Below are 57,671 nucleotides of genomic sequence, written 5' to 3'. Positions count from 1 at the left end.
AGCATGACACGATAGATATTGCGAACTTATCGGGTTGTAGCGTAGTAGATATGGAAAGTGCGATCAGTAAATTAGAGCAACAAAGCGTTCTTGAAATGCTTTAGAAACGGAATGATAGCCAAGCTTTAAGCTTGTGCTATCATTTTTTAAAACTAGTTATTATACAACTTCAACATCATACTTTTTAAGTATGTTTTTCCCTTCGCCGTATGAACTAAAGTCTATGATATCTTCCATTTCTAACATGATATCAAATGCATCTTCTAATTCTGCAACTAGTCCCATGTGACCGACTGAGTCCCACTCAGGAATTGCTTGATAGCCGAAGTCATCGGTGAGCTGTGCTTCAGTGATGTCAAAAGCTGTAATAAAGGCCTGATTGTACTTTTCTAAGTTACTCATTTATTGTTCCTATTTGACGACGAGCAATAACTATTATTGTGAAAGAATATTCGTTGACTATCAATAGCATCTATAAAAGAATGTCAGTATCTTGATATATTAAAACACACTTGCCATGACAGAATACTATAATGCACTCGTAGTGGAAAAAAAATCTCCAAGAGAATTTGAATATCGAGTTAAAAGCTTGCCAGTGACACATCTACCTAGTTCTGAAGTACTCGTAAAAGTGCACTATTCTTCTTTAAATTATAAAGATATTTTATCCTGTCAGGGCAATCCTGCAGTGACTCGCCGCTTCCCTCATACTCCGGGGCTTGATGCAAGTGGGGTAGTTGAGCAATCAAATTCAGCTCTTTTTAAAAAAGGCGATAGAGTAGCTGTGTTTTGTACGCCATTGGGGATGAATTATCAGGGCGGTCTTGCAGAGTATATATGTGTACCTGCTGAGTGGCTCATCCGATTGCCAGAAAATATGTGCCTAGAGGAAGTAATGGTATATGGAACCGCAGGGTATACAGCAGCACTTGCCGTTGAAGCAATCGAAAAGCATGGTATCGACAAGTCAGCTAGTAAGGTGCTGGTAACTGGAGCTAGTGGTGGTCTTGGCAGTATCGCAGTATTACTTCTTAAGCATCTTGGTTATGACGTTGAAGTGAGTGTAACTCGGGAAAACGGTAAAGTTTTCCTTGAGAATTTAGGGGTCACCGCTATTGTTGATTTAAATGCGTCAGATGTGAAGACGACACAAAACTTATTGCCTTCAAGGTGGCAGGCAGTCATTGATGTGGCTGGTGGAGATGTGCTCGCTTGTATTTTAAAGCAGGTATCAGAGAATGGCATTGTTGTGAGCACAGGGCTTGTTGCGGGGACGCATTTTGAGACAAATGTATTACCTTTTATTCTTCGTGGGATCAGTCTAATAGGTATCAACGCGGAAGGAACCTCGGTCGAAAGTAGAAAAAGTCTACTGATAAAACTGGCCTCAATTTGGCGAAGTTCTGCGCTTTGCGATGTCTACACAAAAGTGAAATTAGCAGGGGTCAGTTGTGCTATTGAAAACTTTAAGGAACAGAATATATATGGCAGAGTTGTAGTGGATATGGAGGCTAAATGATGATGAAAACTGCGGAACAAATATCTACCGCTTTGGATATAACCGCCCCTTTTTTAATGATCGATAATTACGAGTTGATTGAGAAAGGGAAAACGGCTATTGCGACAAAGTCTATCTCCGTTGATGATTGGTTTTTTGAATGTCATTTACCAAGATCTGGAGTCATGCCGGGCACATTGCAGATAGAAGGTATGTTACAAACGTTGGTGCTACTGATTTACGACTCATTTGAGCACGGAGAACATCGGGCTTATGTAAACAATATTAACGTTAAACTGATGAAAGCAGTCACAGTGGCCACTTGCTCGGAATTGCGCTATGAAGCAACCATACTTTCTATGAGAAGGGGGATATGTAAGGGCGAAGTAATTGCTTTGTGTGACGGTACAAAAATTTGCGTAGGCACATTTAGTTATGCCTCTCCACACTTAATGGCAGTCCCCAAGTCAGCTGAATGATTTACGACCAATAGCCTGAAATAACTGTTGGTCGTAAAAGGGCATTAATTATCAGCAGCTTTGGGTATTAATTAGCGCGTTTAACTCTTTGGTATACAGCTTATCTGCTACCTTGCCGGTTATCACTTCATGCTCTTGTTTCATCGGTCCATAGTAATCAACATATCGGTTATTTCCACTATTTAGATCTTGCAACATCATTTCATGTGCACAGAGTAGGTTGATGCTGTGAATGAGAAGAGGTCTTTTTAGTGTGGATAGGAGTTGGGATTCAATAACTGCTGCTTCTCTAAAGGCTCTATCTCCAGTATTGGTTAAAGAAGAAAAGTCACAGGTATCTAAGTCTCGAACATAAAACTGAGTTTCAATGTGCTGCTCTTTGCTGTTTTGTAAGAGCAGTGAACCTGAAAATGTTTTGACGTAGCGATAATCAACATCGGCACAATGCTCTGCATGGTGAATGCTTGAGAGTGATTTTACATAGTGATGCCCAACGCAGATTAGCTGAGTGTTGTTATTTATCACCCACTCAAAAATGGAATCGGGTCCAGTACTTTTAGCGATATAATTTTGTGTGAGAGAGGGGTAGGCGTGACCAAAAACTAAAAAGGAATAAAATGGTTGTTGAACTCTATGTTGCGGATATTGGGCTAACAACATTGCACCAAAAACACCGGTTTGTACTTCACTCTTGTAGGGAGAAAACGCTTTACTGTGAGGAAAACTAAAGTAAAACGAAGAAATAAGTAAAGATTCATTAGGTTTGAGTTGTTCTACCAATGAATCAACAATATATACTGCCGCTTTGTGCGCTTCTGTGTGTTTTACACCTGTTGCAGCAATCAGCATGCGAAAATCAACTGACAACCAATATACATCACTTTGACATTGATTAAAGCTCAATTGTACCGCTGATACGATATTATCAAGCGCTTGAATGACAGAATGATGATTATGTTCAAATTGCATATTTAATCCAATTACTTAGTGAGAAATGTTACTGCTTTTTGAGCTATTGATTTTGCGTCCAACCCTTGCTCGCCAAGCATATAATCGTAATCACCTGTTTTTATGTATGCATCGGGTAGGGCAACAGAAAGGTGACGAATACCACTACCCAGAGGCGATAAATATTCAGCAATGGCGCTACCAAGGCCTCCAATTTTAGAGTGTTCCTCGACGGTGATAATAGGTCTGCCTTTGGCGATGATTTCTTGCAGTCTAGCTTCATCCAAAGGTTTGATAGTATGCATATTAATGACGGATGCCGATATTCCTTGCTCCGCGAGTAATTCGGCGGCCTGCAAAGACTGGTAAACCATTGAGCCACAAGCGATAAGAGTTACATCAACCCCTTCCCTAAGCAGAATTGATTTTCCTATTTCAAATTCATAATCATCTGTGTAGACGATTGGACAGTTTGCTGTGCCTGTGAGGCGTATATACATGGGGCCTTTGAAACTGGCCGCGGAGTCTACTAACTTCACGACTTCAACACAGTCTGCAGGGGACACAACGGTTAAATTTGGGATAGCACGCATGACCGCCATATCTTCGATTCCGAAGTGAGAGTTCCCCAAAAAGCCCATGCTTATCCCACCACCGATTGCGACAGCTTTAACATTTAGCTCCATGTAACCCAAATTCATTCGAATTTGTTCGCTTGCCCGCATGGCGATAAAGGGTGAAAAGGAAGAGGCAAAAACATTGTACCCCTCCTTTGCAAGTCCTGCAGCTACGCCAATCATGTTTTGCTCTGCAATACCAGCATTAAGAAACTTATCTGGGTAGGTCGTGCGAAAACGTTCTAACCCAGATGAACTCGCCAAATCAGCTGACATTACCATAAGGTCATCGTGCTTATCTGCTATGGCAAGAATAGCTTGACCATACACCCCTCTCGGACCGAGTCTTGCCCACTGACGTGCACTTTTAGACGTTATTTCCATTGTCGCTCCTTTCGTTATTTGAATTATTGAGGGCAGCGACAGCTGCTTCGTAATTAGTTTTAGTTAGACGATTGTGATGCCATGCGTTATCGCCTTCCATAAAAGAAACACCTTTTCCTTTAATCGTATTAGCGACGATGGCTTTAGGCTTATTTAGAGGAGCTTCTTCAAAAGCTTCAACAATGGCATCAATATCATGACCGTCAACTTCAATAACATGCCAGCCAAAAGCACGAAATCGTTCTGCCATATTGTCGATGCGAAGTACATCTTTTCCAAAGCCATCATTTTGTTGTTTGTTGTAGTCTATGATAGCGGTTAGGTTGTCCAGCTTCAGGTGGGATGCCAACATAGCAGCTTCCCATACGGAGCCTTCATTGGTTTCACCATCACCAACTAATGTATAGGTATGAAAAGGCTTTGCTTGTTTTTTAGCCGCGAAAGCGATTCCCACCGCCATTGATATGCCGTGACCCAAACTACCATTAGAGGACTCAATCCCTAAATCAAGATTCATCACGGGGTGGGCGATTAGATCACTGCCATTTTGTTGAAAGGTATCAAAAACTTCTTGAGAAATGATGCCTGCGCCAAGCAGTGCAGGATAAAATCCAAGTACACCGTGGCCCTTACTTAAGATGAAACGGTCTCGTTCTGGCCAGCGAGGATCTTGGGCGTCAAAATTAAGTACTTTTCCATAGAGTACCGCCATGACATCAGTCATAGACAGAGCACCACCAATATGAGTAGATGTGCCACTGTGATAGCTAATATCGAGTATCTTTTGCCTCATGGTACGTGCAAACTCAGTTAATTCTGGATAACTCATTACATTCCTCTTTAAATTAAACCGCCATCAACGTTGAGCACTTGGCCTGTGATGTGCGTCGCTAAATCACTACATAAGAACAAAGCTGTATTTGCAATGTCTTGAGGTATCGCAGCCTTTTTCAGTAAACTTTTAGCGACTAAGTCTATTCTTGCTTGTTCATCCATCTCTTCAGCCATATCGGTGTTAGTGACACCTGGTGCAATAGCATTCACCCTAATACCGCTATCTGCAAGTTCTACTGCCATACTTAGACTCGCGCGCCCAAACGCAGATTTGACACTTCCGTACGCTAGTGTACCGCGATCAATTTGATGCGTTGCACTTGAAAGAATATTGATTACACACCCTTGTTTTTGTCGCTGCATTAGTCTTGAAATCTGCTGAGTTAGCAATAACTGATTGAACAAATTCACTTCAAATAGCTGTTTAACATCATGCATTGAAGTCATTTGAAACAATCCACCCATTGCAACTCCAGCATTATTTATCAATATATCGACCGTTTTAGAAATTGCTCTAATATCTTTTATCGAGGATTTGACACTATCTTCATGGTTTAGATCTAATTTCACAAAGTGCAGATTATCTTGATGTGTCAAACTTGCCTTTGCGGTTTCAATGTCTCTGACAGCAGCGATTACCGTGCAACCATGTGCCAACAAGGTCTCGCTAATCGCTTTGCCGATCCCCCTGTTTGCGCCAGTTACAACGGCCACTTTATTTTTAGCAAGTTGCCCTGCAATGTAAGGTATCATATGACTTTCCTGTAAATAGGCCCACGTTCGTACACATCCTCAAGCAGCAGCCAGTCATCACTTTCCAAAGAGTTCCCGTCAGGAAAAGGAGGCACTGCGCCGGAACCAATTTTGGTTAACACGCTAGGGTGAGTGTAGTAGGCAGTAAGACATTGTTGGACGATATAATTGACTAAATAAACATCCACTCGCTTAGCTTTTTCAATGCAAAGTAAGTAGCTTTTTTCATCAAGGGAGGACAATGAGTTCGAAAACTTTTCTTGCGCAACATTATTTAAAATGAATAAAAACTCTTCAATTTGCTGTGGTTCTAAAAGGTTTGCTACAGCCTTATCTATATGCAGATCCGTCGCAGAGGGCATATTTAGGCTTGTATCTGAGGGTAAAATAACATCTAGAAACTGCGATAAACTCATTATACTACCCAACTCTTTATATTTTTACTGATGTGGTCACAAAATTTTAGAGTTAAAGCTTGGGCGGTAGCGACTGGGTTGACAGCTCCTGATGTGATAAAAACGCTGCTGTCGACGATGAAAAGGTTGCTTACTTCATGTGCTTGCCCATGCTCATTGACCACTGAATTTGTTTTATCTGCTCCCATTTTGGTTGTTCCCATTAGGTGCCAACCCGCATGTTTCACAGGATAATGAGCTGCTGATATTTTCGCTCCGGCTTCGGCGAATAACTTTTTAGTTTGTTCGATACCATGCTCGAGCATTTTTTTTGTATTTTCATGTAGAGAATAGTGCACTTTGATACCGGGCATACCAAAACTATCCGTTTTCGAATAATCAAGCTCTATACGGTTTTCAGGATCTGGTAAATCCTCAGAAATGACGGCAATGCCCATATTATGGTTAAAATATTGCGAAAAGGCCTGATGATGGTTTTTTCCAAGAGGTATTCTTCTCGTTATGTATCCGGAGCACGCGCTATCTACTGCTGAAGAGCCCCTTAATACGTGCAATGTGTAGCCGCGTTTAAAGCCTCTATCTTCTTGCGTTTCATAAAATTGTTGAGAATAAATACTACAGCCCTGTGGACCGATGCTTGTATCTAGTGGTTCATCAAATACACCTTCGACATATGCGAGTGGATGTAGCATCAAATTGCGACCAACAAGGTCATAGTTGTTTAATAGCCCATTAGGGAAAAGTTCGGATTTACTATTTAGTAGTAATCTAGGTGTACCTATCCCGCTACAAGCGAGAATGACAAGGGATGCGGCTAAAAATTGCTCATCTCCATGTTTGTCATAATATTTTACTCCTGTTGCTTTTTGTTCTTTATCAACTGGAATATCAAAAACACGGCATTCAGTCATTACTTGAACGCCTTGTAACTTTGCTTGCGGCCAGTAAGTAATATCAACGCTGCCTTTGGCACCTTGACTACACCCGGTATTACACGGGCCCAAATTTATGCAAGGAGGTCGGTTTTGGTGGTTTTTAGTATTGATAGCACTGTATGACGGCCACCAATGCCAGCCAAGCCGATTAAAAGCTTGAGCCAATTTTTTCGCACCTCGCCCCATCGCTACTGGCGGCAATAAGTTTTCATATTCAGGGTATGCAGTATCTCCAACTAACCCTGCAACGCCCATCATCTCTTCATTTTGATTAAAGTAAGGAGTGAGCGTCTGGTAGTCAAATGGCCAATCCTCTGCAACCTTATCAAGCTTATATGTGGCAAAGTCAGAAGGGTGAAAGCGCGGAAAGTGCCCTGAATATAAGATGGTACTACCACCAAAGCCATTAAAATTGGCAAGAGATATAGCGGAATTACTGTTATCAATTGGGTAATCAGCCTTGTTGGCTCTAACATTCGGGTCAAAACTCGCTGACCGTTGCTTATCTCGCTCCCAATCCGCTTTGGTCGTAGGGTATTGGGCTGGGTTAGATTCGCGACCTTGCTCAATACAAACTATAGATAGGTTGCTATCCTGGCTGAGACGCCAAGCAGCGGCTGCTCCACTTGCACCAGAGCCAACAATAATAATATCTACTTTAGCGGTCATAACTCAGTTTTCTTTTTTGGCAGATATTGCTCGAGGATTTCCGGAATGGTAATCATCATATCGGCCTCACAGGCTATTTCGCCATTAACCTTTGCCACGCCCCTGCCTTTACAAATACCTCTTTTCCAAGACAGTACTTCGGTTTCAATTTCAAACTTTTCACCTGGTTTTACTTCTCTTTTATAGCGCACGGTGTGTTGCAAGGCATGTGTTACTTTACCCTTTAAGCCGGGAAGAGTAGTAATCGCGACCGTTAGCATTTGCGCTAACGCTTCGAGTTGCAGGGCGCCAGGCATATTTGGACCATCAGGAAAGTGTACAGGGAAGTACCACTCATTCATGGTTAGATTTTTATAGCCTTTGGCATATTTCCCGGGAATAACTTCCTCAACATGGTCAATCATGAGAAAAGGGTAGCGGTTAGGTTGATATTCTTGTAGTTCAACACAGTTTAAACTGAATTTTTCCATTTTTTACAAAGCCTTGTTTAAATATCTTAGTCGATAGTTACGATTCGGGATAATGTCGTTATTATATCGTATCCATCCCATAAATTGTGCATATTCAGTGCGTTACCTATGGGGACTATACGATCAATTCCACTACAGCCATTGCTATAGATAAACTCAGCAATAGTACTTTTCTCAACGCCTAAATAGCTCAAAGTTTGCACTTTCTCGTTGATTAGCGGGGCAAGCTGCGCTATCGATTTAATTCTGGTTTCGTAGATTAATCCACTCGTACCACGGAAGCTTTGTTGAGAAATATTGATGGATTTTACTTCAATCCTAGTAAGTTCAGGTGAAGCAATTTCAATATTGGCGATATCCTCATGGTCAATAGCTGCATTACAAGTATCCACAAACTTATTTAGTACCTGAATGTCTTCAATCGCGTATTTATCTGCCGCAATGTCAGCTAAGCATTGCCAAAGTCGACTTTTTGCTTCTATAACCGAAGAGTCATCACCAAGCCAGACACACAACTGAGGTGACGAGCAGCCCGCTTGATCTAGCTGATATATATCATTATAAAAATGGTGGCAGTGAGTATTGATAAGGTCGTCAGAACAACAGCTAATGTAGGTAGCATCAAGCAAACATAGAGAGTAGCGATCTGCAAACGCTATTTCTCTAGAGCGAGGAGGCGTGGCAAATTGGCGCATTTTATTAATGGTATGATCACCGCCCCAAATCACTCTTCCTGCTGCTTGGCTGAGCCAAAATGCAGTGACATCATCATTATGAGCATAGCGAATAAGAAAAACTCGTTGGGCGATTGGTTGGTACTCAGACTCTAATAATAATTTCGAGAGAGTTTGTAACGCAATATCTGTGCTGCGGTTTGATTTAGATGACAAGCGCAAAACACAGCTATTACCTGCAAGTAGCGCAAATGCAAGTGAATAAGCAAAGTTTATCGGTACGTTTGCTGGGCAAATATGAAAGGTTAAACCCAGCCCTACAGATAGCCTGTTTGAGTAGGGGCTTGTTTTCATTGATAAAAGGTTGGCTTTTCTTAGCCAAAACGCGAGCGCCATTAGATCTGGAAGCGTATTTGCCTCTGGATGTCGTCGTAGCCTTGCTGAAAGTGTATTTAAAAACGATATGGTCTGCTCTTCCCAAACCCTTGTTGGCTGAATGTGAAAATCAGATGCTGAGCCAACTAAGGTTGTAAAGTGAGCTTGAATGTTATTTGGAATAAGTATCACTGCACCCTCTCACTTCCGCTTGTTTTACTCTACCCAGTACATCAAAATAGGTACCTTTCCAGCCGCACTGGCAGTCATCTTCTCCAAGCTTTACACCGATATCTTCACTTAAGATACTATGTCCAGGGTAGCTATGAGGGAGTGCAGAAATTAATTGAATAAGCCCCAAATTACCATCTTTAACTGGTTGTAATGTTTTAAAATCTCTAATTATTACTTCAGACCATGATGAGCAGTGGAAGTGGCCCTGTTTACACTCCATAAAGATAGACCCTGTTTGCTCAATCATACCGTAGTAATTGTGTACACTCTGGATTGCAGTAACGTTAGCTAATCTAGACTTAAAATGTGACTTGGTTACCTTATTTGCTTCTATTTTCTTCCAGCCACCACCATGAAGCAAAATGCTTTCGGATAAATCAATTTTTTTGCTCAATTGCTCTAAGGCTTCAACAAAATGAAGCCAAACTATATAAGTAAAGCCAAAGATAAACTTTTTCTGTCCTTGATATTTGTCTATGAATGCGTTGAGAGCATCAAAGTTTATTGTCATATCATCATTCAATGCGTAAGTGATGTCTCGCCCATACATTGAAAACCCTAAGATACCCGCAGTACGAGCCGAAAACTTTGTTCTATTTTTGACGGTAGACGGACAGTCGATAACTAGCATTGGAAGGCGCTGTTTACCAATTAAGTGAGTAACTAGTTTAGAGAGTATTTTTACTTGCAGCGCTGATGTTCTTTTATCGAGATAAATTTTGGAAACGGATTGTCCAGAGGTTCCCGAAGACATCATCGTCTTAATAACACTTTCTTGTGGTACACTTTTTAATTCTTGAGATTTAAATAGTCTGACTGGCAGAGGAAAAAACGGACTAAATGGGTGGCTATTTAAGTCAATATTAGGCATAGACTGCTTAAGCTTTGCAAATGGCGGACATTGAGATAAATGAAGTTGATCTAGTTCAGCCAACTTTGATATTAATACAGATTGCTTTTGCTGCTTAGGCCATGCGTATGGTGGCCAATCAGATAATATTACTTCATCTACTTCATAAGACATTGATAATCTACCTTGCCACTTTCTAATCGAGGAATGTGTGAAACAGTTTGAATTTTGATGGCTGTATAATTAATGGAAAATAGTTCTGCGAACGTTTTTTTAAGTGTTCGTAGATCAAGTTCTTCGCCATTTACAATGGCAATATTTAGCTTATCATCAGTGCCAAAAGCGACACTTTCATACCCTAATTCTTGCAACGTTGCTTCAACATGACTCAGAGATATACGATTTCCAAACACTTTGATAAAGCGCTTTAAACGGCCCTCTATGTAGAAATAGCCCTGTTTGCAGCTTGCTAAATCGCCTGTTTTCAAAATGCCTTGGTTTTCATCACCTTTAGATAAGTCGAAAATAGTTTCAGCGTAACCTAAGCATACATTATCTCCCTCATAGACGAGCTCGCCTATGTCACCTGACTCTGTGATATCGTTACCTTGCTCATCTTGGAGCCATAGTTTTCCTCTCGGAATTGCCTTACCGATACTGCCAAGGTGCGTATTCAAATCACTAGGCTGCATATAAGATATCCTCGGTGAAGCCTCTGTTTGACCGTACATCACCCAAAAATTAATACCCATTTTGTTCGTCAATGTTTGTATCTTTGACAAATATCGCTCTGCTAATTTACCACCTGCTTGTGTCATCGTTCTAAGGTGGGGCAATTTCATGGTATCAAGCTTCATTCTCAGTAGTGATTCATAATGAAATGGTACTCCTGAGAAACTGGTAATTTCGTGAGCCGTCATATTTTCCCAAAATGACTTGTCCATTATCGTTTCATTTGTCAGATAAATTGAGGCACCCGCAAGTAAATGGCTGTTTACAATAGATAATCCATAAGAATAGCTAATAGGCAAATGTACAATAGCGCGCTCTAATGGGGTGATAGATAAATATTCTTTGATAGCTTGCGCGTTACTCAATAGGTTTTGTCTAGAAAATCTAACGAGTTTTGGTGAGCCGGTTGATCCCGAGGTTGAAGCCAAAAATGCCAATTGGGGGTGTAAAGCGTGAGGTTTATTTAAGGGGTCACATAGTAATTGATATTGATCCTGTGAGCTTAAAACTGTGTACTTAGAGAAAATACTTGCTTTCTCTGCTTTGGTTAAAACATAGTCAGGTCGGTATGTGCACACTAGCGTTTCGAGCTGCTCAGTTGCCATATTTGCACTTAAAAACAGTACTACGACTTCAGCCTCAATTGCTGCTAGGTAATGAACAAGGCATGGGTAATCATTATTTCCGATGATAAAAAGTAATGCCTTTTGCTGTAAGGGTTTTGCTGCATTTGCAACATCATCAAGCAGCGCTCGATAAGTATAGAATTCGCCGTTTTCAGTGATCACGGCAATGTGTTCTGGATACTGCTTGTTGATTACACTTTGAATCTTGGTCATGGGCTAAACTTTTGACGTTAAAACTGCTAATGGCATTACGCTTATTCTACAATAAAAATCCTGCAAAAATCGCGCCGATATCAGATGAGTATCACATGCTCAACGTGAACATATAAATAAAATATAGCGGTACGTTTAAAACTGATATGAACTCAATGAATAGCGCTTACAGCACCTGTAATGTTAGCTTAAACAAATAAAAACATTAACTTATAAGAAGAAGATAGAAAAGCATAACGTTAAAATCAGCGAAAATTCATCCAAATTTCATGGCATCACTCTCACTACTTGCTAGCTTGAACACCCTTTGTAATTGATTTCAAAAGTTTAATTAGTAATAGGGAGCTAAAAATGGATAACAAATTATTGACGTCTGAATGGTTGATACTGTTCGTAACTTTAGTACTGGTCAGCAAAAGCCTTGCTCAAGACGCAGAAGTATCTTTAATAGGTCCTTATCTTGGCCAAACACCTCCTGGGGGCACACCTCAAGTATTTGCGCTTGGCACGGTGTCAACAGCGCACAGGGATCACAATGCGTTTTTTTCTCCCGACATGAAAACTTTTTATTTTACGCGAAAGGATCTGAACGTGAACCGTTGGATTTTAATGGCATACGAGCAGCGAGGTGAACAGTGGCATGAAACGACTGTTGGTCCAAGAGTTGGCAGGCCATTACTAGCACCAGATGGCGTGACCATGCATATGGGGAAATATGTTATGACGCGTCGAGAGGGGAGCTGGTCTGAAGCCAAAAGTCTTGGTCCTATGTTTGATAAAGAAAGTTGGGGGATCATGCGGTTAAGTGCATCTGCGAGTGGTACGTATGTGTTTGACGATTATAAAAGTGGCGATGTTATTAGGATCTCTGAGGTGAAAGACGGTCAACGCCAAAGACCGGTTAAATTAGGTCCTGAAATTAACACCGGCCTATATAATGCGCATCCATTTATCGCGCCCGATGATTCTTACATTATATGGGACGGGGTTCGAGATTCCGGGTTTGGTAACTCAGATCTTTATATCAGTTTTCGTTTGAAAGACGGTAGTTGGGGCGAAGCGATTAATTTGGGAGACAAAGTAAACACGAGTGCGCGGGAGGCGTCAGCGAGTGTAACGCCAGATGGCAAATATCTGTTCTTTAACCGTACCACACCTTCAAGAGATGCTGATATTTTTTGGGTTGATGCTCAGGTCATCGAAACGCTAAGACCTGCCAATTAACTTATTGGCATACAGCGCACAGTGATTACTTCGGTGTGCGCTTTATTCTTTTCTTTAAGTTAGTCAGAGTAAGCTGCTCAACAATGTTATCTAAAAAGTGAGCTTGATCTGCCGTGATGTTGAAGGGTAATGCTTTAAACCTAAACTCGTCACTAAATCCCTGTTGAATAGCCTGTTTGAAATAGTCCTGAGCCTTGTCATTTTGCTGATGGTAAAGGCTGATGAGGCCGAGGCTAAAGACCAATTCAGGGTTTTGGTTGCCGGCCTTTATCTGGTTGGCAATATCATCGGTATATCTACTTATTGATCGATGCTTAGCAGTGAGAAATGACAAGTATAATTGACTGAATAATACATATCTACCGTGCTTTTCAACAGTCAGCGCTAAAACATTGGTCGCTTTATCATGATGATTGTTACTTAGATAAGAAAGGGCTGTGAACCAGTTTAATGTCTGGGCATTTGGCGCGGCTTTGGCTAATAAGTTAAGGTGTTGGATGGCTTTTTTATGCTGCATTTGTTGCTGTAAAAACTGGACGTGTTCTAGTTGTATCCAAGGAGATCCTTTTACTTCAGGGCTGGCGTTGATAAGTACCTTGTTAAACCAGTTGGCCATATACATTTTGCGCAGGCAGTGGAGGTAGCTAGCAACTACCTTAGGCTCGCTGGGAGAAGCCTCATAAGCTTGGCGTGCTAGTGGGTATGCATCAATGGTGTTGCCTTGCAAGAGATAGGTCTCGGCTAGGTGTGACTTTAACAGAGGCCAATTCGGCGTATTTGCTATGGTGTCATTTAGAAGTTGTTGTGCTTGATGGTTATGCCCTTGAAGAGTATGGACTTGAGCCAAAAGCAGTTTTACTGATGGACTATCGGGTGTTAAGTCCAGCGCTTTTTCTGTATTGATCCGGCTTTTCGTCAGCGCGTCTGCAACCTGATTATATAAGTTATAGTCGCTCAATAAAGCTCGACTCAAGCCCTTATAACTCTCATCTACGTCTTGTGATGTTGTGATGCTTTGCTGATACAGCGCTATCGCCCGTAAATTATCTTCTAAAGTTTGTTGGGTAAAGTGTTGCTGGGCGATGCTCAGTGTTGCGTCAGAGCTTGTTGAAGAAAATGGTGAGGTAAAAGGGGAGTGATATATACCAATAATACACGCCAGAGCTAGGCCGATACTTCCGCCGGCTAGAGTAGTAAATCGCTTTACTGCTGGCGCTTGCGGTTTATGATTTATCTTATTAACGGTTGCGCTAAAGCGGTATCCGACGCTGCGTTCAGACACGATATATTCTGGTTTATTGGCATCATCTTCAAGGAGCTTTCGTAGCCTTGCTATTTGTTTTTTAATCGCATCATGAGTCACGACTCGACCAAGCCAAACTTGTTGTTCTAATTGCTGGTGGCTCACAAGGTGAGGTGCATGCTCAATCAGGTTCAGCAACAATCTATGCGCGAGCGGTGTCAGTACATGAGATACATCGCGATGACTGATGGTGCGAGAAGATACATCAAAATCCCATTTTTGATTCAACTGATACTGCAAGTTATAAATCCTGTATTTTTTATTTTATTGATTTAAATGCTTTTAATTGTTCTGTCACGCAATGTCACCAAAGCACACTGGCAAGCCAACATTAAATACGTAGAGTAAGACTCGTCATAACAATAAACAAGGATTTACATGAAAGCATTACCCCATTTACTGTTATTTTTATGCTTGTTTTCTATGCCTGCTCAGGCGACGGCTCAACTGCAAAAGCAACTAGATGACTATATCGCGCAGTATCACCAAATTAAAGAGTTTGATGGTGCCGCTTTGGTTGCTCGAGGATCTGAGGTGTTACTTCAACAAGGTTATGGGTTTGCCAACGTAGAGTGGCAAATAGCAAATCAGCCCAATACTAAATTTAAGCTAGCATCAGTGACCAAACAGTTTACCGCGCTTTTGGTATTACAACAGGTTGAGAAAGGAAAGATTGAACTTGATGCTAATATTTCCAGTTATTTACCTAAATACCGAAAGGATACGGGAAACCAAATTACCATAAGGCAATTACTTAATCACACGTCAGGCCTACCTGATGTGTTTAAACACCCTGAATTTCGCCAAGTGCAAAGTCACAACCCCTATAACCGCGATGAGTTTATCGACCATTTCTGCTCAGGAGACTTGTTGTTTGAGCCGGGCTCTGCGTTTCGTTACAGCAATGCCGGCTACACGATACTTGGGCGTATCCTTGAGCTTGTGAGCGGAAAAAGTTACTGGCAACTACTTGAAAAGCAAATATTAGTACCGTTAGATATGAAAGAAACTGGATTTGCCGATCATAAGCAGGTAATCAAAGGCCTAGCGAATGGTTACGACACCACGTTGAAGGGGTTCAAACATGCTGATTTTATTGACATGACAGTGCCTTTTTCCGCAGGCGCAATGTATTCAACGGTGCAAGATATGTATAAGTGGGACCGGGCATTATACACAGATAAGCTATTAACGCCTGAGACCAAGACATTGTTATTTACCCCCTCTAAACATAGAAATTACGGGTTTGGGTGGGAAGTCACCGACAAAGAAGATACCAGCCAAATTAAAACGCTGGTTCACCATGCTGGTGGCATCCCAGGGTTTGGGGCTAAGATAGCAAGAGTATTGAAGGACAAAACGGTTATTATTTTGCTGGATAATACAGGTGGCGCGCCATTGACACAGATGGTTGATGGCATACTTGAAATCCTTGCAGGTAGGGCTGTAGCAGCGCCTAAGTTAAGTCCATATCGGCTGCTTTTTGCAACGATTCTATCTGACGGCGTTGAAGTTGCGATTAAAAACTATCAACAACAGGTTCGCGAAGGGAAGGGGCTGAGTGAGCGCCAGCTAAATCGCTTTGGGTATCAATTATTGGAAGTCGGTTATTACGACGCCGCAATTGAATTTTTCAAATTGAATGTTACGGCACACCCAAAAAGCGTGAATACCTATGACAGTCTTACCGAAGCCTATCTTATTAAAGGAGATAAAACCAATGCAGGTGTTACTTATCGGCAGTTATTGCAATTAGATAATAACCATGAGGCGGCTAAGAGGTTTGTAGAATCAACCTTGAAGTGAGCGCAGCAGTCAACTTTTGCGATGTCTGTTACCGAGCATAGTTTTCCGATGATAAAGTGCCTCAATTAAATAGCGCCTAGCCGTACGTAGGCTTAGGCGCTATTTATCCATTATGGCGGTATTTTAGAGCGTAAACTTGTCGACTTGTGACTTTAAGTCGTGGGCAAGTTTACTCATTTCATTACATGCCGTCGCGGTTTGGTTGGCACCTTCGGTCATTTCAACGGCTGAGTAATTGATAGTTTCGATATTTTTGTTCAGTTCCTCTGAAACCACTGATTGCTGATGACAAGCTGACGCGATCTGTGTACTCATGGCTGCGATGCTATCAATTTGAGATTCAATTTGATGGATCATATTGCCAGCGACTTCTGATTGCTCAACACAAAGTGCAATACCTTGTTCACAGGTCTTGGTTGCCACGCCAGTTTCCTTCGACTTGGTTTGTAGGTCGTTGACGATTTCAACAATTTGCGTGGTTGAATCTTGGGTGCGTTGGGCCAGTGAGCGAACTTCATCCGCAACAACGGCAAAACCACGCCCTTGCGCGCCTGCACGAGCGGCTTCAATGGCGGCATTTAATGCCAATAGATTCGTTTGCTCCGCGATTTCTCTAATTACGTCAACAACCACATTAATGTTGTGTGAGTTTTTCTCGAGATTATTGGCAAGCTCGCCTGCAGCTGTGACTGTTTGTGCAACGTCTGAAATATGATTAATATTTGATTTAAGTGCGTCGCTGCCTTCTCTGGCTTTTTCACTTGCTTGATTTGCTGACTCAGCGCCCATTTCTGTACTTTTAGCTACTTCACTAATCGCTGCTTGCATTTGTGTCATCGCGGATGCGACGGATTGCAGCTCATTTTGTTGTACATTCATACCTTGGGCATTTTGGTAAGAAATGGCATTTACTTCTTCTACTGCTGCAGTTAATTGAATGGCAGAGTCATTGATCATGGTGATTAAGGCGTGTAACTGTGAACGCATTTTTTCTAAAGATTGGGTCAATAAACCGAGCTCGTTCTTGCCTGTATCTTCAAGTGTAATCGCATGATTTAGCTCACCACGGGAGATTTTACTCGCAAGATCCACGGATAAAGCGAGCGGTGTCTTAATCGCTTTACTCAACAGCATACAGATAATGACTATGGTTATTGCAACGAGTAATCCAGAAATCGCTAAAGTAAATAAGGTACTATTAACTGCTGATATAGCCGAGCGCTCAGAATTTTCAACACTGCTATCATTTAGTGCTTCCAGTTCACTAAGCTCAGACATGGCGTTGGCAAACAGGGGGTAGCTATCTAAAATGATTCGATTCGCTTCTTTGGCATCACCATTGATGATGAGGCTCTCATAACGGTACGTGGCATTGACGTATCGCTGCCAAGCGGTAATAAACGCATTGAACAGTGCCTTTTCTTCTTTGCTGACCGGTAATGATTGATAAAATGCTATCTTGTCATTCAATGACTTCTTCAGATCTCTTAATATAGCGAGCCAGTTTCGTACCTCTGAGTCTTCAGGGTTTAAGGCAGTACTAAACTCATCTTTACGTATCGTTGCTAAGTCAATTTTAATGTCTTTGATGGTTTCCATCGATGGAATGCTGGTTCTGACTATGTCGTTCAGATTGGCGTTCACTTCTTTCATTCCTTGGTAGCTCATCAAGCCAACTCCAATGAAAATGACAAAAAGTAAGGTGAAACTTAACGTTATTTGGTTAGAAATAGATAGTTTTTTTAACTGCATTATTGAAGCTCAATGAATCCATGGATGATGATTGGTATTTAAAGGGGCTGTATTGTATTTGAAAAGCAGGTGATATTAATAATTAAATGTTTTTTGCTAATGTTTGCAGTTTGTATTATTTGTTGATTATATTTTGTGTTTTAGATTTGTGATTTTTTAGCTGAAAGTAAGTGTGGTTTTTTATCCTTTTTATGTGGTTTTATTTTCTAAAAAATGTCCGGTTTTTAACTTTGCCACATCACTTACTTTTTTGTTTAAAATCTTTGTTTTATGGAGCTTTATAGATGGCGTTGAACGATGAGATTGGGGTGTGTAGGCTAGGTGAATGAAAATTCACCAAAATTTTAGTTGTAGAAATCTGCATAATATTGATTTAGTTCAGTTGTTATGAAGTAATAGAAGCGCTAGGATTATTTAGACTTCATACCCTTTATCTCGTTGCCTAGTCATTTCATCAAGTACCATTTGGATCATCTGTTGTTTTATATCAGCATGCTGTGATTTAAGTTCGTCAAGTTGTTGGGTTAAAATCTCAATTTCTTTTTCTGTTTCATTATCGCGATACTGTTTTGCGCCGGTATGCTCATATCTCAGGATATCTTCTTGTGTTGTTGGGATATCAGCATCACTTACCGTGGATACTTTTATGGCCCGTTGTAGAGGTGTTTTTTTTAACTCGCTAATAAGCTGTTGTAAATGTTGGATTTGCTCTTTCATTAGGGCTTCTGACTGTTCTAACATTTCATATTGTTGCTTAAAATTAGGGTTGTTACCTTTGTATTTCTTTGCCTTTTTATCCATAAACTCAGTCAGTATGGTTTCATTTTCAGGTTCAGGTTTTGCTTCCGTTTTCTCTGTGGAGTTACTTGTGGCAGTGGATGTTTCGTTGTTTGCGTTTAGTGCGTCGGCAAAGTGATGTGGCTTCATTTGAATTTCCATAACGTTATCCTTGTTATCTCTATTTCTAACTGTATCGGAGTATTTTCTGATTTCTTTAGCTGTTTGGTTAATCCCCGCTAAGCTAACAAGGTTGGATATAAGGAGCCAGTGAAATGAAGGTATGGTTGGTTATTAGTATTTTGTTTTTTAGCAGCAACAGCTTAGCTAAATGTGAAGAGCAAGTATTTAGACAGTTTGATTTTTGGCTTGGAGATTGGTCGGTAACTAGCGTAGGAGGCCTTGAGTCTGGACATAATCGCATTACCCGCGAGTATGATGGCTGTGTCATTAAAGAAAGTTATACCACGGAACTTGGGTATCGTGGTGAGAGTATAAATATTTATGATGCATCCACTCATCGTTGGCATCAAACTTGGGTGGATAATAGTGGGCTGTTGTTACAGTTGGATGGTGAGTTTCATGAAGGGAAAATGGTATTACAAGGAGATAGGATAAATGCAGCAGGTATTAAGGTGACGGATAAGATAACATGGACTGCGAATCCAGATGGTACGGTACGTCAAGTTTGGCAGAGTAAGCAAGGGGCCGAAAAGTGGCAAATAGTATTTGATGGATTGTACAAAAAGGAGACTGAAAAATGAGAAAACTGATTATTAGCTTTATGTGGTTTGTTAGCAGTATTTGCTACGCACAGTCGGAAACGATCACACAGCAAGCGCTGATGGTAAATCAGATGTCTGCAGATGCTTACACTATAGTGGACGTACGAAGCCCTGAAGAGTTTGCCGCAGGACATATCAAAGGGGCAATAAACATTCCCTTTAACGAGATTGAGACGCATCAGGAAGAACTGACTAGATTGACTGATACACCACTCGTTGTGTACTGCCGCTCAGGGCGTAGGGCAGGCATATTTATTGAGGCACTGGCGCCAAAAGGCTACACCTTAAAACACCTAGAAGGTGATATGAATAAGTGGCTTGCAGAGTCTTTACCTGTGGTGAAAAAGTAGGGGCTCCCTACTTTTTGAGTAAATAGCAGAGGGTAAAAGGCAAAACTCAATAGGGTCTGGTCGCTGGCACGTTTGAATAGCACTTAAAATATCTTCATATAACTAAAAAAGGGACTTGAAAGAAGTGTTAATATAAATGATAATCACTATCGTTTTCAAAATGAAGTTAATTTAGGGAAAAACGATGCGCTCTTCATCTCCACGTACACTACACCATTATTTAAAACTCTCTCTTTGCGCCACTTTTGTGCTGCTCTCAGTACACGGCAATGCACATGCCGCTGAAGTTGCCGATGATACGCTAGCAGCCGATGCTGCGGGTGACGGCAGGGCTCAAGAACTAGAGCATATTTATGTGACTGGCACGAGTGTAAAAAATTACACAGAGTCTGCGAACAAAGCAGCATTAAAAATGATTTTATCACAGCGTGAAACGCCTCAAGCGGTAACCGTTATCACAAATCAAATGATGCAAGATTGGCAAACGGTTAACATTGATGAGATCTTGGAACATGCAACGGGCTTTTATGCAAAGCGTGGAGCCAGTCTCGATAGGACACGTTTTTCTGTACGTGGCGGTGATGTCAATTTAATCCAAATAGACGGTGTGCAACAGTTTCCTGGTGGCCGAAGACCAAATGTAAATGGGGATGCGGTTGCTTACGAGCGCGTGGAGATTGTACGTGGTGCAAATGGTTTATTAACTGGCGTTGGTGACCCAACTGCGACCGTAAACTTAGTAAGAAAACGTGCAACAAGCGATGAATTTAAGGGCAGTGTGGCGGTTTCGGCCGGTAGTTGGGATAATTACCGCGCAGAGGTGGATGTGGCGAGCGGGTTAAACCAAGAAGGCAGTATTCGCGGCCGCTTTGTTGCTGCACATTATGAAAGAGATTCTTATATTGAGCGTTATAGCCAAGAGAAGACGTCAATCTACTCTACTATTGAGGCAGATCTGACCGACTACACCTTATTACGACTCGGTGTGGAATATGCTGATACCGCTTCAAAAGGGGCGATAAATAGCCACTCTCAGCCTTACTTTTACGCTGATGGCAGTCGCTATCAGGGACGCCGTGGTGACACCGGGATGACGGCAAAATGGAGTAGCTGGCCAATTGAAGAATACACCTATTTTGTTGGGCTTGATCACGCGTTTGAAAACGATTGGCAACTTCATGCCATCGCGACTTACAATACCATTGAGATGCAAGGTGGGCAGCTGTTTTTCGTCTATCCTGATGGGCCTATCAACCCAGATGGTAGCAGCGATAATGGATTCGGTTACAGTGCTGTAATAAGTAGCTCCGAAGATGAACAAAAGACAATAGACTTGTCACTCCAAGGCCCAGTAGAGCTATTTGGTCGTACGCACGATGTTATTTTCAGCTACAACCAATTCAAGCGAGAGCGTACGTCATTTGGTAATGAAGCAGACCAAACCACGATTTCATTAGAAGGATTAAATTTTCACGATTGGACTGGTGACGTGCCGCGCTATCCGTTTAAAGATTTAGGTCGTGATAGTTTGACGGTAACAGACTCTAATGGTGGATTTGTGGCCGTGCGTGTTAACCCGCATGATGATGTTAAACTTATTGTTGGTGCTAGGATCACCAATTGGGAGTACGATATTGACCTTTATGATCCTAACAACGGTAAGTTTCTTCGTAACCGCTATCATGAAAAGGTGGATACAGAAGTTACGCCTTATGCCGGAGTCGTGGTTGATATTAATGAACAATATAGTGTTTATGCAAGCTACACAGAAGCATTTCAGCCGCAAGCCTATTTTGATATCAATGATAAAATGCTCGACCCAAGCACAGGCGAAAGCTATGAGCTAGGGGTAAAAGGTGAGTTACTTGATGACACCTTGAACTTTACGGCGGCGGTGTATCGCAATGTTGAAAATGGACTTGCGATTGCCGATCCAAATTACCCAGACAGCTATCTAACTCCGCAGGGCAATAGGCCATATATTCAGCGCGGTGAAGGCGATACGACAGAAGGCTTTGAAGTTGAATTTACGGGCTCTATCAATGAGCAGTGGAATATCAGCTTAGGGCTGTCAAAACACAAAACTGAATCAAAAGATGGCAAAGAGCTGTTAACGGATCAGCCCAAAGAGCTGATCAACCTGTATACCACCTATGACTTTAGCGAGTTTGTTGACGGCTTTACTGCGGGGCTTGGAATTAATTGGCAAGGTAGCTTTTATGCAATACCACAAAGGCCATTGCCGGGCGGCGGTAGCGAGGCGTATAAGATCACACAATCTTCCGGTGCGTTACTTAATTTAATGGCAAGATATGAAGTGAGTGAACAACTTAGTGTGTCGCTTAACTTCAACAATCTACTGGATGAAAGTTACTACAACAGTATTTCATCTTGGGACGGCTACGTAATGCACGGCGAACCGTTCAATTGGCAATTAGGGATGCGCTATAGCTTTTAGTGAGTCAACCTAAGCTTGGGTGACGTAAGCTTGAAATACGGAATGCACCGCCGAAGCGGTGCATTTTTTTGCCTCAAATTCTTTGCTTCAAATCTTTTGCCTCAAAATAATAAGCAAATTGGCATTAGATTTTGCATTGTTCCGCAACTTCGTTATTATATAAAGCATATATGATATGTATATGGTTTATATAAATGGGTATCGTAAAAATTTCAGATGAACTACACGATGAGATCCGTGAAGCAAGCACTGTGATGTCGCGCTCAATCAATTCACAGGCTGAGTTCTGGATTAAAATTGGGCGACTTGCCGAGCGCAATCCAACGCTTACGTTTACAGAGATCATTACGGCAGAGATGACGCGAGTGAAGTCACAACAGCCAAAAGGAAATTGAGATGCAAGAGGTTACCTTCAAAACCGCTGATGAGATCCAATTGATGCGCGAAAGTGGGCGATTGCTTACGCAGGTGTTTGACTACATTGATAGTTGGATTGAACCCGGAATTTCTACGCTAGAGATTAATGATAAAGTGCACAACTTTATTGTTGATGAGCTTAAAGCGCGTCCTGCCAGCCTTGGTCAATATGGTTATCAGTTCGTCCTTAATAGCTCTGTAAACGAGGTTGTGTGCCATGGTGTGCCGAGTAAATCACAAATCTTAAAGTCTTCAGATATTGTAAACATCGATATTACGCTTGAGAAAAATGGCTTTATCAGCGACTCCAGCAAAATGTACGTGATGCCTGACGCATTACTCCCAGCCAAAAAGTTAGTGGCAACGACTTATCAAGCGATGTGGGCTGGAATAAAAATAGTTAAACCTGGAGCAAAGCTTGGGGATATCGGTGCGGCTGTACAGCAAGTGGCTGAAAAAGCCGGTTACACTGTGGTACGTGAGTATTGTGGTCATGGGATAGGTAGAGAAATGCATGAAGCGCCAAATGTATTGCACTATGGCAATGCAAATACCGGGATGACGCTAAAACCTGGGATGACCTTTACCATTGAGCCGATGATCAATCAGGGAAGCGCAAAAATTAAAACCAAAAAAGATGGCTGGACTGTGGTAACCCGAGATAAAAAGCTATCTGCGCAGTGGGAGCATACGGTGCTGGTAACAGATGACGGTGTTGAGGTGTTAACCCTAAGAGCGGAAGAAGCGTAAGCAGTGCTGTACTTACGCTTTTTTTAACATCAAGTGGGTATAACGACCTAGAGACGCATAGGGCTCTTGGCGATTGTATTTAAGCTCTAAGGCGAGCAAAGCATCAAAATCTTCATCCGCCTTACTCAACTCCCTCAAATAGTCATGAAAACAGCGAACACCGGTTTTTTGCATAACGCTGAGTTTTGCCTCATCAAGCCAAGTTGCCATATCAGTTTGGCTAATTGGTTTATTGGGACTGAGACCTACTTTTTGCTTTACCTTAAGGCCTTTTTGCACATAGTCGAAGTTACCGTACACCATATTGGCCATCAGATGCGCCTCATGGTTGAAATACATTAGCGAAAGCAAGCCAGTTTCGCTTAGTTGCGACTTTAGCAGCATAAGCGCACTTTGTTGCTCAACCAGCCATTCAAGCACCGCATGGCACAATACTAAGTCGAATTGTCCCAAGTTCAGCGTATCGAGCGCTTGCAGGGGCGCGTGGATAAAATGAAGCTGGTCACTCAGTCCGGCTTCATGCGCGCGCGTTTTGGCAAGTTCAAGCATCTCTTCTGAAATATCAATCACGGTGACATGGTGGCCAAGCGATGCTAGAAAGAGCGCCAATTGCCCTTGTCCGCCGCCAACATCTAATATGCGTTTGCCACGTGATTGCGTTAACCAGTCAACTTGTGCGCTTAAGTCGCGCTTGAGCACCGCTTCTCTGATTTTGCCTTTATTGGTGCCATAGATATTGTTTTTAAACTTGTGAGTTAGTTCAGCAAAGTTTCTATCTGTCGGTGCCGGTTTTTGTTGCTGCTTTTTTCTAGCCATATGCAAGATCACTTAATTAAGCAAAGTGCTATTAAACCGGGTTGTCGATATCAATAAATTCAACATCCAAACCATATTGCGCAGCCAAATATTCACCAAGTGCCTTCGCGCCGTAACGCTCTGTGGCATGATGTCCCGCTGCGATAAAGTGGATCTGTTGCTCGTTAGATGAATGAATGGTTTGCTCTGATGCTTCACCCGTTAAGTAGGCATCAATGCCTTGGCTTACCGCGAGATCGATAAAGCTTTGCCCACCACCTGTACACCAAGCGATGGTGCTGATCGGGTGATCGCCTGCAACATTTAAGAGCGGCTTTCTACCGAGTTTCTCTGCAACTAAAGCGGCAAAATCAACAGCAGTCATTGGCGTCGTTAATTTACCTTTTACCGCTACGCTATTTTTATTCCAAGGTTCAAGCGGTCTTTCATATTCAAGCCCAAGTAGCTTACCGAGCTGTGCGTTATTCCCGAGTTCAGGGTGAACATCCAGTGGGAGGTGGTATGAGATTAAGTTGATGTCATTGGCAAGCAGGGCTTGTAGTCGGCGCTTTTTCATGCCAGTGACACACTGATCTTCCCCTTTCCAAAAATAGCCGTGGTGAACCAAAATGGCATCTGCACCGCGTTCAATAGCGGCATCAATTAAAGCTTGGCTTGCGGTAACACCCGTGACGATTTTTTGGATTTCGTCTGTCCCTTCTACTTGCAGACCATTTGGACAGTAATCGTTAATTTGAAATGGCTTCAGTAATTCCGTTAATTGATTCACTAATTTGGTTCGTTTCATAACACCCCCTAACTCTTAGATAGCGCTAGTTTAACTGGTTTTACGATAGATCAAAAAGGGAGATTACACCGGTAGATGCGTGCAGTATGAAGGAATAAAGGCAAACAGCTCGGATCTGATTGTTCTTTTATTCGAAATAAAAATAAATTACTGTATATCTTTAGTTCTTTATTATTAGTAAAGGTAAATATATGTTTAAGTGTGCAGTGTGTCTGCTGCTTTTGTGTACGTTTTACGTTCAAGCAGAACTGAATGAAGAGGGTTTTGAGTCTCTTCGGCTGCAAATTAGAGAACAATATACCGTTGACCCTAAAGTTGCGCTTCAGCTCACTGAGCAAGCCTTAAATACTAGCCGTTTGAGTGCAGACCAAAAAATCAAAATCCTGAATTACAAAGCCTGGTTTCAAATGGAGCTGAATCAATTTTCGGCTGCTATGCGCACGACAAATGAAATCAAACGACTGATAAGTGGCGCTCAAGATAAATCACTGATTTATGCTTACTATAATTTGTCGGGGGGAGTTTATTCTAAACTAGGACTGTATGAGCTTGCTTTGGTGCAGTACAAGGATGCATTGATTGTTGCGGAGCAACGAGGCGACGACATGGTATACCAAACAAAAAGTAATATTGCTGACGTTTATTTTTTGCTCGGCCAATATGATGTCGCGTTAGATTATTATAATGAGTATTTGCACTTTCTGAATTCAAACAAAGATGAGCTGTCATTATCATTGCTTTACAACAATATTGCTAAAGTCTACATAGCTAAAAGTGAATATGATAATGCTACAAAATTTATTGATAAAGCACAGCAAATTCAAAAGAGTAGTAAGTCTGACTACCATCTAGCGTATTCGTCACAGTTCCGAGGAAAAGTCGCGCTTGCTAGAGGGCAACTAGGTGCTGCATCGGCCTATTTCAGGAAAGCTATCATGACTTTTCAACGGCTAGGGAATATTCGCGAAGTCAATGATGTTAAGCTCGATTTAATTACCTTGGATATCAAACAAGGAGATATCTCGGAAGCTAAAAAGTTGGCAGAAGAAGTCTTGGATTCGACAGTGCAAACAAACAGTAAAAATAAACAGGTAAGCGCTTTGTCGGTGCTAGCGAAAATAGCCGAGTTACAAGGGGACAGTAAATATGCATTGGCTTTAACGCAGGAATTAAGCCGAGTGGAAAGAGATATCTATGCTCAGCAGCGCAATATTACCTTATCTCGTGCTTCTTACGAACTTGAGATGGTTGAGAAAGAATTAGAGATTGAGTCGCTTAAACGAGTGCATGCGGTTCATGCAGCAGAGGCAAGCGCACAACAAAAGTGGCTGTTGAGTATTATCATCTTCATGTTGATTTATGCCATATCAACTATCGTAGTGATCCAAATAATTCGACGTCGAAATGGCAAGCTACGGACCACACTAAAAGAGTTAACCAATACGCAAGAAATGCTCGTTGAAGCGGAGAAAATGTCGTCACTAGCTGGATTGGTTTCAGGGATGGCGCATCATCTCAATACACCTATAGGCTTAGTGATCACCGCAAACTCTTCCCTTAATGGCTCGCTACGCGACGTTCAAGATAAATTTGAACAAAAAACCCTGTCGCCTAGTCAACTTAACCACTTTATAGGAGATGCTTTAGTGGCATCAGATATTGTTGACCGTAGTGCCAATCGCCTCAATGCCACAGTCGAGCGATTTAAAGCAATTAATACCTCAATTGGTAGTGCAGAACTTAAAACGATAGAATTATCAGACTTTTTAAATTTACACATTCGTGAGATGCTGATCCGCACAGCGCCAAACGCTAAGTTAATGTTGGATAATGATAGCCTTGAGGTACAAACCTATCCCAATATCTTGCTTGAGGTATTGAAGGAGTTTATGCACAACTCAGTGCAACACGGATTTATCGACAATCATATAGAAGACCAACCTCTTATTACCATCCGTGTGAATGAATACGATGATGCATGGCAGCTAAGCTATAAAGATAATGGCCGAGGCCTGCCTGATCATAATACAGAGCAAGTGTTTAATCCCTTTTTTAGTACAAATCTAGCGGCGCAATTAGGACTTGGCTTAACCATTGTATTTAACAGTGTGAGCCATGTGCTTCAGGGCAGTATTAAGGCATATTCAGATGATAAAGGGGTGGAGTTTTTGTTGACCTTACCCAAGCAGCTAAAAAATGGTAGGCGCAAAGCTGTGAAAAATTAATTCAACCACTTTCGGAAGCTGTGATGCTTTTAAAAATGAGCCGCTCGTCCATGAGTGAGCTCATTGGGCTAGTAACGGGTTTGTTATTCAGGGTTTGTCACCTCGACGTCTTGTCCTGTTTGTAGACGCTCTGCGCCGCGAACCGCGACTTTATCACCGGGATGTAAGATATCGCTGGTGCGGGGAGTAATTTCAACCCATTGGCCTTTGCCATTGCCGACGGTGACAGGAATTTGTTCGGCTTTATTTTGCTCATCTATTTTGACGATATGGGTGCCTTGCTTACGTAATATTAAGGCGTCCCGGTCAACTAGCAATACGGCTTGTTTGCTGGTGAGCGGCACTGCCACATCAACTAATTGACCAATTGCCCACGTATGGGTTTGATCTGCTGCAAGTGTTGCACGCACTTCAACGGTTTGTGAGCGCGGATCGGTTGAGGGGATCACCGCTGTGACTTTTGCTGACGTATTATCTGGCTGCGATAAGTCACCAGAACGGATTGGCAGCGCTATGCCTTTTTGCAAAAACTTTAAGTATTTAACGGGCACATATAAGCGAACCTCAAGATGATGGATATCTAATATAGTAAGCAGTTCATCGGCGCGGTTTATTTCTCGTCCCGCGCGCTTAAAACGTTCACTGATAACGCCATCAAATGGTGCACGGACCGTTGCGCGAGATAACTTATCGTCAATAACCCTAAGTTCGACTTCCGCTAAGGCGATATCCGACAGCGCTAGGTCATGTTTATTTTGCATTTCATCGACTTGACTCTCTGCCGCACTACTGGTTTTTGCGAGCTTCTTTAATCGAGTCAATTCTTGTTGATATAAGCGTAAATTGATCTTGGCTCGATTTAATAATTCGGCTTGGCGGGCCTTATCGAGTTCCAGCGGGAGTGTATCCATACGTACTAAGATTTCGTCTTTTGCGACGCTGGTACCGGGTTCGGCTACGTACAACAAACGGCCACTAACCCCAGCGGTCAGCGTCACATCGTCTTTCCCATAAAGTGTGCCACTAACTTCAATTTCGCTCGTGAGAGGGGCTTTTGTCACTTCAGCGACGGTGACTGGCACGACGGCGAAGGCTTGTGGCGCAACGATCCCAGCACAAAGTGCTAGGGCCTGAAGTGTCTGTTTTATCGGGTTTTTCATTCTGTTCTCACTACTTACTGATTGGCAACTAGGCTGAGCGGGGCTTTGGCCGTTGATTTGTTTGTTTCGGATGGCGGAGTTTGCCGCCCCAGTTGCAATAAACTTGGCATCAACACTAAGGTAAATAATGCACTGATAGCCATGCCACCGACGATGACGGTCGCAAGGCCGCGGTAGATTTCTGAGCCGACGCCTGGCATGAGCATGAGTGGCAGCATGCCAAACAGACTGGTTAAGGTGCTCAAGTAAACGGGTCTTGCTCTTAGTAACACCGCTTGTCTGACCGATTCTTCACGGCTCATGCCTGATGCCATCGCAACGCGAGTCTGATCCACCAGCAAAATGGCGTTATTTACGACCAGTCCAAGCAAGATGATAAAACCTATCATGGTCAGTAAATCCAAGGACTGGAAGGTAAAGAGGTTTAAGATATACAGAGCCAGCACGCCACCTGCGATAGCCAGTGGCATCACTAACAATACCAAGGCGCTGTCTTTGGCGGACTTGAACAGCGCGGTCATTAACAAAAATAAAATGAACAATGCGAGGACAAAATTCAACGCCATTTCTTCCATTGCGGAATTCATCTTTTGCGCATTCCCCGCCAAAATAGCACCAGCACTGGCCGGCAGGCTTGCGCGCACTTTTGGCATTACCTGTTCACTCAAGATGGTTTGCACTTGCTGCAGGCTCATATCAACCGGAGGCGTGACAACAATGCTGACCGTACGGCGACCGTTCACACGCCGCAGTTGCGTCGGGCCAACTGTACGTTCTATATTTGCCAACTCGCCGAGAGTTTGAATTCCTGACTGAGGTGTTACGATGGGCAAGGCTTTTAGTTCCTCAGGGCTTTGCCAAGGGATACCACGAAGGATAACATTCATGCGCTCGTTACCATCAAAATACTCATTGACGAATAATCCACTGGTATAAGCTTGTACCGCTTGAGACACATCTCGACGCGTTAATCCCGCTTGGGTGATCCTGCGATCGTTAGGCGTTAATCTAAGCTCTGGCTCTGCCATATCCAATCGCGGCTGAGGTCTGGCAGTTGCCTCTGGTAGCGCGGTTTGTACTGCCTGCAAAGCCACTTGAGCTGCTGAGATTAAGTCGTCCATATTGGGACCTGTGAGGTCAATATTGATATCGCGACCATCGCCGCCATTGGCGACTTGGATCATCGAGCCGCGAAAGAAAAACACTTGAGTATCGGGAAGGTCAACGAAGATTTCTTCTCTGGCCACTTTCATCAGTTCTTCAACACGTTGAGGGTCGGCTGAATAGATAAAGCCGCCAGCATTAGAGCCAAACGCATAGAAATTAAAGTCTTTAATACCTGGTTCTTTTTCGCCTTGGTAATAGGGCATTAAGCGCTTTTTCACGCGCAGAAGTAGTTCTTCTTCCATAAACTGCACATTGCCACCAGGTGGTGTCACTAGGTTAAAGAAAAAGCCATCGGTGGGGGCTCTTGGCATAAAGTCAGTTTTTGGCAGCATGGTCATGGTTGCAACCACCGAGCCACCCAGTAATACGCCAATCCAAGTAAGTTGCTTTACTCTGTTATTGGTCAACTTCATGATGAAATTGGTGAGTTTTTGCCAGTATTGATGATAAGGATCTGGTTTTAGTTCAGAGTCTGGCCACAAATGGTTTGCCAGTGGAATAAGGGTAATAGCACACAACATTGACGCAATAACGGCAATCGAGAGTGTCAGTGCTAAATCTGAGAATAGCTGTCCCTCAATACCCGCCATAAAGAGAATAGGTAAAAAGATGGCGACGCTGGTGGTTGTCGAAGCAAATAATGCTCCGGTCACTTGGGCCGCTCCTTTTAAGGCGGCTTTTTTGTTATCGAATCCTTCTGCTCTTAAGCGTGAGATATTCTCCTGAACTATGATAGCGGCGTCTAGTACAAGGCCTACTGCAAATGCTAACCCCGCCAACGAGATCACATTCAGACTGCGGTCAAAGATATTCAGTGCGAGAAAGGCGACCATCAATGAAATGGGGATTGTAGCTGCAATCACCAAAGTTGCTTTTAAGCCTCTAAAAAATAGCCACAGAATTAGACAAGATAAGAGTACCCCAAGGCCTAAATTACTTTTTACTAAAGAAAGTGCATTACGAATGTGGACGGAGGCATCAAAGCTGAGCTCAATCGACAAGCCATTCTCAGCCAGCGGCCCTTGGTTTAATTCATCAATTGCAAGGTTGATTTCATCAAGTAAGGCAACGGTATTTGCCTCGTTGGCCCGTGAGATCCGAATATAGTAGGCTGGTTTACCATTGCGGCCACTCATGCCTAAACGGTCTGAGAAGGTGCGTTCCACACTCGCGATATCACCTAAGTAGATTGGCCTGTCTCCTGAATAGCCGATACGCATTTGGGCCATACTGGAAAGGTCGTATTGGCCGGTGAATCGCACGGTATATTGACGACGTCCAACGTTGGCGAGACCTCCAGAGGTATCGCGAGAGCTCGCAAGTACATTACTGATTTGATCTAAACTAATACCAAGCGCGGCGGCTTTGTGCGGATCGAAAGTAATACGCAGCTCTTTTGGCCGCTCGCTCGCTAGATCGACACGTGCCACGCCGGGAATACGTGCAAGTCTTGGTTCAATAAACTCATCGATTTGCTTTTGAAACTGCGCCATATCAAAGTCGAGACTATTTGATTGATAGTCTTTGGGCGTGACCAGCAAAGTGGCTGCTGCTTCACCGTTATTACCGCCGGCGAATACGACTGGGTCTAGGGCATCAAGTGGCAACGGCGGAGCCTGATTTAAGCTTGTTAGCACATCTAGCATCGCTTGTTGCATATTCGCACCCACCGCAAATGTTAGCGTAATAGAGCCATTACCACGATTGATGTTGGTATTAACTTCAAGTGCGCCAGGTGTGTTTTTTACCGCATTTTCTAGCGGTTCGATGATCACCGATTCTATTTCTTCTGGAGCGGCTTGGCGCCATCCCGAGAAAATCGTGATCTGTGGTTGCTCAATATCTGGCGTCAACTGAATGGGCAGTTTAAATATACTTAACAGCCCAAATAAAATAATCAACACCAAGATGACAATTACACTCGCTGGATTTTTTAGCGAACTGCGTGTCACGTTCATTTGGTATATTCCAATCTTGCTTTTTCTGCATTGTAGTGGGATGTAAAAAAAGTGCCAGTAAGGTGAAATTCACGTTTGCTAAAGTTAGCGCTAAATCGGCGAAAATAAGCGATAAAGAGCATTTCTGTAATACCTTGTAACGCTTTTTTATAGTTTGAAAAACTTTTTGATCTGAATTAAGGGCAACTGAACTTGTACTAGTAAGATCAATAGAAGTGGCTAAACTTAGCTGAGCATGATCAGTTCTTAGCAATAATTGATAAATGATGTTCATAAGGAGGTTATATGTACGTTGCGTTAAAATGGGACCATATTATTGGAGCACATTTTGTTCAGTGGATCGTTGTAAAATGCAGTGGCGTAACGGACAAATTTGGGTTACCGCAAGCCTTACCCCCTCGGCGTGATATTGCCTATTTCACCGATCCCCAATCTGCTGAGCAAGATGCTAAACAATTTGCGGATTACAAAAATACTGGGCAAATGGCGCATATTGAAAAAAAATACTCACCCAACTTGGGGGAGCACCATGGTTTTTGTCACTATGCGTGGGATCACACCTATCTGAGTGAATTAGTAAAACACGCTGTGCTCTATTGGGAAGATGGCAAACACTTCTCACCCGAACCATATAGAAGCGATATTGCCTATTTTATCGATCCGCAAACAAGTGAAATGGATAGTATTTTCTTTGCACAATATAAATTAGAGCGAGCAAGGCTGCTGAGGCAAAAGCAAGATGCAGGTTAATACCTATTGGTATAAGCATATCGACTCACCTCACCGACGGGTGAGGTGAGTTTGTTATAGCAATTACTGAGCGTTATCTACATCACTTTGTGAGTACACTGGGTAGTCACTGGGTTTAAAGCGATTAAGGTTATTGAGGAAGCGACTGTCTTTAACGGGCAAGGTGGCAGAGCCATAATCATATTGATTGAGCTTTTCTCGTAACTCCGTGTTCGAAATTCCATCTCCAGCCATTTTGTACCAACTGATGATAGCGGGTGTGACAAAGCGGTAATAGTGGTTTTCAGCGATTTCGTTTGATTTGGCGAAGCGCAGTGCATGGGTCAAAATGCCGTCTTTATGATAGACAATTTTTAAGTGGCCATTCTCGAATGGTAGCTCATTAGCAGGTTTAGTGAATAAGTCGCCATGTGCGCTATAACTACCGTGTGTAACTATCCCATCTCGAGTCCATATCGCTGCATACTCCCAATCATGGCGGTGACCACCACCAAAGTAATCAAACACTTGATCTTTTTTGAAGTAAAGTGCATAGAAGTGTCCACAATACTCGCCGCTAGTCGTTGTTTTACAAGCGTAGCGATGCACAGTATTAGAAGTATTTAAAAATTGATTATCTCGGCAATCACCTGTGATGCGCCCCGATGTTTTTAGCCCTGAATTTTGCACGCCAGTTCTACTGATCCCTGCGCTAGGCAGGCAACCATCACCGTCAAAATCGAACACAGGTTCAGTACCATTGATAATGTAGGGGGCTGGTAGGGCTTCGTCTAATGCCGCAAAGTCATTGGCGTAAGCGTATTGTGTACACGCTGCAACAATTGCGAGGGACAATAAAGGGAGTTGTGTTGTTGTCATACTGCTTTCCTTAATAAATGCAGTTGTGCCGTTTTGCACAACCGCTATCGATTAGAATCTAAGATTAAAAAAGAAGTATGACTTAAATGTATATTTAATGTTAAGTTTTTTGTTGGTTGTTTAGCTTTTTTTGAAAGTCAGATCTGACAATTTCAAGTGCAGCCATGACTTCTTCTGCAGGAAGATCATGCTCTTCTAACAACATAATAAGGTCGACGGCAAGTTTTACATGAGTTGGCGCTTGTTCTAGAGGGGTACTCATACTTGAAATTGTTCCTTTTTAGCGATTTGTGCAATGGCAAAGTCAATCGCACTTTCTACCGCTTGTTCCATTTTTACACGCTCGGGCTGAGGCAGGTAAAACTCCATGTCGACATCGTAGCGAATATAACGCGATGGAAGTTGGTTCAAAACAGTACAACAAAAGTCGGCCATTACGTCTTCATCATAGATTTTATCTAACTTACGACGGACGATATGTTCGACTACCAGCTTTTCATAATAATTATGAATATCATCATGTAACTTCATACAGCCTCCTGCATATTCCTTTTAAGTTTATATCATAATAGCGGGGTTATCGAACAAAGCCAAAAAGGTTTGTTGATGTATATCTACAAGATGATCAACGTCGCGCTGATAGCCCCCACCTAGAGCAAAAGCTAATGGAATATTGAGGTGATGAGCATACTCAAAAACAATCGAATCCCGAGCCCTAACACCTTGCTTTGAAACACTAAAGTGTCCTAGTTCATCGCCTTGATACACATCTGCGCCGGCGTTATAAAGGATGATGTCTGGCTGGTATAATCGAACCGCCAGTTGTAAGGCTTCGCGGACGGTTGCCACATATTGCGCGTCCTGTGTATTCACAGGCAAAGCAAAGTCCAAATCGGATTGCGGTTTAACGCGAGGAAAGTTACTTTCACAGTGGATGGAGCAGGTAATGATATCGTCTCTATCTGCAACGATCGTTGCAGTGCCATCGCCTTGATGCACGTCACAATCAAAGATAAGCACTCGCTCAACCCGTTGATGGGCAATGAGCGTTGCTGCGATTACCGCCCAATCATTAAATATGCAAAAGCCGCTGCCAAAATCACGATGTGCGTGATGATAGCCGCCGCTTAAGTTTGCTCCAAATCCATATTCGAGCGCATACTTTGCTGCCGCTAAACCGCCACCTAGAGAAATCAAAGTGCGTTCAACTAGTTGTTCACTCCAAGGGAAGCCCATTTTCTTAATGGCTTTTTCGCTCAACGTGCCGTTTAGAAAGGCATCAACGTAATTACTGTCGTGGCAAAGTTGCAGTGCATCAGCTGTGATTTTTTGCTCGGACTTTTTGATAAATTGAGCAAATTTACTGGCGTTTATTCGTTGGTATAATTTTTTATACTTGCTGATAGGGAAGCGGTGCTTTTCAGGTAGATTTAGCTCGCTATAAATAGGGTGGTAGTAAAGCATTAACGGCTCTGACTTTTCTCAACTTCTTGAATTTTTTGCTCGGTGGCGGAAATGGCCTTTCTGCAGCGGCCAAGGCGGGCATGAAGGGCTAATATTTCGGCATTGAGTTTGGCAGCCTGAGTGGGATCTGCTTTGTCCATCTGTAGTCTTCTGAGATCAATCATTTCTTGCAATCGACGCTCAAATTCATGATTTTGCGACAGTTCCTGATATAACTCATGGGACGATTGCATAATCTTCTGCACAGCCTTCTTATACACTTTGGCTTTTTTTGGTGTATTTAGTTTGTTTTCTTTCGCCCAGACCGGGGTTGATTTTAACACCTTCAACACGGCTTCCATTTGTGAACCTATCCGCTCGATGGCAAATGTAAAGGCGTGGCGCTGTTCACTTGGCGGCAGGTGGGACATTGCTTCAGCTATTTCTTCAACATAGTCGCTGAGCTTTAAGCTTTTAGTTCGAAATACACGGGCATCAAATAAGCTGGGCTGTGCCTGCATATAACGATTCTTATCAAACCATTTCGCGGAGTCAAATTGCGCTGCTTGTTGCTTTAAGCGGCTGACTTGTTGCTCAAGCTTGATAAGTCCTGTACTCACGAGAAATAAGCCTCAAAAATGAGCTTGCCAGCAAGTACAATAACCACAGTGTTAAAGAGTGGTTTGATCAGTTTGTTGCCAAACTTAATTGCAGAATGCGCACCAAGCCAAGCACCAAACATTAAAAAGGCGCCCATGGTGATACCCAGCATAAAGTTAACATGACCCAAGGCTACAAAGGTGATAAGCGAAATAAAGTTGGAAACAAAGTTCATTGAACGAGCAAGACCACAGTTTAAAAGTAAGCTCATTTTATAGAGCATACTGTTAGACGCAGTCCAAAACGTGCCAGTACCAGGTCCAGCCATACCATCAAAAAATCCCAACGATAAACCTTGCGCCCATTGCTTGATTTTGAGTGCTCGGTTCGCTTCTGGCAAAGTATGGGAATCTGTTGGGCTTAGTCTACCGACCAAGCTATAAATTGCGACAGCGATGATAATAACGGGAATAAGTTTATTTAAAAACTCGATACTTAGAAAGTCGACAAGTAATGTGCCCAATACTGCACCTATCGCAGTGGCAATAATAGAGCCAATCCAAAAGCTAGGTTTGAATAACTGCTTTTTGTAGTAGGTAAAGCTGGCGGTTAAGGAGCCAAAACTCGCGGCAAGCTTGTTGGTACCTAAGGTTAAATGCGGAGGAAGGCCAGCAGTAAGCAAAGCTGGTACGGTTAGCAGCCCACCACCACCTGCAATTGCATCAATAAATCCAGCAGCCAGTGCGACTAAGCAAAGTAACCCCCAAGTAGTGGGATCTAAAGCGAGTTCAAACATTATTAATCAATTTGCCTTTTGTATGGTGGCAGAGTATCAAGCATGGCTTTGCCATAACGTTTTGTAACTAAACGTCTATCTAAGATGGTGATACGGCCGGAGTCTGATTCTTTACGCAGCAGTCTACCACAGCTTTGTACTAATTTCTTTGCAGCATCGGGTACAGTGATAGATAAAAATGGATTCCCCCCTTTACTTTGCACAAATTCCGCTTGAGCCTCTTCAATAGGAGAGGTTGGTACGGCGAAAGGGATCTTAGTCACCACTAGGTTCTCTAGGTATTTTCCGGGTAAATCTAGCCCCTCGGATAAGCTTTGTGTACCAAATAAGATACTGCCGCGACCTAAGTCGATATTTGCTTTGTGACGAGTGAGTAAGGCATCACGGGAAAGCTCACCCTGCACCAAAATATTGAGATTTTTACCTCTTAATTTTTCTACTACATGGTTCATTTGCCAATAAGAAGCAAACAGTACAAGGTTAGCCTTACTGGTGTCTAAATAAGTTGGCAGGGCATCCGCTAAATAATCGCTAAAGGCTTTATCCGTTGGATCTGTTTGAGTTTTTGGCAAATGCAATGTCGCTTGATTGGGGTAATCAAACGGAGAATCAGCCTTGATATATTTAACACCAGGCTCTTTTGCCAGCCCACTTTCGTGGGCGAAATGATCAAATGTGCCTAAAGCACTGAGGGTTGCGGAGCAGAGCACCGCGCCTGCACACTCACGCCAGAGGTTATCCTTCAAATAATAGCCGACTTCGATCGGACAATCGCAAAGTAAATGGTCGTGATGGTGTTTGTATTCTAAGCGTTTTATCCACCTTGCATGTGGCACGTTGTCGCCTTTTCGCGCATAGCTAAACCAGAGTTTGTTAAGTTGCTCAAGCCGGTTGATATATTGACCGCTTTCAACCAATAACGGATCGGCTAAAAAAGCTTGCACATCGCCGTCTGAAACATCGCCCGACAGTGCATCATGCATCTTGGTAAGACAACGCAGTGCATCTTGCGTGGCATCAGCGATATCTTTTGCTTTTACGGTGAGCGCTTCAGGTACTTCGCCATGACTAAAGCGGTAGGTATCGTCATCGTTATAGGTAAAGGCGCTCTGATCGAGTATATCTCTTACCGCTCTAAGGTATTTCGCCGCGTCATTGGCTGCATCGTTCAGTTTGAAATTCTGCCCAATGGCTTTTTGCGAAACCACAGTGTTTGCCATCTTTCCGCTAAACTTAAGTAGCTTTTCAAGCCACTCGATAGTGCCTTTAATCGTTGCCGCTGCAGAAGAAAAATCTCTGGTAATATGAGGCAGGTGGTGCGCTTCATCAATTACGTAAAATGTTTCTTCTGGTTCCGGTAATATCGTCCCGCCACCTAGTTCTAAGTCTGCCAGTAACAAAGCGTGATTAATCACTAGCACATCCATTTGTGCAATCTTTTGTCGAGCTAAATGAAAAGGGCATAAGTGATGAGATTTTAATTGCCGTTGGCAGGCGTGTTTATCACAAGCGATAACATTCCAAACTTTATCTGGAATTGTGTCTTCCCAGCTATCCCTGTCACCTTGCCAGCGCTTTTCTTGGTAAGCAAGTGCTAACTCTCTCAAGCACTTTTGCTCCATTTGAGAAAGCGGGCTGCTGGTTGTCGGCATCATCGACATTTGCATCTCATCATCGCTGACGGCAGCCATCAGTTTTTGTACGCAGATGTAGCGTTGACGGCCTTTTACAAGGTCAAATTTAAAGTCTATACCTGAATGTTCTTTTAAAAATGGCAACTCTTTGTTGATCAGTTGTTCTTGTAAAGCGACGGTTGCAGTTGAAATGACGAGTTTCTTTTTACTTGAGAGTGCGACAGGAAGCGCGCCGAGTAGATAGGCTAAAGATTTTCCGGTGCCTGTTCCTGCTTCAATCACGCAAATACGTTGAGTGCGGTGATAATCACCAGAGAGTGTTTTTGCTATTTCGGCGACCAGATAATTTTGACTCGGACGAGGACGAAAGCCATCTAAAGCGGAGGCGACATTTTGATGTGCTTGGCGGATGGTTTTTTTTAGTTTGTCTGAGAGCATAATCTATTTAGCCTAGAGTTCTGATATGAAGCAAGCCTACCACTTGAGTCTCGATTTTTAGTTAATCACTGCGTTAATGGATAGGTTTTATTCTGTTTGTGACTTTATGTTCAATAAACAGGTGGATATAATTACAGTGATTCGTCTATTTTAGGGTGGTATTGGAGTTGGCACAAGCGATATATCAGGGCTTTGTTTTATCGAGACAGCAGATGCAGGTAAATGGCCAACTGCGCTTGTGTTATTGGCTCAAATCGCAACATCAGTTACTCAAGGTGTGGGTAGAGGATGAGCAGCCACTTTTTTTCATTAAACAAGATAAAAAAACGGAAGTAGAGCTGCTGCTAAGTCGCGCTCAGTTGCAGTTTAGTATCTCGCCAAGTCAATTAAAGCACTTCGATCAAGCCCCTGTTTGCGTTGTGAAATTTCGTACCTTGAATCACTTCTATGAGGCAAAACAGCTACTTGAAAATAAAGTCGCATTATATGAAGAAGATATTCGCCATGCCGACCGCTATTTAATGGAGCGCTTTATTCGCGGAGCCGCTTGGGTCAAAGGAAAAGCTACGCAAAAACCGGGCTATATCGAAATTACTCAGGCGCAATTTAAGGCTTGCGATGATTATAGACCACACCTTGAAATGCTTTCTATCGATATAGAATGTAACGGCGAGGGGGTCTTATTTTCGGTGGGTTTAGTGACCGATACAAAAAAGCTGGTGATCATGATAGGTGAGGCGCAACATGCTGCCGTCAATGTAGTTTGGGTTGAAGATGAAATTGCGTTATTAGAAGAGCTGGTCAAGCAAGTAAATCGTTTAGACCCTGATGTGTTAATCGGGTGGAACGTGATTGAATTCGATGCCGCAATACTTGTGGAACGCGCGCAGGCTAACGGCGTCGCACTTGCGATAGGGCGAGATGGCGGAGTGATGTCGACTTTCAAAGGTAACTATACCCGGGTGTTCATTCCGGGGAGAGTGATGCTAGATGGCATTGATATGATGAAAAATGCGACCTATCACTTTGAAACATTTAAACTGAGCTTTGTGGCTGAGAAGATTTTGGGTACTACCAAGCTTATCGCACAGGATGACAGGCTTGAGGAAATCATCAGGCAGTTCCATCATGATAAACTGGCGCTCGCAGCGTATAACTTACAAGATTGTCAATTGGTGCTCGACATTTTTAGTAAACTTAACTTACTTGAATTTGCCCTCGCTCGAACTCAGTTGACGGGTTTGGAACTCGAGAAAATGGGCGGCTCAGTCGCCGCGTTTACCAACTTGTATTTACCGTTACTGCACCGTAGCGGTTACATTGCACCAAATTTATCTGAGCATGGCATTAACTTTGACAGTCCCGGCGGTTATGTCATGGACTCAAAGCCAGGCCTCTATCAAAATATTTTGGTACTCGATTTCAAAAGCCTTTACCCCTCAATTATCCGCACTTTTTGTATTGACCCTATGGGGTTAATAGAAGGATTACAGCATCCTGAACATGCCATAGAGGGCTTTAATAAAGGTAAATTTAGCCGCACAGAACATCATTTACCGGGTTTAGTCGCTGCGCTCTCCAGCGCACGTGAACAAGCTAAATTAGACAAAGACATGATGCTCTCGCAGGCGATTAAAATCATCATGAATAGTTTGTACGGCGTACTTGGGTCTAAGGGGTGTCGGTTTTACGATCCTCGTCTTGCAAGTTCAATAACGATGCGCGGTCATCAGATTATGCAGCAAACGCGAACCTGGATTGAACAGCTTGGATATGAAGTGATCTACGGCGATACCGACTCAACTTTTGTCTGTTTACCCGAGTCTTTGCGTAGCGAAGCGTGCCAAGCAATAGGCAAGCAGCTGATGGCTGAAATTAACGAGCGCTGGCGAGCACTGCTGATGGAAAGCTTTGGCCTCCACAGTCATTTAGAAATAGAGTTTGAAACACATTATAGCCCTTTCTTTATGCCTACCATTCGTGGCCAGGAAGTCGGCTCTAAAAAGCGATATGTTGGGCAGATCACAGAGCTTGGCAAGCAAAAGCTGGTTTTTAAAGGAATGGAGACCGTGCGTAGCGATTGGACGGAAATTGCAAAGGAGTACCAACAAGCAATTATTCGCGCGCTGTTTGATGGGCTCGACACCGTTGAGATCACCCACCAATACATAAATGAGATTTTCGCTGGAAAAGTAGACGAAAAACTCATTTATAAAAAGAAGCTTGGTAAGTCTGTTGAACTATATACAAAAAATATTCCTCCCCAAGTAAAAGCGGCGAAACAAGCTATCGAGGATGGGTTGTTGCAAACCGCCAAAAAGGGGGCACAAATACCGTACTACTTAAGTACCGATGGACCTAAGTTCGCGCAGCAAGGCAAGCTCGTAGATATTGATTATTATCAATATGTTGAAAAGCAAATTCTGCCGATATATCAGATGCTTCCCAATGCTTCTAAGCTATCGATTCGTTCAGATGGGCAGCAAAGTTTCGATTTGCTTTAATCGAGACCGTACAATCAAACTGCCAGCATCTTCCAGTTTTAAAATTAATTAGTCAGTTAAATACACTAAAATAAAGTTCCTTTTTTGTTAACTTAAAAACCCTTCTTTTGCTCATTTATTGTACTATTGTTTTGTTTTTAAGGATTCATTGGTTTTAATTTTAACCAAAATAATTTTTTATTCTTTTTAATTCAATTGGTTGTGGTTGGTTTTTATTGTGCCTTAAATTGGTAATTGCAAAAAACAGCATAATTAACCTTGATCATTGGTCTGGTGTTTGTTTAATATCTTGCCCCTAATGTTGCTATTTTAGAAATTAACAAGGCAACAAAATAATAATTAATACAAGCTGTTTACAATAAAACAATCCAGGGTGATTCACATGCTAAACAATAAGTTAACTAAGGCGGTTCGCTTAGCGATCGCGTTTGGTGGCGCTAGCGCTGCCGTATTTGCAACCAATGCAGTTGCTGAAGAAGAAGGCGCGAAAAGCGTTGAGCGCATTGAAGTTACAGGTTCTCGCTTAAAGCGCACTGACCTTGAATCTACTGCTCCAATCACTGTTATCGGCGGCGAAGCGCTTGGCGATATGGGTATCAGCAACGTTGGTGAATTTGTTCAATCAAACCCAGTTATGTCTGGATCGCCAGCAACAACAACGCGTAACAACGGCGGTAGCGGTGGCGTATTTGTAGAACTACGTGGTCTAGGTTCAGAACGTACGCTTGTACTTATCAATGGTCGTAAGCCTGTAAGCTCAGACTTCCAGAATATTCCTGCTGCAATGATCGACCGTATCGAAATTCTAAAAGATGGTGCTTCGGTTGCATATGGTTCGTCAGCAATGGCTGGTGTTGTAAACATCATCACTAAAAAAGAACTTACAGGTGTTGAAGTTAAAGCAACAACGTCTTGGTACGATATGTTTAGCGGTGGTAAAGAGCAAAGCTTCCAACTAGTTGGTGGTAAAGAGTTCGATACAGGCCATATCACAGTAGGTTTCGATTATACCAAGCAGGATCCAATCTATCAGGGTGATGTGAAAGACGTTAACTTCTTCCAATATCCTTGGCAGGTGCTTTCAGAAGAAGGTGCTAAGAGTTTTTACGAGAACGGTTTAATCCCAGATGGTGACAATGCGAACGTATTCATTTTAGGTTCGGGTTCTACTCCTTGTGGTAATTTCTACGTTGAAGGTAAAGGTAACTTTACTAATGATAAATGCCCAAGTGGTGGCGACGGTAAGCCTTCTCTAAGTGACATGCGCCCATTTGTCGGCGGTGGTGAAGTAAACGATACTTACAACTACAACCCAGTAAACTTAATGCAAACACCTTTTGAAGTGATTAACTTCTTTGTTGATACTTCATTTGAGTTAAACGATGACCTTGTCGTATATACAGAAACACGCATCAATAAGCGTACTTCAAAACAGGAACTTGCGGCTGTACCTTTCGACACAGCCTATGATCCAGGCTATGTAGTTACACTTTCAAATGGTTCGACGGCTAACGGTGTATCAGCTGATAACTACTACAACCCATTCGGTGAAGATGTTTATCGCTCTCGTCGTCGTATGCTTGAAGGTGGTCGTTACTTCGAACAAGATTATGTTCGTTTCCAACAAGTTGCAGGTCTAAAGGGCGCAATTAACGATAACTGGCAGTTCGATGCTTACTACAACTATGGTGCAAATAGCCTTCAAGATACTGACTTTGGTCAGCTTTACGGCCCACACCTAGCAAAAGCTTTAGGCCCATCATTCAAAGATGACGCTGGCAATGTGGTATGTGGTACGCCTGACGCACCTATTTCTGACTGTGTATCGCTAAATGTATTTGGTGGCCCAGGTACTGTGACTCAAGAGATGCTTGATTACATTACTGCACCACTAGGCGATCACTACAATGATTCATTCCACCAAGTTCGTGTAGACGTATTTGGTGAGCTATTTGAAGTTCCAGCAGGTTATGTTTCAAGTGCATTTGGCCTTGAGTATTACACCACTGAGTTTGAACAAGTAAATGATTCTGGTAAGTTCTTTGATTCAGTGACTGGAAACACCAGCAAGCCACTAACAGGTCTATCTAAGAACTACACAGCTGCGTCGGCAGAGTTCTTAATCCCATTAGTACGTGATTTAGGTGTTGAATCTGCAGATTTGACGCTAGGTGCACGCTATGACGACTTTAGCACAACAGGTTCAAACTTCTCTTGGATGGCTAAAATTGAGTCAAATATTTTTGATGGCTTAAAGTTCCGTGCAAACTATTCAGAAGTATATCGTGAACCAACACTAAGCGATTTGTATTCGCCAGAGCTTGATTCATTTGAAAGCGCTTCAGATCCGTGTTCTGCGGCAAACATTGGTGGCTTATCTGCAGCAGGTCAGGCTAAATGTCTTGAAATGGGTGCTCCAGCTGGCGGCCACAACAGTGCTGATGCGCAAGTTCGTACACGTTTAGGCGGCAACACAGGTGTCCAATCTGAAGAAGGTGAAACATTCACTATTGGTTTTGTGTGGGCTCCTGACTTTGTTGAAAACTTAGGTATTACTATTGATTACTGGGATATCAACATTGACGGTAAAATTGGTTCTCTAGCAACTGATGATATTCTGCAGGGTTGTTATGCCGGCCTTATCGAAGATATGTGTGCAAAAATCTCACGTGGCTTTGATGGCTCGGTTGATCGTGTAGACAGTCGTACAACAAACTTACAAAGCATGACTGCTCGTGGTATCGATCTTGATGTGAACTATTCATTTGACACAGACTTCGGTGCATTTGTAGCTAGCGTATCATGGACTCACTTCTTAGAGCGTGGCGAAGAAAACTTTGATGGTGAAACAGGTACATTTATCGTTGAAGATCTAGTTGGCAGATTTGAAGATGATACGTCTTACTTTGAAGACAAAATCTTATTCAATCTACGTTATGACCTAGACAATCTACGTGTTGTGTGGGCTGCGAACTATCAGTCTGGTCTTGAGTACGGTGACCTAACTTACATTAAGCGTGATAATTATGATTCATTAGCAGGTTTAGTTGCTAAAGTTGATTCATATGTGTACCACGATTTAACCGCACAATACTCATTCGATACAAACACAACGGTGCAAGCTGGTATTCGCAACCTAACAGACGAACTACCTCCTTATATCGAAACAGCGTTCAACGCGAACACTGACGAAAGTAACTTCAAGCTATTCGGACGTCAGTTCTTCTTAGGTGTAACTCAGAAGTTCTAACCGAAATTTAGCAATTTTGACCAAAATCGGCCTCTGTTGAGGTCGATTTTTTTAAATTCCCCATTCTAGTTTGCCTCCTTCAGTACTAAATCCATCCAATTTGTAACAAGTGCTTCGGTAGTTGTTTTTTTATTGCGGATATGAATTCTCAATGTTTATTGAATGTTGTTCCTTGGTGTGTGTAAATGTAGTGTTTGTACCTTTATTGTTGCGTAAAGAGTGATTTTTTGCGATGAATTACAAAAGTGATAAAAAAAATGAACTTATTTTTACTTTTATAACATCATGAAAAACAAAAGAAAAAAACTATTTTCATGTTAAAATAAAGCGTTTTTTGGTTTGTTTTATGAAATGATTGTTGACCCTATGTTGGTACTAAAAGTAGTATAGCTCTCGACACGATAACTCAAGCGATTTTAGGTACTAGATTTAAATTCTTTTAATCTGTTGTTTTTATTGAGTTTTTGTTCATTAAAATAAAAATCAGGGATCATCAATCATGTTGAATAATAAAATAAGTAAAGCTGTTCGTTTAGCTATTGCCTTCGGTGCAGCATCGTCTGCTGTGTTAGCGAGTACTGCTGTTTCAGCTGAAGAAAACACTGAAGAAGTGGAACGTATTCAAATTACAGGTTCAAAAATTAAGCGTATCGCTGCTACTGCGCCGACGCCTGTCGTTGTTATTGGTCGTGTTGAGCTTGAAAATGCAGGTGTCAGCAACGTCAATGATTTCCTATCTGAAATGCCAGCTGCAGAAGTTGGTCTAAGTCCTGAAAACTCTAATAACTATATCTATGCCAACGGTCTAAATACAACCGACCTGCGTGGTTTAGGTTCTAGCCGTACTCTTGTTTTAGTGAACGGTCGTCGCTTTATCGGTGGTTCTGCAGGTGACAACACTGTAGATTTGAACAACATAGCGACTTCAATGATCGAGCGTATTGAAATTTCAACTGGTGGTGCATCTGCGGTTTACGGTGCTGATGCCGTAGCTGGTGTAGTGAATATTATCACGCGTAAATCATTCGATGGCATTGAAATTGATGCTGCAACGACTCGTCCATTTGAAGGTGGAGGCGAACAAACGTTTGGCTCTCTTGTTTTTGGTAAAGAGTTTGATGGCGGCGGGTTCATCTTTAACTATGACTTTGCTGATCAAAAGCAAATGGCTAAAAAAGATAAATCATGGTGGTATGATAATCCGGTCTCTTTTGTACCTAACCCGGATAACAGAAGCGGTGAAGACGGCGTTCCTGCCGAAATTAAATATGAAGGCAGAAAGCATTACGGTCTTTATGATGAGTCGAGTGAGTTTACTTTAGGCGGCAAGCGCTGGACATTCGATGAAAATAAAAATCTACGAGAGTTCGATATTGGTAGCGGTTATTTACCAAGCGACCCGACAGCTGGCACTTATCGCTATTATCCTGGTGAATATAAAGATGGTATCGAAGAAGGTCTTGATGAGTTCTTCCGTACGCCTTTAACGCGCCATACATTTAACCTTGCTGGTAACTACGAGATAAACGAAAATCACAAGTTGACCTTCGATACTATCTATTCTATCAGCGAAGCTTTCGGCCAGGGCTCACCTGTATTTTGGCGTACAGGCGATATTGTTATTCGCAAAGATAACGCTTTCATCAAAGACGATCTACGTCAGCTGATGGAAGAAAATAATGCAGAATCAATTTCTTTACGCCGTTTAGGTGATGACTTCGGTTCAAGAAAATACAATCAAGATCGTACTACTTTCCGAACGTCAATTGGACTTGATGGCTACATTGATGATAATTGGTCGTACTCTACATACTTCCAGCACAGCCGCTTACAACAAGATACGTCTTGGCAAGGCGAAGTGTTAATCGATAACTTCCAAAACGCGCTTGACGCAGTTGTACGCAATGGTGAAATTGTTTGTGCGCAACGTGATGATGACGGTAATGTTGTTGGGTCGATTTTTGGTTGTTCACCAATCAATGTATTAGGTGCGCCAGGTCACTCACAAGAGACTATTGATTACATCTCTACAGTAGCGACTGCGGAACATGGTGCTACCCAAACAAGCTTTGGAGCCACAATAACAGGTGATGTTTATGAACTACCAGCAGGTCCGATTGGTACTGCATTCAGTTTCGAGTGGCGTAGAGATTCAGCATACGAAACGCCGGGAACCGGTATCCGTAAAGGTCTAGTGTTTGGTAACTCTGGTTTAGCATATTCTGGCGCAGTAAATGTGAAAGAATACGCAACAGAAGTTATTATTCCGCTAATTGCCGATCATGAATGGGCACAAGAATTAAACCTTGAGCTTGCGTATCGTTACATGGATTATTCATCTACAGGTGGTGATTCTGCGTATAAAGTAGGTCTGACTTATCAGCTTAATGATGACATTCGTTTCCGTGCAACTAAAGCAGAGTCGGTACGTGCGCCAAACGTTAATGAGCTGTATTCAGCTGCTGGAACCCAGTACTGGTCATATGGGCGCTTTGATCAATGTGCTGCGGACGAAATTGCGAATACAGATGACAAGTATCGTGATAATGTAGTCAAAAACTGTGCGGCGGCAGGTATTCCAGATGGATGGATGCCGTCTCAGCAGTGGTTAGATAGCGGTAGTATTGAAGGTAAGCTTGGCGGTAACAACCAGCTAGACAACGAAGTTTCAAGCGATGTTGTGTTTGGTTTTGTGTATACACCAACTTCTATTGAAGGCTTTGATATCACTGTAGATTACTGGAGCTTTGAGATTGAAAATGCAATCGAGAACTATGACTATGGCGAGTTACAAAGAAACTGCTACCGTGCTGATAGTCTAGACAACCCATTCTGTGGCTTTATTACTCGTGGTGCAAACAACGAAGTTACTAGCTTCTTCCAAACTTCTCTGAACGCAGCTGAAGAGAAGAAGAGCGGTGTTGATATCGAGTCTGTATACGACTTCGAAACTAGTATTGGTGAGTTCGGTGTCAAGCTGACAGCGACTTATGTTGAAAACTACGAAATTAACCAAACAGGTAACCCTATTGACCTGTTAGTTAAAACGGGTGAGCAAGATCACATGAGATGGCGTGGTCGCTTGAATACTAGCTATGAGTACGGAGATTTCAGAGCTGTATTAGTTGCAAACTACCGTCATAGTACTGTAGACGAGCGCAATGGTTGGAACATCGAGCAACATAACTATAACGATATTCCTTCTTATACTACGTTCGACTTATCAATGAACTATCGAGTACTTGAAAACGTAGATCTACGTTTCGGTATTCAAAATATGTTCGACAGAACACCACCTAGACATCCTCTAGCGTTTGAAGACACTAGCTGGTACGATCCAATCGGTCGTCGCGCTACTGTTGGTGTGAACATCAAGCTATAATTTTTATAGTGATAAAAAGCCGCTCATTGAGCGGCTTTTTTGTTTTTGAAAACTTTCCAGTCCAAAAATAGATAATTTAAATAATTGAGTTGGTTTAATGGGCTATTGGATAAAGATCTACCTGTGCTTAACTATATAACCTGAGCTGCGGATAATTAATGCCTTTCTAGCAGCCAGTTTTAGCGCTAACTGCGTTGAATTCACTTCCAATAGCCAGCTATTGGTGCGTAAATTCGCCTTGTTTTCCCTAAAACTCTCTGGCTAGACAAGGAGAAAACTAAGTTGTGCTTTAGCAACAATGAGTTGGAACATTTCTTATCCAAACCTCAGGTTATATAAGTTATTCGTTATCCAAAAGTCATGTCTGCTAACTTACATCGACGACCTTACTGGCTTTACGATAGCGTATTTTGAAGCCACTCCAGGCTGGCAGTTCCCACCTTTTTGGTGCGTCTTTCCTTGTACCGTTGATATAAGTAAGTTCGATTCTTTTTCCTTTAAAATTATAACTTACTGCCATTGTCAGCGCTGGAATCGACCATGTTAGCGGAAACTTTTCAACAAATGGTGTTAATTCCCACACTTCAACTTCATTGAATAACAAATCTTGTTCGCTGATTAGTTCTATATCGTCATAGCTTTCTATACCAAGTGCCGTTAGCTTGTCACTTAAAAATGAGTTGAGTGTGGGCATAAGTTCATCGCGTTCATGAAATTGGTAGAACAATGCAGTCTGCTCAATATTGGCTTCTATCTGCTTGGCCAAACCTGAAAACAGCGTATTATTTTGGATAAGAAATACTAAGGCAGAAACAATGTCTCTGGGGTTATCAAGGCACTTAGCTTGTTGGCCTAAAACCTCGTCACCGTAATGTGTAATAAACTCACCCCAAAGCTCATCATTATCAATATAAGCTGAGCGCAGTGTTTGACTGCCAAGGCCCATTTCAAGTAATTGCTTTTTCGTTAGTAGCGCATTACACATCGCGAGTGTCTTAGCTTGCTTGGTACCTTTTCCTGCGAGTGAAAAAGTATTTAATACCAGTAGTGCTTCTGCCTGTTCCGGTACGCGAGTATGGTTTGAAGGCATGACTTCAGCGAAGCCATTATTAAAACCATTACGACGGTTTTGCTTATTAATATAAACCCAATGTGGCATTAGCTTAGCTAACTCAATGACAAGTTTGTCATGGTCAAAACTGGCTGCCTTATCCAAAGGCGGTAGTGCAAATGCTTCACGCAATTGCGTGCTAAATTGCTGTGCTTCTGTGAGCGCCTCAGGCGTAATATCAATTAATTCTTCAGTTTGTCCTCTCACCACAGCGATAGCGATTTCTATATCTGAGCCTCGAGTAAATCGGCTATTTAATCTTGTTAAGCGCTCTACATCATTAGGTAGCTGGTAAACTCGGGCTGGTACAGATAGAAGCGAAATAAGGTCAATAGCCGCTTGGCGTAAGGTATTTGAGGTCAATTTATGGATCACATAACCAAACTCAAAATCGACGGGTAGTGGGTAAAGCAGCTTGCCAAGCGGAGTTGCGATATTTTGTTCATCAATGGCTTCTAATGTAATTAGCTGTTGTTTAGCCTTATTTAGTGAGCTTTCAGGAAGTGGGTCGATAAAATCAATAGACGAGACACCTGTTGTTGCGCAGCCCGCCGCAAGTACAAGCTCTGCCAATGACTCTCTTTGGATCTCAGGCGGGGTGCTGTCTATCAAAGGCGCATATTGGCCATATAATCGCATACATAGTCCCGGTTGCGTACGTCCTGCGCGTCCTAGACGTTGCTTTGCTGAATCTCTTGCAATCGCATCTAAGCCTAATACGGTTTTTCCAAGGCGTAAATGAGTACGACGCTCAAGCCCTGAGTCAATCACGCAAGTGACATTGGGAATAGTGAGCGAGGTTTCGGCAACATTGGTTGCGAGAATAATTCGACGTGTACTTTGTGCGGTTAATGCGATGCGCTGAGCCTCTGGGCTGCAGCCACTATATAAGCCAACGGTAGTCGCTGGTAGCACTTTCACTTTAGCTAAGCTTGCTTGGATCTCGGCCTTGCCAGGTAAAAAGACTAAAATATCGCCCTGGCAATGTTCCAATGCGTATTGGCAAGCTGCAAAAACTCGAGTATCGAGTTGCTCTTTTTGGGGCATGGTTCTTGGATCTGGGGCGTGAAAAAACTCTTCAACGGGGTAAATGAATCCTTCTGACTCTAAGATAGGGGCGTCTAAATAAGAGGCTAATTTTTGGCTGTTTAACGTTGCCGAGGTAACAATGAGTTTGTGTGATTGAGCTTGCTTTAAGAGCGCTAATAATAAGTCCATGTCCCAGCGTCTTTCATGAAACTCATCCAACATTACGACGCTGAATTCTGCAAGTTTGCTCTCAAAAAACCACCTTAATGCTACACCAGGCGTTGCATAAACTACCTGAGTGTCTAGTGAAAACTTCCCCTCAAACCGAATAGCAAAGCCCACCTTATCACCAAGCGGTGAGCCACTTTGAGCCGCGACATATTCAGCTAAAGAGGTACAAGCAATACGCCGAGGCTCTATGACTAATACTCTGCCATGTTGTGAGGCCCAAAGCGGAAGTTGGGTTGATTTGCCAGAACCTGTTGTGGCACATACAACAATCGCATTTTGTTCGCTTAGTGTTTGAGTAAACTGAGGCTGTAAAGATTCAATGGGTAAAGACATAGCAGTTCATTTGCATTTTTTCGCCATAGTAACAAAGTTTGCTTGAAAAAGTCGGAGTCAGTACCAATTAATATTTGATGGATTATTCAACCTGAACTCGGAATAAGAAGTTAGGGAACTGATATAAAATACGACTTCTAACATTATTCAACTCTAGCCAGATGTTCTTTCTTAATACAAGGCAAATTTGAGCGTCAATAGCTAGCCTATTGCAAACAAATTTAACGCAGTAGTAAGGAATAACAACTGCTAGAGAACAAGTTATTATTCCTAGTTTAGGTTATTTTATAAAGGCCAAAAGCCATGATAGAAATAGTGCTTATTATCGGCCTTATTCTATTTGTTTCTCTGTATTGGAACTGGGAAAAAATTCAAAGACTGAAGTGGCAAAGGAAATACCAAGATCAAACGCTGAGTGCGTCAGATAAGCAAGTATTGCTAAAATACATGCCTATCTATCGTAAGATGACAGATGCTGATCGCGCACAGTTGGAAAAACATATTGTCTGGTTTCTTGGCGAGAAGCGGGTACTGGGTAGAGATGGGTTAACGGTGTCACGACCGATGACTTTAATTATTGCCGCAGATGCCTGTTTACTGGTTCTTAAGCAAGCTTGGCCACTCTATCCCAACGTCAAAGAAATATTACTCTATCCCAGTAGCTATTACGCGCCACAAACTGCTAGAGATGGTGCCGGTTTGGTTAGTTTTCACCAAACAGTTCGTCAAGGAGAGTCTTGGCCTGGAGGTACTTTAGTACTGAGTTGGCACGATGTACTTGAAGGAAATCGGTTGCCTGAGGATGGTCACAACTTGGTGTTTCATGAATTCGCCCATCAACTTGACCAACAAACTGGTGCGACGAATGGGACGCCTGCGTTACCTGTAGGAATGAGTTACCAAGACTGGGGTAGGGTGCTATCAAAGGCTTACCAGCACTTAAAAATGCAGCTGTCTTACAATATACCCCATGCTATTCATTCATACGGCGCAACAAACGAAGCGGAGTTTTTCGCTGTGGTAACAGAGACATTTATTGAAAAGCCCCATGAACTCAAACAGGAAAACCCAGAACTATACAATTTGCTGAAAGACTACTATCAGTTTGAACCAAGGGACTGGCAACGACATTAAAGCATATAAATAAAAAAACCGCTCAGTTGAGCGGTTTTTTCTTAAGAGCGTCGATTAAGAAAAGCTAATTTCTTTTCTTTCGCGTTTTTCTCTTCTTTGACCTTCAGGACGGCGTTTATCGCCACCGCCACTACGTGGGTCTTTAAAGCTACGCTTACGGTCTCTTTGCTCTTCGCCTCTGCCCTGACCTTGGTCAGCTGGGTGAGTGCTCTTAGTCATGTTCATAGGGCGTTGACAGATGTGAACACTCTTGAAGTGGCTAAGTACATCACTTGGCATATTCTGCGGCAATTGAACCGTGCTGTGTTCATTGAACAGACGGATTTCACCGATGAACTTGCTTGAGATATCCGCTTCGTTTGCGATAGCACCAACGATGTTCTTAACTTGAACACCATGGTCACGACCCACTTCGATACGGTAAGTATCCATTGGACCTGATGCACGGTCACGGCTACGAGATTTGCGTTCACCACGCTCACCACGGCTACCATCTCTTTCGCGACGCTCGCCACGACGGTCGTCACGTTCTCTACGCTCACGCTGTTGAATTTGAATATCTTCAACTTTCAGCGGCGTTTGCTGCTGTGCAAGACACAATAGCGCTGCTGCTAAGTCTTCTTGGCTCAGCTCTAGCTTTTGTGCAAGGCCTGATGCCACTTTTGAGAAGAACTCAATGTCTTTGTGCTCAAGCGCTGTAGAGATCTTGGTCTCTAATGCACCAATACGCTTTTCTTCAACGACTTTCGCACTTGGTAATTCAACCTGTGCAATATCAGAGCGCGTATGGCGCATGATGTTCTTAAGTAAATAACGTTCGTTGTTCTTAACGAACAAGATTGCTTTACCTTGACGACCAGCACGGCCGGTACGACCAATACGGTGAACATAAGCTTCACAGTCTTGTGGGATATCGTAGTTAACAACAAGGCTTAGACGCTCTACGTCAAGACCACGTGCCGCGACGTCAGTTGCGATAACGATATCTAGTAAGCCGCTCTTTAGACGGTCTACTGTGCGCTCACGCGCCTGCTGGTTCATGTCGCCGTTGAGCGGTGCAGCTGAGAAGCCTTCACGCTCTAGTAGCTCTGCAAGCTGAACAGTGTCATTACGTGTACGTACGAACACGATAGCACCGTCGTAATCTTCCGCTTCTAAGAAACGTACGATAGCTTTGTTTTTGTGTGCAGTTGCACGCCAGTAAACTTGCTCGATCGTAGATACTGTAGAGTTACGCGGAGTGATTTTAACTTGTTCAGCGTTATCTAAATATTTATTACAGATTGATTGGATCTGCTTTGGCATAGTCGCAGAGAACAAACAAGTTTGCTTCTCTTCCGGTGTTTTCTCCATGATGCTTTCAACATCATCGATAAAGCCCATGCGTAGCATTTCATCTGCTTCATCAAGTACAAGTGCGTTTAGACCAGAAAGGTCAATCGTCTTGCGATTGATGTGGTCAATCAAACGACCTGGTGTTGCCACAATAATTTGGGCACCACGGCGTAGAGCACTTAGCTGAATGCCGTAGCTTTGACCACCATAAAGCGCTAGTACTTCAACGCCTTTAGTAAATTTAGCATATTGCTGAAATGCTTCAGCAACTTGAATAGCTAGCTCACGCGTTGGCGTAAGCACAAGAATTTGCGGTTGTTTAACGGATGCGTCTACTTGGTTTAACAATGGCAGTGCAAATGCTGCCGTTTTACCTGTACCCGTCTGCGCTAGTCCCAGTACGTCTTTTCTTTCTAGCAATAACGGTATACATTGAGCTTGGATCTCAGAAGGTGTTTTATATCCCAGCTCTTCGACTGCTTTTAAGATTGCAGGAGAAAGGTCTAAAGATTCAAACGTAACTGGTTCTGACATTAATGCGCCTCAACTATTTTAAAGAGGCGCGCATTGTACAGGAAAGATAAAATAAAAGCTTGCATAAAATCACACTATTTTATATGTGCCTGATATTGGTTAAAATTTAATCTACGTGATTTTGCTAATTTACTGATAAAGGCCTAAATTTGCTTTTGCATAGGCTTCAAATTCAGTAAAGCCGCCAATGTGATCTTGGTCGATAAAAATCTGTGGTACGGTAGGGCAAGGTTTACCCGCTGACTTTTCAAGATCGGCTTTGCTTACGCCTTCCTTGATAATGTCAACATAGCGAAAATTGAAGTCATCGCGCTCTTGCGTTAAACGCTCAGCTACTTCTTTTGCACGAACACAAAACGGGCAACCTTCACGACCAAAAATAACAGTAAACATATTCTTTTTCTCCTCTAAACGGTTAGCTTCAGTATAGAGGATTAATCATGAAGGTAAATTAAGTTAAAATGATGAGATTAATCCAAAAAAGCGATTAACTCCGATAGACGGTTTTGATCAAGTGGAAGCCGAACTTGGTTTTCACAGGGCCGTGCACTTCAAATAACGGCTTTTTGAATACCACATCGTCAAAGGCCTTCACCATATCCCCTTTATTGAACTCACCAAGGTCGCCACCGCGCTTTTTTGAAGGACAAAGGGAATATTGTTTAGCCAATTTGCCAAAGTCAGCACCTTTGGCTAGTTTGGCTTTGATGTCTAAACACTCTTTTTCGGTTTTTACTAAAATATGATAGGCGCACGCTTTAGGCATGAAGGGACTCTCATTAAAAAAATAAATGCGATCATGCAGAGCTTGCGCGCCTATGGCAAGTTAAAATGTTACGCTGAAGCCAATAGAAGGACGCATTTCAAAGTCGTCGCTTTCCTCTTCTATATATAAATCATTGATTGATTTGACTCTATCGTAGTCAAGGTCAACATAGGCAGTATTGTCTTGGCCATATGCATTCATTAGCTCCAAAATTAGCTTGCCATCGAGACCAAATAATTCTGTTTTGCGTTCAAAACGAATATCTAGGCGGTGATAAGTGTCAAAACGCTCTGAGAATGGGTCGCCATACACAGGCAAGTAGCGGTTCGCAAATTCAGGATTCTCTTTTACACCCACAATTGGGGTATAGGCTTGACCGCTGCGAGCGGTAAAGTTAAAGCCTCCAGACCACTTTTCGCCAAAGTCATAGTGAAACACGGCATTCAGAATAAAAGGGGTATCGGCATAATAGTCACGCTTAATGCCGGTTAGCTCATCCTCACGCTCACTTTTTGCAAGGCTTACTGCAATCCAGCCATACCAATCATCGGTTTTGTTTTTGTTAACAATAAAATCAACACCATAGGCTGTACCGGAAGTCCCATTGATGTAGTTTACTTGAGATAAGGGGGCGCTTTTTGGCAGATCATCCATGGTTTTATAATAGGTCTCGACGGAATATGACCACTCATTTTCCAACTCCTGTTTAAAACCTAAGGTATAGTGAGTTGAACGCTGTGCTTCAAGTTCCGGGTTACCAACAACAGGTAAAATGTATTCAAGATCTTGAATGCGGCTGTAAGTGCCTGCCTTGGCTGAGATCACTGTGTCATCGCTATAGAAGTAATTGAGCGCAAGGCGTGGATGGACAATCGTTTCATCACTGTAATCATAATATTCACCCACTATCCCTAGTTCACTTTGCCAGTTTGGTGAAAATTGCCAAACGTGATTAACCCCAATAAAGGCAGAATCTGTTCCTGCACTCGATGTGCCCTTAATCCTTTCACCTTTATTTAGGTCACAGTCGGGGTCAAACTCGGTGCAAACATAATTAAAAGCATCGTAGCGGTAGGTAGATTTTTTGTCGTAGTAGCCGGCATCTGCAATGACACGTTGGTCTTTGTTTAGCTTATAACTGGCTCGTACTTTATAACTTAGTTGTTCTTCTTCAAAATTTTCAAAGTAGCCATCAGATAAAGTCGCGCGTTGACCGTAGCGCATAGTGGCTTGGTGATTGAGATAACCGACGCCTGCGCGAATATGTAAGTCTTTGGCGTAGTGATCCCACAACATGTTCTGACTATTAAATTTACGAATATAGCGAGCATCACCCTGATATTCTGGGGTTTTAAGGGCAAGATCTGACGCGCCTGAAAACCCAGCCGCAACCGAATCCTCCGCGCCATTGATATTTACCGTTAAGGTATTATTTGCATTGATATCCCACAGCCACTTGGCTTGATAGTCGTGATCATCCGGTGGATCGTTAATGGTGATCCCTGTTGGCTTGCCATCATCGTCCTCAAGTTCCTCGCCATCACTGAAAAACAGCGGTAAGGTACTTTTTCTTGCTGACACATAGAATGCGGAATTTTCAGTTGCTTTACCTTCAACAAAAATACCTGCGTTAAACATGGTTAAATCTAGCGTGGTGGCAATATCTTGGTATTTTGGATTACGCAGCGTGACGTCAAACACGGCACCAGTGGCATTGCTGTAACTGGTACCAAACCCAGCAGAATTTAGCTGAAAATCTTGAATTGTATTGCGGTTGAAAATAGAGCTGCCGAAATCGTGAAAGATATATCCTGCGGGCATAAAGTCCACTTCAAAGATATTGTCGTCAGGAGAAGAACCTCGCACGGCAGGTGCGCCCATAGAACCACCCGCAGCAACAACACCAGGCAGAGCAAAAGCAGCCCTAAGTGGGTCGCCCATGGCTCCTGGCATGTCTACAAGTTTTTGCGCATCTTCGGTAATTTCTGAAATAACTGAGCTGCGTTTATAGATAACTTCGATGTGTTCAATTTTCTCCTCGTCGGCTAATGCATGATTGGCAAGGGTAGTGCAGAGCACGAGGAGTGAAATTTTACTGAGCGTAAAGTGTGGGGCGTGGCGCATGGTCGGCTTCCTATTCATCCTTTGTTAAGATGTGCGTTAGCCTAAACGAAATAATTGTTGATTAATTTCAGAGAGTCGTAATTAACTGTAAGCGGTTTACTGAGGTTTCTTACAATCTCGCTCTGATCCCTATCTCGGATGAGTAACCAACAGAGCGCTCAGTTATTTTGAAGTCTTCATCAAGTACATAATATGTAGGGTAAGCCTGCACTTTATACGCTTGTGCCGTGCTCTGATTGCCGAGTAATACGGGCATATCTAATTGTAGATCGCTGACAAACTTTGTTACTTCTTCGGTGGAACGATAATCCAACGCAATCGCCACTGCTTTGACTTTGCCTTGCTGATGTAGTTTATCAATGTTCGGCATGCTCACTCGACATACGCCGCACCAAGGCGCAAAAAAATACACGATACTTTGTTGACCTTTAAGCTGAATAGACGAATAAGTTTGCTTGGATTGTAAAATGGGCAGGTGAAATGGCGGCGCCGTTTGCTCTCCCGAGTCGGCAAGCATGTTTCTTTCTTGATAGGCTGAGACGGCGAAAAACACCAGCACAATGATGACAGCTTGGCCAAGTAGCTTGAGCATACAAATGATCCCGTGATAACAGTAAGCAACAATAAAGACCGCAGTGTAGCGATCTTCATTGCAGCGGATCAATGTATTTGAGCTTAACCGTAGGGGTTGTCGCCTAGGTAGCGTTTCGCTTTTTGCTCTTTTAATTTCGCTAAGTCAACGAGTACCAGACCATCGATACAGTTATTAAAGTCGGGATCTATACTAAAGCTCAGAAAGTTCACGCCTTGCTCTTCGCAAAGCTCCGTATATTGCTTAAATAATGTAGGAACTTGAGCACCCATATTAGCAAGAATATGTTTGAGCTCTGCGAAATCTTCTTTGATGTCATCGCCACTGAACATGTGTTGATAACGGTTAAGCTGATCATTACTTAGCTTCATTTCGTTGTTCGGCGTGGCGATACCTGCAAGGTTTGAAAAGTAATGTTGGTAGTGATACACCAACATGGCTTTTGCTTCATCCGGTAACGCGTTTGAGAGGCTGACTGCACCAAACATATAACGGTGTTCTGGGTAGCGCTTTACGAATGCACCGATCCCATACCATAGGTAATCTAGGCTCTTGCGACCCCAGTACTTGGGTTGCACAAAGCTGCGACCAAGTTCGAGGCCTTTTTCAAAGTATGGGGTCATGGCTTCACTGTACGAAAACAAGCTGTCGGTATAAAGCCCGGATTGCCCGTGTTCTTCTATCACTTGCTTGGCACTTGCAAGGCGATAGGCACCCACCAGCTCAAGTTGTTTCGTGTCCCATAACAATAAGTGGTGGTAGTGCATATCGTACTTATCGATATCACGACGGTTACCACTCCCTTCTCCCACGGCCCTAAAGGCAATTTCTCTAAGGCGTCCAAGCTCTCTAAATATCACTGAGCTGCCGGTGTATTGGTAAACGTATATTTGCATGCCATCGGGTGTTTCACCGATACACTCGCACGCTTCCACTGCCTTTTTAAGTTCTTTGCGATTTTCTGGAACTGCAATAGGGGTTTGCGTTTTGAGTGGCAGTGGCTTTTTACTGGCAAGGCGATAAAGTTGCTTGCGAATAAGTGCTACTATCTCTTTGTCTTTTAGGTTATCAATAAGATAAGACTCTGGAGGAATGCTGGCGCCTATTTCAAATTCTAGCGATTTTTGCCTTTGTTTAAACATCTCTTTGACCAATAATAAACTGGCTAAAGGCTTATAAATCATACTGGTGCCGTAAAAGAGCGGACTGTTTTTCGCTTTGATAAAAATGGGTAGAATGGGGCAATTGGCTTTTTTAGCCATTCTTAAAAAGCCAGAGTTCCATTTGCAGTCTTTAATACCGGTTGGGCTTAAGCGAGAAACTTCACCAGCTGGGAAGATAAGTAGCGCCCCTTCCGATTTTAAATGCTTGTGAATGTTTGCCAG

48 protein-coding genes (2 of these 48 running past the window's edge) are annotated in these 57,671 nt (G+C 42.7%); 16 read left to right on the top strand and 32 right to left on the bottom strand.

Annotation, left to right across the window (positions count from 1 at the left end; genetic code table 11):
- A protein-coding gene (locus CTT31_RS12865; protein WP_045989169.1) for a DUF4910 domain-containing protein crosses the window boundary here: on the top strand, positions 1-104 show its 3' end. Its footprint begins 1,201 nt before the window's first position; only the last 104 of its 1,305 coding nucleotides appear in the window; its start codon lies off the left edge, out of view; it ends in the stop codon at positions 102-104.
- Positions 105-159: 55 nt separating this feature from the next.
- On the opposite strand, the gene CTT31_RS12860 is transcribed toward CTT31_RS12865, so the two are convergent.
- On the bottom strand, positions 160-402 hold the full coding sequence (locus CTT31_RS12860; RefSeq protein WP_039496786.1) for an acyl carrier protein: 243 nt from the start codon (positions 400-402) through the stop codon (positions 160-162).
- 142 nt (positions 403-544) lie between these two features.
- Here CTT31_RS12860 and CTT31_RS12855 point away from each other — a divergent pair, with 142 nt between their 5' ends.
- Positions 545-1,519: a YhdH/YhfP family quinone oxidoreductase gene (locus CTT31_RS12855; protein ID WP_175401234.1), complete on the top strand. Its 975-nt coding sequence runs from the start codon at positions 545-547 to the stop codon at positions 1,517-1,519.
- Positions 1,516-1,977, top strand: a complete 462-nt coding sequence (locus CTT31_RS12850) for a 3-hydroxyacyl-ACP dehydratase FabZ family protein (protein WP_211858176.1) — start codon at positions 1,516-1,518, stop codon at positions 1,975-1,977. Before CTT31_RS12855 ends, CTT31_RS12850 begins: the two co-directional genes overlap by 4 nt.
- Before the next feature lie 51 nt (positions 1,978-2,028).
- On the opposite strand, the gene CTT31_RS12845 is transcribed toward CTT31_RS12850, so the two are convergent.
- From CTT31_RS12845 to CTT31_RS12800, 10 genes are read right to left on the bottom strand one after another with little or no spacing between them, the layout of a single operon-like run.
- Positions 2,029-2,946 carry an AAC(3) family N-acetyltransferase gene (locus tag CTT31_RS12845; protein ID WP_211858174.1) on the bottom strand — a complete coding sequence of 306 codons (918 nt, stop codon included), beginning with the start codon at positions 2,944-2,946 and terminating at the stop codon, positions 2,029-2,031.
- An 11-nt stretch (positions 2,947-2,957) separates the two neighbouring features.
- Positions 2,958-3,926, bottom strand: a complete 969-nt coding sequence (locus CTT31_RS12840) for a transketolase family protein (protein ID WP_211858173.1) — start codon at positions 3,924-3,926, stop codon at positions 2,958-2,960.
- Positions 3,910-4,755 carry a transketolase gene (locus CTT31_RS12835; RefSeq protein WP_052258354.1) on the bottom strand — a complete coding sequence of 282 codons (846 nt, stop codon included), beginning with the start codon at positions 4,753-4,755 and terminating at the stop codon, positions 3,910-3,912. Before CTT31_RS12835 ends, CTT31_RS12840 begins: the two co-directional genes overlap by 17 nt.
- An 11-nt stretch (positions 4,756-4,766) precedes the next feature.
- A complete protein-coding gene (locus tag CTT31_RS12830; RefSeq protein ID WP_211858172.1) occupies positions 4,767-5,513 on the bottom strand; it encodes an SDR family NAD(P)-dependent oxidoreductase in 747 nt (248 codons plus the stop codon).
- A complete protein-coding gene (locus CTT31_RS12825) occupies positions 5,510-5,929 on the bottom strand; it encodes a gluconate 2-dehydrogenase subunit 3 family protein (RefSeq protein WP_211858170.1) in 420 nt (139 codons plus the stop codon). Before CTT31_RS12825 ends, CTT31_RS12830 begins: the two co-directional genes overlap by 4 nt.
- Positions 5,929-7,533, bottom strand: coding sequence for a GMC family oxidoreductase (locus CTT31_RS12820; protein ID WP_130125948.1), 1,605 nt, complete (start codon positions 7,531-7,533; stop codon positions 5,929-5,931). Before CTT31_RS12820 ends, CTT31_RS12825 begins: the two co-directional genes overlap by 1 nt.
- A complete protein-coding gene (fabZ, locus tag CTT31_RS12815) occupies positions 7,530-8,003 on the bottom strand; it encodes a 3-hydroxyacyl-ACP dehydratase FabZ (RefSeq protein WP_039496798.1) in 474 nt (157 codons plus the stop codon). The genes CTT31_RS12820 and fabZ overlap by 4 nt, the downstream gene beginning before the upstream one ends.
- A gap of 26 nt (positions 8,004-8,029) precedes the next feature.
- Positions 8,030-9,244, bottom strand: a complete 1,215-nt coding sequence (locus tag CTT31_RS12810; protein WP_211858165.1) for an acyl-CoA reductase — start codon at positions 9,242-9,244, stop codon at positions 8,030-8,032.
- Positions 9,225-10,310 carry a LuxE/PaaK family acyltransferase gene (locus CTT31_RS12805; RefSeq protein ID WP_039496802.1) on the bottom strand — a complete coding sequence of 362 codons (1,086 nt, stop codon included), beginning with the start codon at positions 10,308-10,310 and terminating at the stop codon, positions 9,225-9,227. The genes CTT31_RS12810 and CTT31_RS12805 overlap by 20 nt, the downstream gene beginning before the upstream one ends.
- Positions 10,295-11,707: an AMP-binding protein gene (locus CTT31_RS12800; protein ID WP_260491394.1), complete on the bottom strand. Its 1,413-nt coding sequence runs from the start codon at positions 11,705-11,707 to the stop codon at positions 10,295-10,297. Before CTT31_RS12800 ends, CTT31_RS12805 begins: the two co-directional genes overlap by 16 nt.
- A 351-nt stretch (positions 11,708-12,058) precedes the next feature.
- Between CTT31_RS12800 and CTT31_RS12795 the strand changes: the two genes are divergently transcribed.
- Positions 12,059-12,931, top strand: a complete 873-nt coding sequence (locus CTT31_RS12795; RefSeq protein WP_260491393.1) for a TolB-like translocation protein — start codon at positions 12,059-12,061, stop codon at positions 12,929-12,931.
- A 25-nt stretch (positions 12,932-12,956) separates the two neighbouring features.
- Here the strand turns inward: CTT31_RS12795 and CTT31_RS12790 are convergent, their stop codons facing one another.
- Positions 12,957-14,474 (bottom strand): winged helix-turn-helix domain-containing protein, encoded by a 1,518-nt coding sequence (locus CTT31_RS12790; protein ID WP_260491392.1) that lies wholly within the window; start codon positions 14,472-14,474, stop codon positions 12,957-12,959.
- A 138-nt stretch (positions 14,475-14,612) separates the two neighbouring features.
- Between CTT31_RS12790 and CTT31_RS12785 the strand changes: the two genes are divergently transcribed.
- Positions 14,613-16,040: a serine hydrolase domain-containing protein gene (locus CTT31_RS12785; RefSeq protein ID WP_260491391.1), complete on the top strand. Its 1,428-nt coding sequence runs from the start codon at positions 14,613-14,615 to the stop codon at positions 16,038-16,040.
- Positions 16,041-16,163: 123 nt separating this feature from the next.
- Here the strand turns inward: CTT31_RS12785 and CTT31_RS12780 are convergent, their stop codons facing one another.
- Together CTT31_RS12780 and CTT31_RS12775 are read right to left on the bottom strand one after the other, a co-directional pair.
- Complete coding sequence (locus CTT31_RS12780) at positions 16,164-17,792, bottom strand: methyl-accepting chemotaxis protein (RefSeq protein WP_260491390.1); 1,629 nt, start codon at positions 17,790-17,792, stop codon at positions 16,164-16,166.
- 414 nt (positions 17,793-18,206) lie between these two features.
- Positions 18,207-18,731 carry a hypothetical protein gene (locus CTT31_RS12775; RefSeq protein ID WP_260491389.1) on the bottom strand — a complete coding sequence of 175 codons (525 nt, stop codon included), beginning with the start codon at positions 18,729-18,731 and terminating at the stop codon, positions 18,207-18,209.
- Between the two features lie 113 nt (positions 18,732-18,844).
- Between CTT31_RS12775 and CTT31_RS12770 the strand changes: the two genes are divergently transcribed.
- The 5 genes from CTT31_RS12770 (at position 18,845) to map (ending at position 23,329) form a co-directional block, all read left to right on the top strand.
- Positions 18,845-19,333: a hypothetical protein gene (locus CTT31_RS12770; protein WP_211858149.1), complete on the top strand. Its 489-nt coding sequence runs from the start codon at positions 18,845-18,847 to the stop codon at positions 19,331-19,333.
- Positions 19,330-19,704, top strand: coding sequence for a rhodanese-like domain-containing protein (locus CTT31_RS12765; RefSeq protein WP_211858147.1), 375 nt, complete (start codon positions 19,330-19,332; stop codon positions 19,702-19,704). Before CTT31_RS12770 ends, CTT31_RS12765 begins: the two co-directional genes overlap by 4 nt.
- A gap of 184 nt (positions 19,705-19,888) precedes the next feature.
- Positions 19,889-22,162, top strand: a complete 2,274-nt coding sequence (locus CTT31_RS12760) for a TonB-dependent siderophore receptor (protein ID WP_260491388.1) — start codon at positions 19,889-19,891, stop codon at positions 22,160-22,162.
- A gap of 194 nt (positions 22,163-22,356) precedes the next feature.
- Positions 22,357-22,557: a ParD-like family protein gene (locus CTT31_RS12755; RefSeq protein WP_010606564.1), complete on the top strand. Its 201-nt coding sequence runs from the start codon at positions 22,357-22,359 to the stop codon at positions 22,555-22,557.
- Position 22,558: 1 nt separating this feature from the next.
- Entirely contained in the window at positions 22,559-23,329 is a 771-nt protein-coding gene (map, locus tag CTT31_RS12750) for a type I methionyl aminopeptidase (RefSeq protein ID WP_211858144.1), read from the top strand.
- Positions 23,330-23,341: 12 nt separating this feature from the next.
- Here the strand turns inward: map and CTT31_RS12745 are convergent, their stop codons facing one another.
- Both CTT31_RS12745 and CTT31_RS12740 read right to left on the bottom strand, forming a co-directional pair.
- The gene (locus tag CTT31_RS12745; RefSeq protein ID WP_211858142.1) at positions 23,342-24,145 is read right to left on the bottom strand and encodes a methyltransferase domain-containing protein; all 804 of its coding nucleotides are present in this window, start codon (positions 24,143-24,145) and stop codon (positions 23,342-23,344) included.
- 31 nt (positions 24,146-24,176) lie between these two features.
- Positions 24,177-24,932: a Nif3-like dinuclear metal center hexameric protein gene (locus CTT31_RS12740; RefSeq protein ID WP_260491386.1), complete on the bottom strand. Its 756-nt coding sequence runs from the start codon at positions 24,930-24,932 to the stop codon at positions 24,177-24,179.
- Positions 24,933-25,123: 191 nt separating this feature from the next.
- On the opposite strand from CTT31_RS12740, the gene CTT31_RS12735 reads away from it, so the two are divergent.
- Positions 25,124-27,157, top strand: coding sequence for a tetratricopeptide repeat protein (locus CTT31_RS12735; protein ID WP_260491385.1), 2,034 nt, complete (start codon positions 25,124-25,126; stop codon positions 27,155-27,157).
- Positions 27,158-27,240: 83 nt separating this feature from the next.
- On the opposite strand, the gene CTT31_RS12730 is transcribed toward CTT31_RS12735, so the two are convergent.
- Both CTT31_RS12730 and CTT31_RS12725 read right to left on the bottom strand, forming a co-directional pair.
- Positions 27,241-28,317: an efflux RND transporter periplasmic adaptor subunit gene (locus CTT31_RS12730; RefSeq protein ID WP_260491384.1), complete on the bottom strand. Its 1,077-nt coding sequence runs from the start codon at positions 28,315-28,317 to the stop codon at positions 27,241-27,243.
- Between the two features lie 14 nt (positions 28,318-28,331).
- The gene (locus CTT31_RS12725) at positions 28,332-31,442 is read right to left on the bottom strand and encodes an efflux RND transporter permease subunit (protein ID WP_260491382.1); all 3,111 of its coding nucleotides are present in this window, start codon (positions 31,440-31,442) and stop codon (positions 28,332-28,334) included.
- A 285-nt stretch (positions 31,443-31,727) separates the two neighbouring features.
- Here CTT31_RS12725 and CTT31_RS12720 point away from each other — a divergent pair, with 285 nt between their 5' ends.
- A complete protein-coding gene (locus tag CTT31_RS12720; RefSeq protein WP_260491381.1) occupies positions 31,728-32,192 on the top strand; it encodes a hypothetical protein in 465 nt (154 codons plus the stop codon).
- Positions 32,193-32,255: 63 nt separating this feature from the next.
- Here CTT31_RS12720 and CTT31_RS12715 read toward each other — a convergent pair whose 3' ends face one another.
- The 7 genes from CTT31_RS12715 to dinG form a co-directional block, all read right to left on the bottom strand.
- Positions 32,256-33,050: an NPP1 family protein gene (locus CTT31_RS12715; RefSeq protein WP_130125961.1), complete on the bottom strand. Its 795-nt coding sequence runs from the start codon at positions 33,048-33,050 to the stop codon at positions 32,256-32,258.
- A gap of 100 nt (positions 33,051-33,150) precedes the next feature.
- Positions 33,151-33,312, bottom strand: a complete 162-nt coding sequence (locus CTT31_RS12710; RefSeq protein WP_010375809.1) for a DUF2496 domain-containing protein — start codon at positions 33,310-33,312, stop codon at positions 33,151-33,153.
- Complete coding sequence (locus CTT31_RS12705; RefSeq protein ID WP_039496836.1) at positions 33,309-33,581, bottom strand: late competence development ComFB family protein; 273 nt, start codon at positions 33,579-33,581, stop codon at positions 33,309-33,311. Before CTT31_RS12705 ends, CTT31_RS12710 begins: the two co-directional genes overlap by 4 nt.
- A gap of 27 nt (positions 33,582-33,608) precedes the next feature.
- Complete coding sequence (locus tag CTT31_RS12700; protein ID WP_260491380.1) at positions 33,609-34,514, bottom strand: histone deacetylase family protein; 906 nt, start codon at positions 34,512-34,514, stop codon at positions 33,609-33,611.
- Entirely contained in the window at positions 34,514-35,113 is a 600-nt protein-coding gene (locus tag CTT31_RS12695; protein WP_039496840.1) for a primosomal replication protein, read from the bottom strand. Before CTT31_RS12695 ends, CTT31_RS12700 begins: the two co-directional genes overlap by 1 nt.
- Complete coding sequence (locus CTT31_RS12690; protein WP_010606576.1) at positions 35,110-35,889, bottom strand: TSUP family transporter; 780 nt, start codon at positions 35,887-35,889, stop codon at positions 35,110-35,112. Before CTT31_RS12690 ends, CTT31_RS12695 begins: the two co-directional genes overlap by 4 nt.
- A gap of 2 nt (positions 35,890-35,891) precedes the next feature.
- Complete coding sequence (dinG, locus tag CTT31_RS12685; RefSeq protein ID WP_260491378.1) at positions 35,892-37,961, bottom strand: ATP-dependent DNA helicase DinG; 2,070 nt, start codon at positions 37,959-37,961, stop codon at positions 35,892-35,894.
- Between the two features lie 167 nt (positions 37,962-38,128).
- On the opposite strand from dinG, the gene CTT31_RS12680 reads away from it, so the two are divergent.
- The 3 genes from CTT31_RS12680 to CTT31_RS12670 all read left to right on the top strand — a co-directional run bounded on the left by CTT31_RS12680 (position 38,129) and on the right by CTT31_RS12670 (position 47,097).
- Positions 38,129-40,465, top strand: a complete 2,337-nt coding sequence (locus CTT31_RS12680) for a DNA polymerase II (RefSeq protein ID WP_260491377.1) — start codon at positions 38,129-38,131, stop codon at positions 40,463-40,465.
- Positions 40,466-40,847: 382 nt separating this feature from the next.
- On the top strand, positions 40,848-43,715 hold the full coding sequence (locus CTT31_RS12675; RefSeq protein WP_039496845.1) for a TonB-dependent receptor domain-containing protein: 2,868 nt from the start codon (positions 40,848-40,850) through the stop codon (positions 43,713-43,715).
- A gap of 499 nt (positions 43,716-44,214) precedes the next feature.
- Positions 44,215-47,097 (top strand): TonB-dependent receptor plug domain-containing protein, encoded by a 2,883-nt coding sequence (locus CTT31_RS12670; RefSeq protein WP_260491376.1) that lies wholly within the window; start codon positions 44,215-44,217, stop codon positions 47,095-47,097.
- 367 nt (positions 47,098-47,464) lie between these two features.
- On the opposite strand, the gene CTT31_RS12665 is transcribed toward CTT31_RS12670, so the two are convergent.
- Complete coding sequence (locus tag CTT31_RS12665; RefSeq protein WP_260491375.1) at positions 47,465-49,801, bottom strand: helicase-related protein; 2,337 nt, start codon at positions 49,799-49,801, stop codon at positions 47,465-47,467.
- Between the two features lie 303 nt (positions 49,802-50,104).
- On the opposite strand from CTT31_RS12665, the gene CTT31_RS12660 reads away from it, so the two are divergent.
- Positions 50,105-50,935 (top strand): M90 family metallopeptidase, encoded by an 831-nt coding sequence (locus CTT31_RS12660; protein ID WP_260491374.1) that lies wholly within the window; start codon positions 50,105-50,107, stop codon positions 50,933-50,935.
- 54 nt (positions 50,936-50,989) lie between these two features.
- Here the strand turns inward: CTT31_RS12660 and CTT31_RS12655 are convergent, their stop codons facing one another.
- The 6 genes from CTT31_RS12655 to olsF all read right to left on the bottom strand — a co-directional run.
- Positions 50,990-52,804, bottom strand: coding sequence for a DEAD/DEAH box helicase (locus tag CTT31_RS12655; RefSeq protein WP_211858117.1), 1,815 nt, complete (start codon positions 52,802-52,804; stop codon positions 50,990-50,992).
- Positions 52,805-52,933: 129 nt separating this feature from the next.
- Entirely contained in the window at positions 52,934-53,197 is a 264-nt protein-coding gene (locus tag CTT31_RS12650) for a GrxA family glutaredoxin (protein ID WP_010378880.1), read from the bottom strand.
- A 94-nt stretch (positions 53,198-53,291) separates the two neighbouring features.
- On the bottom strand, positions 53,292-53,570 hold the full coding sequence (locus CTT31_RS12645; protein ID WP_039496854.1) for a peptidylprolyl isomerase: 279 nt from the start codon (positions 53,568-53,570) through the stop codon (positions 53,292-53,294).
- Between the two features lie 60 nt (positions 53,571-53,630).
- Complete coding sequence (locus CTT31_RS12640; RefSeq protein ID WP_069020176.1) at positions 53,631-55,694, bottom strand: TonB-dependent receptor plug domain-containing protein; 2,064 nt, start codon at positions 55,692-55,694, stop codon at positions 53,631-53,633.
- Positions 55,695-55,803: 109 nt separating this feature from the next.
- Positions 55,804-56,286 (bottom strand): TlpA family protein disulfide reductase, encoded by a 483-nt coding sequence (locus tag CTT31_RS12635; RefSeq protein ID WP_017216232.1) that lies wholly within the window; start codon positions 56,284-56,286, stop codon positions 55,804-55,806.
- 83 nt (positions 56,287-56,369) lie between these two features.
- A protein-coding gene (olsF, locus tag CTT31_RS12630) for a bifunctional ornithine lipid synthase OlsF (RefSeq protein ID WP_039496858.1) crosses the window boundary here: on the bottom strand, positions 56,370-57,671 show its 3' portion. The gene runs 420 nt beyond the window's last position; only the last 1,302 of its 1,722 coding nucleotides appear in the window; its start codon lies off the right edge, out of view — the gene reads right to left on this strand; its stop codon occupies positions 56,370-56,372.

The organism is Pseudoalteromonas maricaloris (assembly GCF_024746855.1).
In the GTDB taxonomy this organism is placed as follows: domain Bacteria; phylum Pseudomonadota; class Gammaproteobacteria; order Enterobacterales; family Alteromonadaceae; genus Pseudoalteromonas; species Pseudoalteromonas maricaloris.
The sequence above is the reverse complement of the archived record's forward strand: the minus strand, read 5'-3'. Positions and strand labels throughout refer to the sequence as shown.

What these genes read in the sequence shown, in the direction of transcription:
- CTT31_RS12860 (WP_039496786.1), bottom strand. Translation starts at nt 402, where the DNA reads ATGAGTAACTTAGAAAAGTACAATCAGGCCTTTATTACAGCTTTTGAC.
- CTT31_RS12850 (WP_211858176.1), top strand. Translation starts at nt 1,516, where the DNA reads ATGATGATGAAAACTGCGGAACAAATATCTACCGCTTTGGATATAACC.
- CTT31_RS12845 (WP_211858174.1), bottom strand. Translation starts at nt 2,946, where the DNA reads ATGCAATTTGAACATAATCATCATTCTGTCATTCAAGCGCTTGATAAT.
- CTT31_RS12840 (WP_211858173.1), bottom strand. Translation starts at nt 3,926, where the DNA reads ATGGAAATAACGTCTAAAAGTGCACGTCAGTGGGCAAGACTCGGTCCG.
- CTT31_RS12835 (WP_052258354.1), bottom strand. Translation starts at nt 4,755, where the DNA reads ATGAGTTATCCAGAATTAACTGAGTTTGCACGTACCATGAGGCAAAAG.
- CTT31_RS12830 (WP_211858172.1), bottom strand. Translation starts at nt 5,513, where the DNA reads ATGATACCTTACATTGCAGGGCAACTTGCTAAAAATAAAGTGGCCGTT.
- CTT31_RS12825 (WP_211858170.1), bottom strand. Translation starts at nt 5,929, where the DNA reads ATGAGTTTATCGCAGTTTCTAGATGTTATTTTACCCTCAGATACAAGC.
- CTT31_RS12820 (WP_130125948.1), bottom strand. Translation starts at nt 7,533, where the DNA reads ATGACCGCTAAAGTAGATATTATTATTGTTGGCTCTGGTGCAAGTGGA.
- fabZ (WP_039496798.1), bottom strand. Translation starts at nt 8,003, where the DNA reads ATGGAAAAATTCAGTTTAAACTGTGTTGAACTACAAGAATATCAACCT.
- CTT31_RS12805 (WP_039496802.1), bottom strand. Translation starts at nt 10,310, where the DNA reads ATGTCTTATGAAGTAGATGAAGTAATATTATCTGATTGGCCACCATAC.
- CTT31_RS12800 (WP_260491394.1), bottom strand. Translation starts at nt 11,707, where the DNA reads ATGACCAAGATTCAAAGTGTAATCAACAAGCAGTATCCAGAACACATT.
- CTT31_RS12795 (WP_260491393.1), top strand. Translation starts at nt 12,059, where the DNA reads ATGGATAACAAATTATTGACGTCTGAATGGTTGATACTGTTCGTAACT.
- CTT31_RS12785 (WP_260491391.1), top strand. Translation starts at nt 14,613, where the DNA reads ATGAAAGCATTACCCCATTTACTGTTATTTTTATGCTTGTTTTCTATG.
- CTT31_RS12780 (WP_260491390.1), bottom strand. Translation starts at nt 17,792, where the DNA reads ATGCAGTTAAAAAAACTATCTATTTCTAACCAAATAACGTTAAGTTTC.
- CTT31_RS12775 (WP_260491389.1), bottom strand. Translation starts at nt 18,731, where the DNA reads ATGGAAATTCAAATGAAGCCACATCACTTTGCCGACGCACTAAACGCA.
- CTT31_RS12770 (WP_211858149.1), top strand. Translation starts at nt 18,845, where the DNA reads ATGAAGGTATGGTTGGTTATTAGTATTTTGTTTTTTAGCAGCAACAGC.
- CTT31_RS12765 (WP_211858147.1), top strand. Translation starts at nt 19,330, where the DNA reads ATGAGAAAACTGATTATTAGCTTTATGTGGTTTGTTAGCAGTATTTGC.
- CTT31_RS12760 (WP_260491388.1), top strand. Translation starts at nt 19,889, where the DNA reads ATGCGCTCTTCATCTCCACGTACACTACACCATTATTTAAAACTCTCT.
- CTT31_RS12755 (WP_010606564.1), top strand. Translation starts at nt 22,357, where the DNA reads ATGGGTATCGTAAAAATTTCAGATGAACTACACGATGAGATCCGTGAA.
- map (WP_211858144.1), top strand. Translation starts at nt 22,559, where the DNA reads ATGCAAGAGGTTACCTTCAAAACCGCTGATGAGATCCAATTGATGCGC.
- CTT31_RS12745 (WP_211858142.1), bottom strand. Translation starts at nt 24,145, where the DNA reads ATGGCTAGAAAAAAGCAGCAACAAAAACCGGCACCGACAGATAGAAAC.
- CTT31_RS12740 (WP_260491386.1), bottom strand. Translation starts at nt 24,932, where the DNA reads ATGAAACGAACCAAATTAGTGAATCAATTAACGGAATTACTGAAGCCA.
- CTT31_RS12735 (WP_260491385.1), top strand. Translation starts at nt 25,124, where the DNA reads ATGTTTAAGTGTGCAGTGTGTCTGCTGCTTTTGTGTACGTTTTACGTT.
- CTT31_RS12730 (WP_260491384.1), bottom strand. Translation starts at nt 28,317, where the DNA reads ATGAAAAACCCGATAAAACAGACACTTCAGGCCCTAGCACTTTGTGCT.
- CTT31_RS12725 (WP_260491382.1), bottom strand. Translation starts at nt 31,442, where the DNA reads ATGAACGTGACACGCAGTTCGCTAAAAAATCCAGCGAGTGTAATTGTC.
- CTT31_RS12720 (WP_260491381.1), top strand. Translation starts at nt 31,728, where the DNA reads ATGTACGTTGCGTTAAAATGGGACCATATTATTGGAGCACATTTTGTT.
- CTT31_RS12715 (WP_130125961.1), bottom strand. Translation starts at nt 33,050, where the DNA reads ATGACAACAACACAACTCCCTTTATTGTCCCTCGCAATTGTTGCAGCG.
- CTT31_RS12710 (WP_010375809.1), bottom strand. Translation starts at nt 33,312, where the DNA reads ATGAGTACCCCTCTAGAACAAGCGCCAACTCATGTAAAACTTGCCGTC.
- CTT31_RS12705 (WP_039496836.1), bottom strand. Translation starts at nt 33,581, where the DNA reads ATGAAGTTACATGATGATATTCATAATTATTATGAAAAGCTGGTAGTC.
- CTT31_RS12700 (WP_260491380.1), bottom strand. Translation starts at nt 34,514, where the DNA reads ATGCTTTACTACCACCCTATTTATAGCGAGCTAAATCTACCTGAAAAG.
- CTT31_RS12690 (WP_010606576.1), bottom strand. Translation starts at nt 35,889, where the DNA reads ATGTTTGAACTCGCTTTAGATCCCACTACTTGGGGGTTACTTTGCTTA.
- dinG (WP_260491378.1), bottom strand. Translation starts at nt 37,961, where the DNA reads ATGCTCTCAGACAAACTAAAAAAAACCATCCGCCAAGCACATCAAAAT.
- CTT31_RS12675 (WP_039496845.1), top strand. Translation starts at nt 40,848, where the DNA reads ATGCTAAACAATAAGTTAACTAAGGCGGTTCGCTTAGCGATCGCGTTT.
- CTT31_RS12670 (WP_260491376.1), top strand. Translation starts at nt 44,215, where the DNA reads ATGTTGAATAATAAAATAAGTAAAGCTGTTCGTTTAGCTATTGCCTTC.
- CTT31_RS12665 (WP_260491375.1), bottom strand. Translation starts at nt 49,801, where the DNA reads ATGTCTTTACCCATTGAATCTTTACAGCCTCAGTTTACTCAAACACTA.
- CTT31_RS12660 (WP_260491374.1), top strand. Translation starts at nt 50,105, where the DNA reads ATGATAGAAATAGTGCTTATTATCGGCCTTATTCTATTTGTTTCTCTG.
- CTT31_RS12655 (WP_211858117.1), bottom strand. Translation starts at nt 52,804, where the DNA reads ATGTCAGAACCAGTTACGTTTGAATCTTTAGACCTTTCTCCTGCAATC.
- CTT31_RS12650 (WP_010378880.1), bottom strand. Translation starts at nt 53,197, where the DNA reads ATGTTTACTGTTATTTTTGGTCGTGAAGGTTGCCCGTTTTGTGTTCGT.
- CTT31_RS12645 (WP_039496854.1), bottom strand. Translation starts at nt 53,570, where the DNA reads ATGCCTAAAGCGTGCGCCTATCATATTTTAGTAAAAACCGAAAAAGAG.
- CTT31_RS12640 (WP_069020176.1), bottom strand. Translation starts at nt 55,694, where the DNA reads ATGCGCCACGCCCCACACTTTACGCTCAGTAAAATTTCACTCCTCGTG.
- CTT31_RS12635 (WP_017216232.1), bottom strand. Translation starts at nt 56,286, where the DNA reads ATGCTCAAGCTACTTGGCCAAGCTGTCATCATTGTGCTGGTGTTTTTC.